Source organism: Duganella qianjiadongensis, from assembly GCF_009857915.1.
GTDB classification, from domain to species: Bacteria; Pseudomonadota; Gammaproteobacteria; order Burkholderiales; family Burkholderiaceae_D; genus Rugamonas; species Rugamonas qianjiadongensis.
Window position 1 is genome coordinate 57672 of record NZ_WWCM01000005.1, and the last position, 57022, is coordinate 114693.

The 57022-nt window shown below is 61.4% G+C and carries 50 protein-coding genes (2 of these 50 only partly in view); 30 read left to right on the plus strand and 20 right to left on the minus strand.

From position 1 onward, the window contains the following. Together GTP27_RS09030 and GTP27_RS09035 are read left to right on the plus strand one after the other, a co-directional pair. On the plus strand, positions 1-294 hold the 3' end of the coding sequence (locus tag GTP27_RS09030; protein ID WP_161038862.1) for a thymidine phosphorylase family protein. Its footprint begins 1218 nt before the window's first position; only the last 294 of its 1512 coding nucleotides appear in the window; its start codon lies off the left edge, out of view; it ends in the stop codon at positions 292-294. Further along, complete coding sequence (locus tag GTP27_RS09035) at positions 291-1181, plus strand: ribose-phosphate diphosphokinase (RefSeq protein ID WP_161038863.1); 891 nt, start codon at positions 291-293, stop codon at positions 1179-1181. Before GTP27_RS09030 ends, GTP27_RS09035 begins: the two co-directional genes overlap by 4 nt. A gap of 17 nt (positions 1182-1198) precedes the next feature. Here the strand turns inward: GTP27_RS09035 and GTP27_RS24030 are convergent, their stop codons facing one another. Then, on the minus strand, positions 1199-2848 hold the full coding sequence (locus GTP27_RS24030) for a methyl-accepting chemotaxis protein (protein ID WP_161038864.1): 1650 nt from the start codon (positions 2846-2848) through the stop codon (positions 1199-1201). Between the two features lie 292 nt (positions 2849-3140). Between GTP27_RS24030 and GTP27_RS09045 the strand changes: the two genes are divergently transcribed. The 3 genes from GTP27_RS09045 to GTP27_RS09055 are packed head-to-tail and all read left to right on the plus strand — an operon-like array spanning position 3141 to position 7004. Continuing rightward, positions 3141-4946 carry a CHASE2 domain-containing protein gene (locus GTP27_RS09045; RefSeq protein WP_161038865.1) on the plus strand — a complete coding sequence of 602 codons (1806 nt, stop codon included), beginning with the start codon at positions 3141-3143 and terminating at the stop codon, positions 4944-4946. Between the two features lie 19 nt (positions 4947-4965). Further along, complete coding sequence (locus GTP27_RS09050; protein WP_161038866.1) at positions 4966-5619, plus strand: hypothetical protein; 654 nt, start codon at positions 4966-4968, stop codon at positions 5617-5619. A gap of 11 nt (positions 5620-5630) precedes the next feature. Then, positions 5631-7004: a M48 family metalloprotease gene (locus GTP27_RS09055; protein WP_161038867.1), complete on the plus strand. Its 1374-nt coding sequence runs from the start codon at positions 5631-5633 to the stop codon at positions 7002-7004. Between the two features lie 10 nt (positions 7005-7014). Here GTP27_RS09055 and GTP27_RS09060 read toward each other — a convergent pair whose 3' ends face one another. Both GTP27_RS09060 and GTP27_RS09065 read right to left on the minus strand, forming a co-directional pair. Continuing rightward, positions 7015-9546, minus strand: coding sequence for a GAF domain-containing protein (locus GTP27_RS09060; protein ID WP_161038868.1), 2532 nt, complete (start codon positions 9544-9546; stop codon positions 7015-7017). Continuing rightward, positions 9543-10037 carry a response regulator gene (locus GTP27_RS09065; RefSeq protein ID WP_161038869.1) on the minus strand — a complete coding sequence of 165 codons (495 nt, stop codon included), beginning with the start codon at positions 10035-10037 and terminating at the stop codon, positions 9543-9545. Before GTP27_RS09065 ends, GTP27_RS09060 begins: the two co-directional genes overlap by 4 nt. Positions 10038-10237: 200 nt before the next feature. On the opposite strand from GTP27_RS09065, the gene GTP27_RS09070 reads away from it, so the two are divergent. Together GTP27_RS09070 and GTP27_RS09075 are read left to right on the plus strand one after the other, a co-directional pair. Beyond that, positions 10238-10711, plus strand: coding sequence for a cache domain-containing protein (locus GTP27_RS09070; protein WP_229633578.1), 474 nt, complete (start codon positions 10238-10240; stop codon positions 10709-10711). Positions 10712-10941: 230 nt separating this feature from the next. After that, entirely contained in the window at positions 10942-14037 is a 3096-nt protein-coding gene (locus GTP27_RS09075) for a ligand-binding sensor domain-containing diguanylate cyclase (protein ID WP_161038870.1), read from the plus strand. Here the strand turns inward: GTP27_RS09075 and GTP27_RS23590 are convergent. From GTP27_RS23590 to GTP27_RS09090, 4 genes are all read right to left on the minus strand, one after another. Then, on the minus strand, positions 14030-14272 hold the full coding sequence (locus GTP27_RS23590) for a hypothetical protein (RefSeq protein WP_202416654.1): 243 nt from the start codon (positions 14270-14272) through the stop codon (positions 14030-14032). The two genes, GTP27_RS09075 and GTP27_RS23590, sit on opposite strands and share 8 nt — an antisense overlap. An 88-nt stretch (positions 14273-14360) precedes the next feature. Further along, complete coding sequence (locus GTP27_RS09080; protein WP_161038871.1) at positions 14361-15710, minus strand: permease; 1350 nt, start codon at positions 15708-15710, stop codon at positions 14361-14363. Beyond that, complete coding sequence (locus GTP27_RS09085; protein ID WP_161038872.1) at positions 15707-15958, minus strand: DUF2249 domain-containing protein; 252 nt, start codon at positions 15956-15958, stop codon at positions 15707-15709. The genes GTP27_RS09080 and GTP27_RS09085 overlap by 4 nt, the downstream gene beginning before the upstream one ends. Continuing rightward, positions 15955-16428: a hemerythrin domain-containing protein gene (locus tag GTP27_RS09090; RefSeq protein WP_161038873.1), complete on the minus strand. Its 474-nt coding sequence runs from the start codon at positions 16426-16428 to the stop codon at positions 15955-15957. Before GTP27_RS09090 ends, GTP27_RS09085 begins: the two co-directional genes overlap by 4 nt. A 158-nt stretch (positions 16429-16586) precedes the next feature. Between GTP27_RS09090 and ubiU the strand changes: the two genes are divergently transcribed. From ubiU to ubiT, 3 genes are read left to right on the plus strand one after another with little or no spacing between them, the layout of a single operon-like run. After that, complete coding sequence (gene ubiU / locus GTP27_RS09095) at positions 16587-17624, plus strand: ubiquinone anaerobic biosynthesis protein UbiU (RefSeq protein WP_161038874.1); 1038 nt, start codon at positions 16587-16589, stop codon at positions 17622-17624. A gap of 16 nt (positions 17625-17640) precedes the next feature. Continuing rightward, complete coding sequence (locus GTP27_RS09100) at positions 17641-18543, plus strand: U32 family peptidase (protein ID WP_161038875.1); 903 nt, start codon at positions 17641-17643, stop codon at positions 18541-18543. Beyond that, positions 18540-19058, plus strand: a complete 519-nt coding sequence (gene ubiT, locus GTP27_RS09105) for a ubiquinone anaerobic biosynthesis accessory factor UbiT (protein WP_229633580.1) — start codon at positions 18540-18542, stop codon at positions 19056-19058. The genes GTP27_RS09100 and ubiT overlap by 4 nt, the downstream gene beginning before the upstream one ends. Here ubiT and GTP27_RS09110 read toward each other — a convergent pair. From GTP27_RS09110 to GTP27_RS09145, 8 genes are all read right to left on the minus strand, one after another. Next, positions 19036-19743, minus strand: coding sequence for an anaerobic ribonucleoside-triphosphate reductase activating protein (locus GTP27_RS09110; protein ID WP_161038876.1), 708 nt, complete (start codon positions 19741-19743; stop codon positions 19036-19038). The two genes, ubiT and GTP27_RS09110, sit on opposite strands and share 23 nt — an antisense overlap. Position 19744: 1 nt before the next feature. Then, positions 19745-19930 carry an anaerobic ribonucleoside-triphosphate reductase gene (gene nrdD, locus GTP27_RS24035; protein WP_161038877.1) on the minus strand — a complete coding sequence of 62 codons (186 nt, stop codon included), beginning with the start codon at positions 19928-19930 and terminating at the stop codon, positions 19745-19747. Between the two features lie 31 nt (positions 19931-19961). Next, positions 19962-21983 (minus strand): ribonucleoside triphosphate reductase, encoded by a 2022-nt coding sequence (locus GTP27_RS09120; RefSeq protein WP_161038878.1) that lies wholly within the window; start codon positions 21981-21983, stop codon positions 19962-19964. A 103-nt stretch (positions 21984-22086) separates the two neighbouring features. Continuing rightward, positions 22087-22740, minus strand: a complete 654-nt coding sequence (locus GTP27_RS09125; protein WP_229633582.1) for an SCO family protein — start codon at positions 22738-22740, stop codon at positions 22087-22089. A gap of 8 nt (positions 22741-22748) precedes the next feature. Further along, entirely contained in the window at positions 22749-23558 is an 810-nt protein-coding gene (locus GTP27_RS09130) for a formylglycine-generating enzyme family protein (RefSeq protein WP_161038879.1), read from the minus strand. A 2-nt stretch (positions 23559-23560) separates the two neighbouring features. After that, positions 23561-24994 (minus strand): copper-containing nitrite reductase, encoded by a 1434-nt coding sequence (gene nirK, locus GTP27_RS09135; RefSeq protein ID WP_161038880.1) that lies wholly within the window; start codon positions 24992-24994, stop codon positions 23561-23563. Positions 24995-25113: 119 nt separating this feature from the next. Then, positions 25114-25380 (minus strand): DUF2249 domain-containing protein, encoded by a 267-nt coding sequence (locus GTP27_RS09140; RefSeq protein WP_161038881.1) that lies wholly within the window; start codon positions 25378-25380, stop codon positions 25114-25116. A gap of 77 nt (positions 25381-25457) precedes the next feature. Then, entirely contained in the window at positions 25458-27731 is a 2274-nt protein-coding gene (locus GTP27_RS09145) for a nitric-oxide reductase large subunit (RefSeq protein WP_161038882.1), read from the minus strand. Between the two features lie 199 nt (positions 27732-27930). Between GTP27_RS09145 and GTP27_RS09150 the strand changes: the two genes are divergently transcribed. The 7 genes from GTP27_RS09150 to GTP27_RS09180 all read left to right on the plus strand — a co-directional run bounded on the left by GTP27_RS09150 (position 27931) and on the right by GTP27_RS09180 (position 35064). Next, entirely contained in the window at positions 27931-28395 is a 465-nt protein-coding gene (locus GTP27_RS09150; RefSeq protein WP_161038883.1) for an RrF2 family transcriptional regulator, read from the plus strand. A gap of 102 nt (positions 28396-28497) precedes the next feature. Further along, positions 28498-29745, plus strand: coding sequence for an MFS transporter (locus tag GTP27_RS09155; RefSeq protein WP_161038884.1), 1248 nt, complete (start codon positions 28498-28500; stop codon positions 29743-29745). Positions 29746-29775: 30 nt separating this feature from the next. After that, positions 29776-31161, plus strand: coding sequence for a NarK family nitrate/nitrite MFS transporter (locus tag GTP27_RS09160; RefSeq protein ID WP_161038885.1), 1386 nt, complete (start codon positions 29776-29778; stop codon positions 31159-31161). A 12-nt stretch (positions 31162-31173) separates the two neighbouring features. Then, positions 31174-32604, plus strand: coding sequence for an oxygen-independent coproporphyrinogen III oxidase (gene hemN / locus GTP27_RS09165; RefSeq protein WP_161038886.1), 1431 nt, complete (start codon positions 31174-31176; stop codon positions 32602-32604). A 26-nt stretch (positions 32605-32630) separates the two neighbouring features. Continuing rightward, positions 32631-33308, plus strand: coding sequence for a Crp/Fnr family transcriptional regulator (locus tag GTP27_RS09170; RefSeq protein ID WP_161038887.1), 678 nt, complete (start codon positions 32631-32633; stop codon positions 33306-33308). 14 nt (positions 33309-33322) lie between these two features. Then, the gene (locus GTP27_RS09175; protein ID WP_161038888.1) at positions 33323-33985 is read left to right on the plus strand and encodes a carbonic anhydrase; all 663 of its coding nucleotides are present in this window, start codon (positions 33323-33325) and stop codon (positions 33983-33985) included. A 284-nt stretch (positions 33986-34269) separates the two neighbouring features. After that, complete coding sequence (locus GTP27_RS09180; protein WP_161038889.1) at positions 34270-35064, plus strand: hypothetical protein; 795 nt, start codon at positions 34270-34272, stop codon at positions 35062-35064. Between the two features lie 132 nt (positions 35065-35196). Here GTP27_RS09180 and GTP27_RS09185 read toward each other — a convergent pair whose 3' ends face one another. After that, positions 35197-35421, minus strand: coding sequence for a DUF3079 domain-containing protein (locus GTP27_RS09185; RefSeq protein ID WP_161038890.1), 225 nt, complete (start codon positions 35419-35421; stop codon positions 35197-35199). 5 nt (positions 35422-35426) lie between these two features. After that, the gene (locus GTP27_RS09190) at positions 35427-35813 is read right to left on the minus strand and encodes a hypothetical protein (protein ID WP_161038891.1); all 387 of its coding nucleotides are present in this window, start codon (positions 35811-35813) and stop codon (positions 35427-35429) included. Between the two features lie 262 nt (positions 35814-36075). Here GTP27_RS09190 and GTP27_RS09195 point away from each other — a divergent pair, with 262 nt between their 5' ends. The 8 genes from GTP27_RS09195 to GTP27_RS09230 all read left to right on the plus strand — a co-directional run bounded on the left by GTP27_RS09195 (position 36076) and on the right by GTP27_RS09230 (position 47382). Then, positions 36076-39777 carry a nitrate reductase subunit alpha gene (locus tag GTP27_RS09195; protein WP_161038892.1) on the plus strand — a complete coding sequence of 1234 codons (3702 nt, stop codon included), beginning with the start codon at positions 36076-36078 and terminating at the stop codon, positions 39775-39777. A 19-nt stretch (positions 39778-39796) separates the two neighbouring features. After that, on the plus strand, positions 39797-41353 hold the full coding sequence (narH, locus tag GTP27_RS09200; protein ID WP_161038893.1) for a nitrate reductase subunit beta: 1557 nt from the start codon (positions 39797-39799) through the stop codon (positions 41351-41353). Next, positions 41346-42023: a nitrate reductase molybdenum cofactor assembly chaperone gene (narJ, locus tag GTP27_RS09205; protein WP_229633588.1), complete on the plus strand. Its 678-nt coding sequence runs from the start codon at positions 41346-41348 to the stop codon at positions 42021-42023. Before narH ends, narJ begins: the two co-directional genes overlap by 8 nt. Before the next feature lie 11 nt (positions 42024-42034). After that, positions 42035-42718, plus strand: a complete 684-nt coding sequence (narI, locus tag GTP27_RS09210) for a respiratory nitrate reductase subunit gamma (protein WP_161038894.1) — start codon at positions 42035-42037, stop codon at positions 42716-42718. A 9-nt stretch (positions 42719-42727) separates the two neighbouring features. After that, complete coding sequence (locus GTP27_RS09215; RefSeq protein ID WP_161038895.1) at positions 42728-43474, plus strand: peptidylprolyl isomerase; 747 nt, start codon at positions 42728-42730, stop codon at positions 43472-43474. A gap of 137 nt (positions 43475-43611) precedes the next feature. Beyond that, positions 43612-44643 (plus strand): GTP 3',8-cyclase MoaA, encoded by a 1032-nt coding sequence (gene moaA / locus GTP27_RS09220; RefSeq protein WP_161038896.1) that lies wholly within the window; start codon positions 43612-43614, stop codon positions 44641-44643. A 91-nt stretch (positions 44644-44734) separates the two neighbouring features. Beyond that, positions 44735-46675 (plus strand): type IV pili methyl-accepting chemotaxis transducer N-terminal domain-containing protein, encoded by a 1941-nt coding sequence (locus GTP27_RS09225; protein WP_161038897.1) that lies wholly within the window; start codon positions 44735-44737, stop codon positions 46673-46675. Positions 46676-46716: 41 nt separating this feature from the next. After that, positions 46717-47382: a response regulator gene (locus GTP27_RS09230; protein ID WP_161038898.1), complete on the plus strand. Its 666-nt coding sequence runs from the start codon at positions 46717-46719 to the stop codon at positions 47380-47382. 112 nt (positions 47383-47494) lie between these two features. Here GTP27_RS09230 and GTP27_RS09235 read toward each other — a convergent pair whose 3' ends face one another. After that, positions 47495-47770: a heavy-metal-associated domain-containing protein gene (locus GTP27_RS09235; protein ID WP_202416655.1), complete on the minus strand. Its 276-nt coding sequence runs from the start codon at positions 47768-47770 to the stop codon at positions 47495-47497. A gap of 202 nt (positions 47771-47972) precedes the next feature. Between GTP27_RS09235 and GTP27_RS09240 the strand changes: the two genes are divergently transcribed. The 5 genes from GTP27_RS09240 (at position 47973) to GTP27_RS09260 (ending at position 54397) form a co-directional block, all read left to right on the plus strand. Beyond that, positions 47973-49172: an NnrS family protein gene (locus GTP27_RS09240; protein WP_161038899.1), complete on the plus strand. Its 1200-nt coding sequence runs from the start codon at positions 47973-47975 to the stop codon at positions 49170-49172. Between the two features lie 76 nt (positions 49173-49248). Beyond that, positions 49249-49626, plus strand: a complete 378-nt coding sequence (locus GTP27_RS09245; protein ID WP_161038900.1) for a bacteriohemerythrin — start codon at positions 49249-49251, stop codon at positions 49624-49626. A gap of 206 nt (positions 49627-49832) precedes the next feature. Beyond that, positions 49833-52049 (plus strand): TonB-dependent receptor, encoded by a 2217-nt coding sequence (locus tag GTP27_RS09250; protein WP_161038901.1) that lies wholly within the window; start codon positions 49833-49835, stop codon positions 52047-52049. Positions 52050-52058: 9 nt separating this feature from the next. Then, positions 52059-53186: a metallophosphoesterase family protein gene (locus tag GTP27_RS09255; RefSeq protein ID WP_161038902.1), complete on the plus strand. Its 1128-nt coding sequence runs from the start codon at positions 52059-52061 to the stop codon at positions 53184-53186. 56 nt (positions 53187-53242) lie between these two features. Next, on the plus strand, positions 53243-54397 hold the full coding sequence (locus tag GTP27_RS09260) for a branched-chain amino acid ABC transporter substrate-binding protein (protein WP_161038903.1): 1155 nt from the start codon (positions 53243-53245) through the stop codon (positions 54395-54397). 84 nt (positions 54398-54481) lie between these two features. Here the strand turns inward: GTP27_RS09260 and GTP27_RS09265 are convergent, their stop codons facing one another. Together GTP27_RS09265 and GTP27_RS09270 are read right to left on the minus strand one after the other, a co-directional pair. Then, positions 54482-56725 carry an outer membrane beta-barrel family protein gene (locus GTP27_RS09265; RefSeq protein ID WP_161038904.1) on the minus strand — a complete coding sequence of 748 codons (2244 nt, stop codon included), beginning with the start codon at positions 56723-56725 and terminating at the stop codon, positions 54482-54484. Between the two features lie 120 nt (positions 56726-56845). Continuing rightward, a protein-coding gene (locus GTP27_RS09270) for a PilZ domain-containing protein (protein WP_161038905.1) crosses the window boundary here: on the minus strand, positions 56846-57022 show its 3' portion. 162 nt of this gene lie beyond the right edge of the window; only the last 177 of its 339 coding nucleotides appear in the window; its start codon lies off the right edge, out of view — the gene reads right to left on this strand; the stop codon is at positions 56846-56848.

Below are 57022 nucleotides of genomic sequence, written 5' to 3' on the forward strand. Positions count from 1 at the left end.
GCGCAGGGCGGCATGCGCGAACCAGCGCGCGCGGCCCACACCCATGTGATCACGGCACAGCACGCAGGCAAAGTGGTGGCGGTCGATAATCGCCGGCTGGCACGGCTGGCCAAGCTGGCCGGTGCACCTAAAGCCAGTGCCGCCGGGCTGCTGCTGCATGTGGCGCTAGGCAGCGTGGTGGAAGTCGGGCAGCCGCTGTACACGCTGCATGCCGAATCGCCGGGCGAACTGGCCTATGCACTGAGCTACGCACAGGCGCAGGAAGATCTCTACACCATCGAGGAACATCTATGACCCCGTTATTACTGGCTTTGCCGGGCGCCGAAGCGCTGGCTGCGGCACTGGTTCCCGGTCTGGCCTGCGAACTGGGCGAGCTAAAGCTGCACCGTTTCCCTGACGGAGAAAACTGCCCGCAGATACTGCCCGAGCCACGCGGGCGCGATGTGGTGCTGGTGGCTGCGCTGGACCATCCCGACGCCAAGCTGCTGGCGCTGTATCTGTCGGCCTGCGTAGCGCGGGAACTGGGTGCGCGCCGGATAGTGCTGGTGCTGCCGTATCTGCCGTATATGCGGCAGGATGCGGTATTCCAGCCGGGGCAGGGCATTACGGCGCGCCATTTTGCCCGCCTGCTGTCGTCCTGCTGCGATGCGCTGGTAACGGTCGATCCGCATCTGCACCGCATCCTCAGTCTGGACGAAGTGTATAGCGTGGCGAGCGAGGTGGTGCCGGCGGCACCGGCCATCGCCCAGTGGATACGACAGAACGTGGCGCAGCCGGTGGTGGTGGGTCCCGATAGCGAGAGCGAGCAGTGGGCCGCCCATGTGGCGCAGCTGGCAGGATGTCCCTACACCGTGCTGAGCAAGGTGCGTAGCGGCGATCACGAGGTGGCAGTATCGCTGCCGCCTGCGCAGATATTGGCCGGGCGCAGCCCGGTGCTGGTGGACGATATCGTTTCGACGGCACGCACCATGGTTGCTGCAGCAGCCCAGCTGCAACAGGCGGGCGCTACGCCGCCGGTCTGCATCGCCGTGCATGCTCTATTTGCAGGCGATGCCTGCAGCGTGCTGGAGCAGGCCGGTGTGGCCGGGATTGTCAGCTGCAACACGGTGCCGCACGCCAGCAATGCCATCGATCTGATGCCTGCGCTGGCTGCCGCCGCGCTGCGCATGCTGGCACGCTGACCTGCCGGCTTGCCAGTTCAGGCCAGCAGGCGCTGGCGCGTAGCGTGCGGGCGCGCAAGTGCAGGCGTCTGCACGCCGGGGGAGGGCAGATTCGCCGCCGGCATGGCAGCCGGACCGGCGTGCTGGTCGATCTTGAATACGCTAACGGTACGCGCCAGCAGCACCGACTGTTCGCGCAGGGCCTGCGCTGCTGCTGCCGCCTGTTCCACTAGTGCCGCGTTCTGCTGCGTGACGCCATCCATTTCGCCGATGGCCTGATTGATCTGGCCTATCCCCATCTCCTGTTCGGCACCGGCGGCCGTGATGTCTCGCATGATGTCGGTGACGCGCTGCACGCTGTCGACGATTTCGCGCATGGTGCTGCCAGCCTCGCTTACCAGCGCGCTGCCGACTCCGACCTGTTGCACCGAATTGCTGATCAGATCCTTGATCTCGCGTGCGGCTGCAGCCGAACGCTGGGCCAGTTCGCGCACTTCGGTGGCGACCACGGCAAAGCCTCGTCCCTGTTCGCCTGCACGCGCGGCTTCTACTGCGGCATTGAGCGCCAGAATATTGGTCTGGAAGGCGATGCTGTCGATTACGCCGATAATGTCGGCGATCTTGCGTGACGAGGCGTCGATCGCGCCCATGGTATCGACCACCTGCGCCACCACGCCGCCGCCACGCTGGGCGACTTCGGCGGCGGCCTGCGCCAGCTGGTTGGCATGGCGCGCATGGGTGCCGTTGTGGTTGACGGTGGAAGTGAGTTCCTCCATCGACGAAGCGGTTTCCTCCAGCGAACTGGCCTGACGCTCGGTACGCGACGACAGATCCAGATTGCCGCTGGCGATTTCCCCGGATGCCAGGGCGATGGTGTCGGTGGAACGGCGGATTTCGCCGACCGAACGGGCCAGATGTTCTTTCATCTGGCGCATGCAGAACAGCAGGCTGTTTTCGTCACGCTCGGCAGTGGTGACCGGAATACTCAGGTCGCCAGCAGCAATGGCACGCACGATGCTGGCCGCATATTCGGGTTCGCCGCCCAGTGCGCGGTACAGATTGCGCCCCATGATCCAGCCGCCGGCGGCCATGGCGATCACACCGACGATGATAGTGGCCAGCATCAGGTTGCGCATCTCCTGGTAGTTCTGTACGGCCTTGTCGAATTCGATCTTGGCCACATCCACCTGCAGTTTGCGCAGTGCAGCCAGATCGGCAGTGAGGGCGGGCACGCGCCGTTCCAGCTCATCGCGCTTGCGCATAGCCTGATCCATCTGGCCAGCTAGCAGGGCTTGCACCATCTCCTGCAGTACCTCGTTGTGCAGGCTGCGGTAGTTCGCGGCAAATCGGTCGGCCAGGATTTTTTCGTCCGGTGTCAGGTAGGTGGCGACGTATTCACCCCAGGTGGCATCGATGGCCTTGGCGTTGGCATTGACCGTCTCGATCTCCTTGCCGATGCGTGCTGCTTGCGGATGCTCGAAGCTGGCCGCCAGTGCCAGCCGGCTGGTGAGCAGCAGACTGTCGATACGCGACACCTGTTCCAGTGCTACCGTGCGGTCTTCATAGACGGTTTCCAGTCCCTGATTGGCGCTGCCCATGCCGCGCAGGCCAAGCAGGCCCAGTGCTACAGCCAGTACTACTGTCACAGCAGTCATTGCGTTGATACGCGCCTGTAGCGAGAGTCTCATCCCTGTGCCTCCGTCGTGTGGAAGTGTTGCAGCTCTGGCCCGCCGTTGCGGATTACATAGGCTGGCCACTGGTTCGCATAGTCCGGATCAAGAATAGCATTTCCTATCGGTATGAAATGCGCACAATGTCACAGCCCGCAGCGGCGTTTTTGCCACATCAGCGGGCCTGAAATTGTCTTTCCTGCCATTTCACGTGATAATAAAAAACAACTAAAAGTAATCACGAATCATTGCTCCCGGCTGGAGCCGTGGCGCATCCAGCCATCGGCCTTTGCGGGTGCTACCACCACTAATGACTATTTCCAAGCAAGCCACTTCCCGCTTTCCCGCCGCCCTCTGGCACTCGTTCCGCCATCTGGCCGATACCTGCGCCCACCATTTCAATGCCGATCTGCGTGCCAGTCTGTTTTCGGCCGCGCTGGCGGTACTGGCGCTCAAAGTCGGCGCGCTGGCCATACTGACCAAGCTATCGCTGCTGGTGGTATCCAATCAGGCTTTGCTCAGTGCACCGCAGGTGGCACTGGACGGCAATGGTCCCATCGTCCTGTACCTGAGCGAGAACCAGTGGCAGCAGCGCTATCTGGAACGCGCGCCGCTGGACCGCTGCAAGCTGGCCGAGGATCTTGCACAGTTACTGGCACACCAGCCGCGCCAGCTACTGGTGGACTTCGACCTTTCACCGGCCATGCAGGAAAGCCAGGCCGGCTGTCAGCAGCAGCTCGATCAGCTGCTCGACCGGCATGCGGACCAGCTGGTGCTGCTGATGCCGTTCCGTGTGGGCTCGGATGCGCTGCTGGGACAGAAAGCTGCATGGCTGGAGCAGCGCTGCCGTGCCGGTGTGGTGTTTGGCGATGGCGCGCTGAACGTGTCGCTGGGCGCCGTGATCGACTTCGTGCCGGAAAGTCAGGCCATGGCCGACGCCATGCACGAGCGTCACAGCGTGGCGCTGTGCCGGCAGCTGGGCACGGCAGAAGGACGCGAACGCTGGTTGCGCCGCGGTGCCGAAACGGACGCGGACGATAGCAGTGCCGAAGCGATCAACTTTGCCGGTTTCAGCAAACAGGTGGTGGCGCTGGCGCTCGACGATCCCGCCGTTCGGCAGATTGCCAACTGGCGCGGACGCGATGTGTTTTTCGGCGGCGACTACGGCGGCAGCAAGGATGATCGCTTCCTGACGCCGATGGGGCCCTTGCCCGGTGTGACTATCCACGCCGCTATTGCATGGACACAGGCCCACCCTGTGCGCGAGCTGCCGCATGCCGTAGGTTTGCTGACGGACTTGCTGACCGCGTTCGTGTTCTCGCTGGGTATAGGCTATTTCTGGTCGCGTTATCTGAAACTGAGTCTGCACGGGGAGGGCTATCAGCGCGAAAATTCGACCCTGCTGGTGCTCGGTTTCGTCGCCTATTTCGCCGCCATGCTGTGGCTGTTTTTCCAGCTATCGGTGGCGCTCTTTATGCGCGGCGTGCTGATCGCACCGCTGCTGATCGGCATGAGCATGCTGATCGACGGTTTTGTGCGCGGGCCGATAGCGGCCAGTCTGGAACTGGGTGAAGCGGAACCGCCACAGCGCGCGCTGATGGCGCCGCAGGTCATGGCGGCTTCGCTCACCTGCATAGCGCTGGTGTTGCTGGTGCCACGCTTGCACCACTGGTCGATGGGCACGCAGCTACTGGTTCTGACTCCGCTTGCGACACTGCTTGACCGCATACTGCCGGTCCTGTGGCCGGTACCGCAGGCCCACCATGTTGTCGCCCATAGCGGCTATCCGCGCAGCCATCTGCTGGCCTGGCTGCTGGCGGGCGTGCTGGGCGGCCTCGCCTTGCAGCGCTATGTGGCGCCCGATGTGGGGCTGCTGCTGGCAGCCTTCAGTGGCGTGATCGCTGGCCTGCTTCTGCTGCTGGCGGTAGGGCTGGTGCGCGCTCTGCACTGGCGCAGCTTCCGTCGTCCGCAAGGCTGGCAGCTGGCCCGCCTGCTGGGCTTATCCCGTGCCGCGAGCGGCTGGCGCGAGCTGGCCGGCGTGCTGTCCTTCTGTCTGCGCCATGGCGCCTACTGGCTAGTGCTGGTGGCGGCGCTGATCGTCATGTCGAGTCATTAAACTGGAAAGGTGAAATTTCATGCGCAAGTCCTTGGTGCTATTGTCCCTGTCACTATCTGCCGCGCTGGCAGCGCATGCTGCAACGGATTGCAGCGTGCCGCCGCTGGAGCAGAGCGATAAATCGGTCAAGCTTGCGGATGCGGCCAAGCGGCTGCGCGCCACAGAACCCTGCAAAGTGGTGCCGGGCCTGAGTGCCAAATCGCTAGGCGCGGTCTGGGCTGGTTTGCTGTCAACCAAAAAGACCGGTGGGCGCCGGCTGGAGCCTGCCATACCGGACGGTCTGCCATATGGCACCGTACTGGCGGGCAGCGGCGGCGTGCATGTCGATTTGCGGGCAGTGGCCGGTGAAGGTATCCGTTCCTTCCAGCTGACGCGTTCCGGCCAAGCACTGGTGCTGCCGACCGCTGCTGGGCAGGAGTTCGATGTGCCCGTCAATGGCGGCGACAGCTATCAATGGACGCTGGTGACGCGCATCGCAAGCTACCATGGCGAATACACGCTTGCCGAAGCGGCCGAACGGCAGGAAGTGGAACAGCAGCTCGCACAGCTGGAACGGGCGGGGCTGGAGCCGGTGGCGCGCCTGCTGTATCAGGCGGCGATCTACGACGATGCCAATCTGTTCGTGGAACGTGACCGCGTGTATGCGCAGTTGCGCGCCATGCTGGCGTTGTAAAGGGAGCGTCGATGAAACGGTTATCACAGATCGGTGGGCGGACCAAGGGACCGGCTTTGCTGGCCATAGTGGCCGCTCTTGCTTGCTCACTGGCGACGGCGCCAGCTGCTGCCGCGCCTAACAAGAAGAGCAAGGCCAGTGCCAGCGCCAGTGCCAGCGCCAGTGCCAGTGCCAGTGCCAGTGCTGCGGCACAGTCCAGTGCCGCCGCTAGCGCAGCCGAAGCCAGTGCAGCGCCAGCGCCAGAAGCAGCGGCACCTGCCGAAACCCCAGCGGCCGAGTCGCCTGGCCTGTTCGATAAGGTGAAGTCGTTCTTTGCCAGCAGCGATAAGCCCGCCGCCGATGCCGTAGCCGACAAGGGAAGCAAGGGAGAGAAGGGCGGCAGCAAGGACGCGGACGAGCCATCGTTCTTTAACCGGCTGACGGGCAGCGGCAACACACCCACCAAGGTAAAGGATATCGACGAAGTATTTTCGCTCTCGGCGCGCGAATTCGATCCTAGCTGCAAATCCCTGATCGAGCCTTTCGGCACCACCGATAGCCTGCTGTCGCTCGGTAAGCTCGGGGCCAAGCTGGCTATCAACAATGCCAGCGCGCGCTACGGTTTTGGTGGCCAGAACATGGACCTGCGCACCACCTTGCGGCTGGCCGGCAAGAATCTCAACTGGCTGCCGATGGAAGCCGAGCGCATGCTGGGCGAACGCATGCATCACGATATGGCGGCCGATTTTCTCGACGGCGAGCGCAAGGTCAACAAGCCTGCGGTCAGCCGGGCCAACCAGCTTATGCAGTCGCTGCTGGCCAACGTCAAGGACGAGATGCCCTACAAATTCCAGATCGATGTGCGTAAAGCCAGCGGCAACGCGCAGGCCCTGCCTGGTGGTTTTCTGATCATCGACCGCGATCTGGTGGCTGTCCCGAAGAACGAAGACAAGGCCTATTTTGCACTGGCACATGAGCTAGCGCATGTGCTGCAGCGTCACGAGACCCGCGCCATACAGGCCCGCCTGACCGATACCATCGACAGTTTCGACGGTCTGCGCAAGCTGATCGACGGCGTGAACAGCACACCGGGCAATGTCATGGCCTATTCGAACGAGCTGATGACGCGTTTCGTAGTCTTCTCCAAGGATCAGGAAATGCAGGCCGACGCCTGTGCCGTGCGCCTGCTCGACGCGGCACTGCACGACCGCAAGAAGCTGCATCAGGTAATCCAGAGCTATCAGGCCAGTCTGCCGCCCGCCACGCCGGATCTGGTGGCAGCCAACCAGCTGGGGATGTTTGTGGAAAACGTGCAGAAGATGGAGAAGCTGGGCGAACAGCACCCGAACACGCAGGCGCGTTCGGCCAATCTGCAACGCATGCTGGCCGAAGTGGACCAGCACTAGGGCAGCACGCTTAGAGTAGTGGCAGGTGCACCGAGAATTCGGTGCCTACGCCGGCTTCGCTTTCCACCGTGATGCGGCCGTGGTGCTTGTCGACGATCTTGCGCACGATGTCCAGTCCCAGGCCGCTGCCTTCGCCTGCCGGCTTGGTGGTAAAGAAGGCGTCAAAGATGCGGTCGCGGATTTCGGGCGGTATGCCGCAGCCGGTATCGCGGATCGCCACCACGGCTTCGTCGCCTTCGCGCCTTAGACTGATGGTGAGGGTGCCCTGATTCTGCATGGCCTGTATGGCGTTGTAGATCAGATTGGTCCAGACCTGATTCAGTTCATCCGGCAGGCAGCGTAGCGCGGCTATCGGCTGGTAGTCGCGTATCACCTCGATACCCTGCTTGGTCTGGTTCTGGTAGATGGTCAGCACCGTATCGAGGCTCTGGCGCAGATCGACTTCGCGCAGCTCGCCCGAGCTGTCCACCCGCGAATACGATTTGAGGGCGAAGACGATCTTGGCCACCCGTTCAACTGCCGTGTTGATATTGCTCGCGCTGCTGACGATGGAGGCCATGCTGGCAGCCGTGTCTAGAATAAAGCCGGCATGGGCGTGCTGCAGCAGCGGCACATAGCGCTCCGCACTGGCATGGGCTCGCAGTTCGACCAGCAGCGCCGCTTTGCGCCGTGCATCGTCCACGCCAGCCTGTTCCAGCGTGGCGGTGACGTCGCGTATCAGCGCCCGTTCCTCGCGGGTGTTGAGCAGTTCGCCCGTGCGGCGCGTGTGCTGCAGCATATCGATGAACAGCTGTTGCTCGGGCAGGGCTAGCAGCTGGAACAGGCGCGGCAGATTGCTCAGCGTCTGCTCCAGCGCTTCGGCGATATTGTGGCCGCTGGCCTTGATGGCGCCGATGGGGGTATTGATTTCGTGCGCCACATTGGCCACCAGCTGGCCCAGCGATGCCATTTTCTCCTGCTGGATGATCATGGCCTGCGCCCGCCGCAGTGCCGCCAGCGTATCGGAATTGGCCAGCGCAATGGCGCCATAAGCGCACAGGGTGCGGAAAATCGCCACATCGCGTTCGCCGTAGGCGTGGGCGCGCGGGGTATGAATGGACATCACGCCCAGCACCCGCTCGCCCGCCATCAGCGGCGCGTAGATGGCGCTGCTGCCGGCCTGGGCATCGAGCACTTCCTGCTGCTCGGCGATGCACAGGGCTGCTGCCGGCTCGATGTCGAGCAGTTCGCCGTTGCTGTCGAGCCGCTGGTCGTTATCGATCCCTAGCACCAGACTCAGTTTGGCGCCGTCCTGACGCAGCCGGTAGATGCGGTAGCTGTGGGTGTCGAGCAGGGCGCGCACATGGCGGTCCAGCGACGACAGCACTGCCGACTGCTCCAGATTGCCGGTGATCTCGCGGCCGATCGCCCCCAGTTGCTCCAGTGTGGCGTTGGCCTGTTCCAGCGTGGCCGCACGCTGGGCTTCAGCCTCGTGCTGGGCCTGCAGGGCGGCGGCGTTATCGAGCGCGATGGTGAGATAGGAGCACAGGGTGCGGAAGATAGACTGCTCGCGTTCGCCGTAAGCATTCGATTCCATGGTCTGCACCGACATCACGCCCAGCAGGCGTTCGCCCACAATCAAGGGCGAATACAGATTGCTCAGATTGGGACAGTTTCCGGCCAGATAGCGCGGTTCGCCGGGACGCATGTGGCGCACCACCTCCAGCCGGGTGCGGGCGCAGCGCGAGGACATGGCGAGCGGATCGTCCAGCGCCAGCGAAAACGGCGCCAGTGGCTGGCCATTCTCCATGCCGAACACCATGTCGAGCTTCTGCGTATTGCTGTTCATGAGCAGCACGAAGAAGGTATTGGTCTTGAGCAGCTGGTGCACATTCAGGGCCAGCGAGTGGAACACGGCCTGCATATCGAGACAGGCCGTGAATTCGCGACCTATGCGGCCTATCACTTCCAGATCGCTGGCGCGTGCTGCCGTCAGCTGCAGCAGCTTCTGGGTTTCGCCGAACAGGCGGGCGTTTTCCAGCGCTGTGCTGAGGATGTTGGTAATGGTCTTGAGCAGGGCCACATCGGCCTCGCTGAAGGCGAACTCCAGATCGAGATGCTGCAGGGTCACCACACCGGTAACCTCGTCGCCGCTGATCATGGGAATGAAGGCGGCACTCTTGGCCGTTTCGCCACGCAGCACAGGGTTGCCGTAGACGATGCTTTGCTGCGCCAGATTCTCGTTGAACAGCAATGCCTGCCGCGACTCCAGCACATGTTTGCGGAAACCGAAGATGTCGATGCGGTGGGGCGCTATACGCACGTCGCGCTCGATCACATAGGGCACCTGAAACTGCTGGCCGCCGTCGAGCAGGGCGATGCTGACCACCTGGGCCTGAAAGATCTGCTGGATTTTATCGCCGACGATGTTGCAGATATCGGCCAGCTCCAGTCGCGCCGTCAGCGCAGTCTGCACGCTGTTGATGATGGCCAGATCGGCTTCGCGCTGGGCCATCAGCTGGGCGCTGACAGTGTCGCGTCCCTGGCCGTGGCCGGTACTCATGCTGCCGCCGGACCGCGTAGCTGGGCCAGCTCGCCATCTTTCTGTTCGAGCTGCAGTTTGAGGGCGGCGATTTCGGCGTTCAGCTGGGCTTCGTGGTGGAAGGCGCGCAGGGCCGAGCGTATGGTCAGTATCAGGTCGGCATTATTGAAAGGCTTTTCGATGAAGCGGTAGAGATTGGCGTCATTGATGGCTTTCTTCACGCCTTCCAGATCGCTCTGGCCAGTCAGCAGTATCTTGATCGCTGCCGGATACATTTCATGCAGCTTGATCAGCAGTTCGTCGCCACGCATCCACGGCATGATGTAGTCGGAAATAACTACGCTCAGTTGCAGCCCCTGGCGGTGATGGTCCTCGACGATTTCCAGTGCTTCGGAGGCCGACTCGGCAATTTCAACCAGATGGTCATTGCCGAAAATTTTGCCGATCAGCGTGCGTAAAGCGTTCAGGACGGTCGAATCGTCATCGACACACAGGATGATGCCCTTGCTCATGTTGGTCATTCTCCGGATTCAGTGTGGCACAAAGAATTGTTTTAAATGCAAATAGTGTTTGCATTCGGAAATATCAGAATAAATTATTTCGCTTTTAAAGTCACCATAAAAATCAATTTCGGTACTTTTTGTTGATTTTAAGTTGCAGTGCTATGATGACTGTACCGCCTTCGGCAACCATTATTTGAGAGGAGAACACCATGAAGATGTTGGCAAAAACGCTGTTCAGCCTGTTGTTCATTCTGGGCATGAGTTCTGCGCTACCCGCTGCGGCACAGGCTCAGGCCGCGCGTGGTACGGCGGACGAAGCGGTGGCCATGGTCAAGCGCGCTGCCGCCTATCTCGCCAAGAACGGCAAGGACAAGGCTGTGGCGGCTTTCAATGATCCGAACGGCGAATTCGTCAGCGGTGATCTGTACGTCATCATGCTTGACGAAAAAGGTGTGGCGCTGGCGCATGGGCAGAACCCTCGTATGGTCAACAAGAATATTCTGGAACTGATGGCCGGCGACGTCTACCCGATCAAGGAATTTATCAAGATTGCCAACAGCCCGGCAGGCCATGGCTGGGTTAAATACCAGTGGCCTAACTCGATCAGCAAGAAGCTCGAGCAGAAGAGCACCTATGTAGAGCGGGCCGGCGAATACTATCTGGGCGTAGGCGTGTACCAGTAAGCTTGCCAGCGGATAAGTAGTTGTAATCCAACAGCATTGATTTTTCAAATTTGATGTAAATACAGTTTTTAAATCAGGGACTTAGTCGCAACGCCCCCTAGCAGGGGCGTTTTTTTTTGTGTGCAGAGGCTGTTTCGGCGGCCTAAGCCCGCAGGCTTCGGATAGACTCGAACCAGGCTCGTGCTGGCTATAGTCGGCCGGGCTGTTTTCCGTATTTTGGATGCATACCATTGAATCGTGAATGCCTACCCCAGGGCCGCCTTCTGGCCCATCTGCGGCTGGGCCCGGTAATACTGCTGGGCTTGCTCTGGCTGCTTGCTGTGTTCGGCTTCGCGACACCTGTACAGGCTGCGGAACGCTGGGCGGGCCTGCGCGACGCCGTATTTCAGAACTACACGCAGGCGCAGGGCTTACCGAATTCCATTGCTACTGCCATCGTCGAAGATGCCGAAGGTTTCCTCTGGGTCGGTACCCAGAACGGTTTGAGCCGTTGGGACGGTTATCGTTTCCGCACTTACCAGCCAGATCCGGCCAAACCCCAATCGCTGCCCGATAACTGGGTAACCGCGTTGCAGCGCGATGGCACGGGGCAGCTGTGGATAGGTACCAGTGCAGGCGGACTGGCGCGCTATGACGGCAACCGGGACGAATTCGTCAATTTCCGTGTCGGCGATACAGGCCTGAGCCATATGGCCGTGAATGCGCTGGCCCAGGATGGCAGCCGCGGTGTCTGGATAGGCACCGGCGCCGGGCTGGACCGGCTGGATCTGGCGACCGGAGCAATTACACCGCAAGGGCGCAAGGAGCTGCCGGCAGCGCCCGTGTTCTCGCTGCTGTGCCTGCGCAACGGTGCGCTGCTGGTCGGCACGCGTGCGGGGCTGTACCGCCGTGATGCAGCGGACCAGCCGTTCCGGCGCGTTGCCATGCAAGGCCCGCCGGGCGAGCAGATTGCCGTGCACAGCTTGTTCGAAGATGCATTGGGTCAAGTCTGGATAGGCACGCGCCACAACGGCGTGTTCCGGCTAGGTAAAAATGAGGCGGTTGCGCAACAGTTTCTCGGTAATGGGGAAAGCCGTCATGTACTTGAACATAGCTGGATCTATGCCATCGGCGCGGCCGGGCCGGAAGAAGTGTGGATAGGCACTTACGGCCAGGGCGTGCTGGCGGTGGACCTGCGCGACGATAGCTACAAACGTATCCGCCACGATCCCGCGCTGGCCAGCAGTCTGGCGGGCGACATCATTTTTGCCATCTTCACTGACCGGAGCGGTGCGATCTGGCTGGGCAGCCAGCGCGGAGTGAGCCGCCATGACGGCCAGCAGAAGCTGGTCAGTACAGTGTTTGGCGACTCGCGCCGAACGGACGGCATCCGCGGTGCCGACCTGTTTAGCGTCTACACCCATAGCGATGGCAGGGTCTGGCTAGGCTTGCAGGGGCAGGGAGTGGACATCATCGACCCCGAGCGCAACCAGATCCAGCACATCGTGGCCGATGCCGAACATAGTGATACGGCCTTGCCGGTTGACCATGTGTTCGATTTTGCCGAGGCGGCAAACGGCGATGTATTCGTGGCGACAGGGCGGGGGCTGTACCGGGTGAATGCCGCCGGTACGCAGGTGCGTCGCATCCATATCGAAGGCCGCCCCGCGGCCGCTAGCACCTACCGCCTGCTCAGACTGGGGGATGAACTGTGGGTAGGCGGGCGCGATGACGGCATGTGGCTGCTGCCACAGGCGGACGGCGCAGTACGCCATATCGATGCCAGCCAGCTTAGCGACGGCCGCATCACGGCACTGTATGCCGATGCCGGCAAGGCGCTGTGGATAGGCAGCCGCAACGGGTTGAACCGGCTTGATTTACGCAACGGCGTAGTGACGCGCAGCCTGCCGGACAAGAATCAGCCGTATGCACTGGCGGCCGGGCTGGTGTCGTCCATCATGCGTGATCGCAAGGGGCGTTTGTGGGTGGGCACGCTGGGAGGCGGCATTCATGTGCTGCGCGTCGAACGGTCCGACCTGCTGCGTTTCGAGCGGATCGGGCGCGAGCAGGGCCTGCCGAGCATGAATGTGGATGCGCTGCTGCTCGATGGCAGCGGCAAGATCTGGGCCACCACTGCCGATGGCCTCGTCGCACTCGACCCCGATAGTCTGGCCATGCGGATATTCCATCAGGCGGACGGGGTTGCCATTAACGGTTACTGGGTAGGCTCGGCCAGCCGCACTGCACAGGGCGAGTTGCTATATGGCGGCGAAGGCGGGCTGACCGTGTTGCGGCCCAACGAGGCGCAAAGCCGCGATTACCAGCCGCCGCTGGTGGTAACGGCCATACAGCTGGGCGGCAAGCCGGTAGCGTCGGCGCGCTATAACCAGACGGGCCAGCGCACGGCGCTGGAAGTGGCCAACCCTGCCGACAGTCTGACGGTGGAATTTGCTGCCCTCGATTTCACCGCACCGGAGCGCATAGCCTACCGCTACCGGCTTGATGGCTTCGATGTGGACTGGATACCCACCGATGCGCTGCGCCGTTTCGCCACCTACACCAATCTGGCACCGGGCCATTACAGCCTGCTGGTGCAGGCGGCCGACCGCAATGGCAACTGGTCGCGTCACACGCTCAACCTGCCCATCGTGGTGACCCCGGCGTGGTATCAGACACTATGGCTGCGGGCGCTGCTGGTGGTGCTCGCGCTGGCACTGGTGGTGAGCGTGGTGCAGGCCCGCACGGCTTTCCTGCGCCAGCGCCAGCGCGCGCTGGAGCAGCAGGTGGAAGAGCGCACGCTGGTGCTCGAACATACGGCGCAGGAATTACGCAGCGCTAACGAGCGGCTGTTCCAGCTGGCCACCACCGATTCGCTGACCGGCTGCGCCAACCGCCACCACTTCATCGAACGGGCGCGCGAGTATCTGGCGCTGATGGAACGCACCAGCCAGCCACTGGCGATGCTGATCATGGATCTGGATGGCTTCAAGCAGGTCAATGACCGCTATGGCCACCCGTTCGGCGACGAAGTGCTGCGCGCGGCCGTACGTGCAGCGCAACTGACCATCCGCAGCACGGATATGCTGGGCCGCATGGGCGGCGAGGAGTTTGCCGTGCTGATGCCCGATACCGACAAGGATGGCGCGTGGCGTCTGGCCGAGCGCATACGGCTGGCGATTGCTGCGGCCGAGGTGACCAGCGGCGAAATCAGCATGCATCCCACTGTCAGCATCGGGCTGGCCATGCGGGCGGCGGGCGAACAGTTCGATGCACTGTATGTACGCACCGACGTGGCGCTGTATGCGGCCAAGGACGCTGGCCGTAACCGCACGGTGATAGCTACCTAGCGGCAGTTCGGCGGCCCCGGCTCCGGCTGGCCGGCGCAACTGTCTCGTCGTTGGCGCTGGCGCCCGGTGCAGCGCCGAACAGCGCTTCCACCATAGGATCGCGTCTGACCGTTACTTTTTTCGGCCGGGTGGGGAACAGGGTGTCATCGATCAGGCGGTGTACACGGTTACCATCGCGATTGGTGGTAATGCTCAGCATAGGGCCGTGGTAGCAGTGCTCTGCAAGGCAAGTCATGATGTGCTCTCTGGTGTGCGCCGCCGAAAAGCGGACGCTGGGGTTTATTCTGGCGCTTAGTGCGGCGCGGCGCTATTGGCCATAAGGACTATATGACCTCTGTAGCTTGGCCGATCAGGGCCGTACGGCGCACTCGCCGATACAGAGTCACTGCGGTGAGCAGGTTGCGGCACAGGGCCAGGCTGGCCAGTGCCATCAAGCCGGCCGCCGGGCGGCTGAGTGCTGGCGCATAGCAGGCCGCAACCAGCAGTACTACTGCGCTGCAGTGCAGGTAATACTGGCGGCGGCCCTGCTGCGGCGCAATGATCTGGTTCACATTGGGTACGCTGGCGCCCTGTTGGCGCGTCTCCTGCAGGTGGTACCACGTCAGGAAGGGTACGATCTTGTACAGCATGCCGTTAATCGTGCACAGAGCTACGCCGGTCAGCAGCAGTGCGCCGATGGCGAGTTCGGTTGGCGCAACGGGCAGTACGGACAGTTTATCGTGGCTGGCCAGCTGGCGCAGCACGGCCAGTATGCCGGCCAGCAGCAGAGCGCCCATGGCCGTGCGCCAGTACAGCGTGGTGGTGTCGGCACTGGGCCGCTTGCGCCGTGCCAGCAGGTAGAGCGTCAGTGACGCAAAGCCGCCATAGCCGAGCACCAGCAGGCCCAGCGCCAGCAGGTGGACGTCCTTACCCGCCCCCTGCAGCGTGCTGCTCATCGAAACGGCGCACAGCAACAGGAACAGGGTGGTGCTGACCCGGCTGCGGGCCCGTGGCGGATAGGGCTCGGTCACCATGAACATTGGCACCACCTGCCATGCTATGCCCATCACCAGCAATCCTACCCAGCCCAGCAGCCCCCACATGGCATGCAGGTCGGTCAGTAGCGGCAGCGGCAGGCCTATGCTGCCGGGCCAGACCAGCGATGCTGCCAGCAGGGCACCCAGTGCCAGGGTGATCAGCAGCGCCGCCAGCGACTGGCGGATGGCTGCCACTACTTCGGCGGCGCCGCTATCGGGTTGCTGCCACAGGCCGACGGTACAGGCGCCGATGAACAGTAGCAGCGTGGCCAGCAGGGACAGGCCGGCGGCGATGTAAAGCCAGGGCTGCTGCCAGCAGAACGCAGCCGCCAGCAGCAGCGTGCCGCCACACAGGCCGGCGTGCACCAGCGGGCCTATGCGCAGCACATGGGGCAGGCTGATGCCGGCCACCACGGGCAGCATCTGCATCAGCGCGCCCAGCATGGTCATGCTGATGCAGCCCAATACCAGCAGGTGGGTCAGGGCCAGCGTGTAGGGCGACCAGCGGCTGGCCAGCGCCGCATCGCCCTGCCACAACAGCAGAGCGCAGGCCAGCAGGACAAACAGCGGCGCGCTGAAAAAGAAGCGCAGCGGTAGCGTATAGGGCGGGTTGCTATCGAAGGACAGGACGCGGCGCGGGACGCTGGCGCCGCTCATACGGGGCTGGCGTCGCCAGTGATCCAGATCAAGACTTCATACAGGCCGTCGTCGCGCGCACTGGTCAGATGCGAGTAGCCGTTCCTCTGCAGTACCTGATACAGCGGCACGGGCTGGCGGTCGATCAGCACGCGCAGACGGCCGCCGGACTCCAGCAGGTCGAGTGCTTCGAGCACGCGCACCATGGGTTCGGGCGGCTCCAGACCGCTCACATCGATCTGTACTTCGGCGGGGATTTCGCGACTCATGCTGCCACTCCTTGTGCAATAGCGGCGCTGGTCTGGCTAAGCTGTTCCAGCATGGCGCTGCTGGCAGCACCGAGCATGCGGTCAGCCATGGGGTAGAGCACGTTTTCTTCCTTGAGATTGTGCTGGGCCATCAGCATGCGCAGGTGATCGGCATAGTCGAAGAAGCTGTCGATATCGCTGCGCTCGATGGCGCCCAGCATCTGGCGCAGTATGGCGCGCATCTGTTCATGTTCGTTGCGCATGACGACAGTAGGGCCACCCTGGCTGCCCAGATGTTTTTCCAGTTCGGGAAACAGCAGATGCTCTTCGCGCGCCAGATGCAGCTCGAATGCCAGCATGAAGCGCTGGAAGGCTGCGGCTCCTTGAGCCAGACGGGTTTCGGCGATATGTTCTTCCGCCTGCATATACAGATCATCGCAATGCTGGTGATCCTGTTCAAGGTAGTGGCTGATGGTACTAAGGTTGCTCATGCTGAATCCTGCTTTACTAGACCGTCGGAATGACCATTGCATTGTCCCATCGCAGGAAGCTGGCTTTCCTTGATTCAAGTCAAGGATTTTCGGCTTGGCTACGCGATACAGTGCGTGGTCGCAAAAACCTTTGCACTTCACTAAGCAAGAGCTCCATTATGAGTCTAAACGAAATTTCTCCGGACCCTAGCGCGCGTCCGATCGAACTGGTGTGCCCCGCGGGCAGCCTGCCTGCTCTTAAATCTGCCATCGATCTCGGTGCCGATTGTGTCTACCTCGGCTTTCGTGATGCAACCAACGCCCGCAATTTCGCCGGCCTGAACTTCGATGACGCCGCCATCGCGCAGGGCATCGATTATGCTCACCGGCATGGCCGCAAAGTGCTGCTGGCCCTGAACACCTACCCGCAGCCGGAAACCAGTGCCTTGTGGCGCCGCGCCATCGACCGTGCCGCCAGCGCAGGCGTGGACGCGGTGATACTGGCCGACCCGGGGCTGATGCGCTACGCCGCGGAAAACTATCCTGATCTGCGCCTGCATCTGTCGGTGCAGGGCTCGGCCACCAATGCCGAAGCGATCAACTTCTACCACAAGAATTTCGGCGTGGCCCGTGCCGTGCTGCCGCGCGTGCTATCGCTGGCGCAGGTCGAGCATGTGGTCAACAACACGGCAGTGGAAATCGAGGTGTTCGGCTTCGGCAGCCTGTGCGTGATGGTGGAAGGCCGCTGTGCGCTCTCGTCCTACGTGACGGGCGAATCGCCCAACACCCATGGCGTATGCTCGCCGGCCAAGGCGGTGCGCTGGCAGCAAAGCCCGCGCGGACTGGAGTCGCGCCTGAACGGGGTGCTGATCGACCGCTACACGCCTAAGGAAAATGCCAGCTATCCGACGCTGTGCAAGGGCCGCTTCGATGTCAACGACGAGACTTACTATGCAGTGGAAGAACCGACCAGCCTGAATACGCTGGAACTGCTGCCGCAGCTGATCGGCATGGGTGTCAAGGCGGTCAAGATCGAGGGGCGGCAGCGCAGCCCAGCGTATGTGGCGCAAGTCACGCGGGTGTGGCGCGAGGCCATCGATCAGGCTTTGCAGAATCCGGCGCGCTATTCCGTCAAGCCGGACTGGATGTCGGAACTGAACCAGCTGGCTGAAGGCCAGCAGCACACGCTGGGCGCCTACCACCGCGCCTGGAAATAAAGATAGGGAGATGTGAATGCTGAAACTTGCTCTGGGGCCGCTGCTGTACTACTGGCCACGTGCCAAGGTGATGGAGTTTTACGAGGCGATGGCGGCCACGCCGGTAGACATCGTGTATCTGGGCGAGAGCGTCTGCTCGCGCCGCCACGAAGTGCGCGCCGCCGACTGGCTCGAGATTGCCGCCATGCTGGAAGCGCGTGGCAAGCAGGTGGTACTTTCCACACTGGCGCTGATCGAATCGAGTGCCGATGTCACGGCCTTGCGCCGCCTCACGGCCAATGGCCGCTTCATGGTGGAAGCGAGCGATATGGGCGCGGTACAACTGCTGTCCGATAAAGGCCCGTTCGTGGCCGGTCCGCACCTGAACATCTATAACCCGCCCACGCTGGCGCTGATGGCCGAACTGGGCGCTACCCGCTGGGTCATGCCGCTGGAAATGGGACGTGCCGGTCTGCAGGCCATGCTGGAGCAGCGCCCGCAGGCGATTGCGACCGAGGTGTTTGCCTATGGCCGCATGCCGCTGGCCTTCTCGGCGCGCTGCTTCACGGCGCGCAACCGCAATCTGCCCAAGGACGATTGCCAGTTCAGCTGCATCGAGCATCCGGATGGTTTGCTGATGCAGACCCGCGAGCAGCAGCCTTTCCTCGTCCTGAACGGTATCCAGAGCCAGTCGGCGCTGGTGTACAACCTGATTAACGAACTGGCCCAGATGGCGCAGATGGGCGTGGAAGTTGTGCGTCTGAGCCCGCAGGCCCAGCATATGGACCAGATCATCGCCGCCTTTGACAGCGTGCGTAAAGGCGAAGCCGATGCCGCCGAAGTGGCGGATGCCATGACAGCGTATATGCCGGCGGGCGGATGTAATGGCTACTGGTACGGCAAGCCCGGCCTGGAACAGCGTATGGAGGCAGCACTATGAACCCGAGCATGATGACCCCGAACTACAACCAGAAAGCTAACGATACGGCGCCACAGCTGCCGGCATTTCTGACTGCGCTGGGCCAGTGCCTGCCCGCTTATCCCGGCTCGCTGCTGTGCGTGGCAGCGCTGAATCTGGTGCTGCGACCGCAATTGCCCGATGATGTGCGCAACAGCCTGCTGGGGCGCCACCTGCGCGTGCGCGTCAGCGACGCCGGTGTGGCATTCGATTTCAGCTGGAACGGCGCCAGCTTTACGGCGCGCCGTCATGATGGCGTGCCCGATCTGGAAATCGGCGCCTGCGTGGCCGATATGGTGGCGCTGGCGCGCCGCCAGCAGGATCCCGACACGCTGTTCTTCGCACGCCGCCTGACCATGGAAGGCGACACGGAACTGGGCCTGCTGGTGAAAAACACGCTCGATGCGATGGAAGTGCCGCTGACGGAAGTGGGCAAGCAGGCCGTACTGCGCCTGCTGAAATTCCTGCCCCGGCCTAATGGTGGCGCCGTACGCTGAACTGCGCAAACAGCGGCGCTAGCTGCTGTTCCAGTGCTGCCGGCGGATAGTCGCCGCTGGCGCTGGCAATCAGACTATCGTCGGCGCAGCCGGTGCTGCGGAACGGTTGCAGCACATAGTTCTGCACGCCCATGGCGGCTAGCTGCTGTGCCATTTCCAGCACACTGTCCGGCGGTAGCAATAGCGGATGTACGGTGCTGCGGCATTCGTATGCCACGCCGCTGGCCATGATCATCTCGACGCAAGCGCGGGCCGGATCGCCGCTGTTGGCGATGCCGGTAATGCCGGCGTAACGGCTGAACGGCGCCTTGACGTCAAAGCCCACCCAGTCCACCAGTGGCAGCACGCTGCGCAGCCGTGCCGGATAGATGCAGGCCGTGTGCAGGCCAACCTTGTATCCCATGGCACGCACCTGCGCCATGGCCTCGCCCAGCGCGGGGTCGATGGTGGCCTCGCCGCCGCTGAACACCACGGCATCGAGCAGACCGGTGCGCCGCTGCAGCGCCGCCAGCAGGCTGTCCCATGCCAGCGGACTGGCACTGGTGCGTTCCTGCAGATGGGGATTGTGGCAGTAGCCGCAGCGCCACGGGCAGCCCTGCACGAACACCACGGCGCTGAGCTGGCCCGGATAGTCGGTGGCGCTGAACGCCGTGTAGCCACCGACCTTGAGGGCGCCCGCTGTCATGCTAGTGCTGTTTGGCGTTGCACGGTTCGACGAAGTATTTACGTTCGTTGAACTCGCCTTGTTTGCCTGTATTGAACGAGGAGAGCGGACGGTGGTAGCCCATGACGCGGGTCCAGATTTCGCAGGGCTGGCGTTCGCTGTCATCGAGCACGATGGCGATTCCGGTCTGGCTGGTGGTGGTCTGCATGGTAGTTCCTTTCGTTGGTCGGGGTGATGGTTCAGGCGGCGCTGGCCAGTCTGGCCTGTTTGCGGGCGATCAGCTCGGCATCGCATTTCGGACAGAATTGATGGCTGCCTTTCAGGTAGCCGTGGGTAGGACAGATCGAGAAGGTAGGCGTTACCGTGATATACGGCAGGCCGAAGCGGCCCAGTGCACGCTGTACCAGTGTGCGGCAGGCTTGCGCGCTCGATAGCGCTTCCGTCATGTACAGGTGCAGCACCGTGCCGCCCGTGTACTTGCGTTGCAGGGCGTCCTGCTGTTCCAGCGCCTCGAACGGATCGTCGGTGTAACCCACCGGCAGTTGCGAGGAGTTGGTGTAGTAGGGCTGCTCGGCGCTACCGGCTTGCAGGATGTCGGGGAAACGCTTGCGGTCTTCCTTGGCAAAGCGGTAGGTGGTGCCTTCCGCCGGTGTGGCTTCGAGGTTGTACATATGGCCGGTCTGCTCCTGGAATTCCAGCATGCGCGCACGTACATGGTCGAGCAGGCGCAGGGCAAAGTCGCGGCCCCAGTCGCTGGTGATGTCCTGCTGATGGACGGGATCGAAGTTGCGCAGCATTTCGTTGATGCCGTTAACGCCCAGCGTGGAGAAGTGGTTGCGCAGCGTGCCCAGATAGCGTTTGGTGTAAGGGAACAGACCGTTGTCCATGTGGCGCTGGATCACCTTGCGCTTGATTTCCAGGCTGTCGCGGCCCAGCTCCAGCAGGCGGTCCAGCGCGGCCAGCAGGCCAGCTTCGTCGCCGCGGTACAGATAGCCGAGGCGGGCGCAGTTAATCGTCACCACGCCCAGCGAACCGGTCTGCTCGGCCGAGCCGAACAGGCCATTGCCCCGTTTGAGCAGCTCGCGCAAGTCCAGCTGCAGGCGGCAGCACATGGAACGTATCATGTTCGGCTTGAGCTCGGAGTTGACGAAGTTCTGGAAGTAGGGCAGGCCGTAGCGCGCCGTCATCTCGAACAGCAGTTCCGCATTCGGGCTATCCCACGCGAAGTCGGGCGTGATGTTATAGGTCGGAATCGGGAAGGTGAAGGCGCGGCCATGGGCGTCGCCCGCCATCATCACTTCGATGTAGGCGCGGTTGATCATGTCCATTTCGGCCTGCAGATCGCCATAGCTGAACGGCATTTCCTGACCGGCGATGTGGGGTATCTGTTCGCGCAGATCTTCCGGGCAGACCCAGTCGAAGGTCAGGTTGGTGAACGGCGTCTGGGTGCCCCAGCGCGAGGGCACGTTGAGGTTGAAGATCAGCTCCTGCATGTACTGGCGCACCTGCGCGTAATCGAGGCCGTCATTGCGCACATAGGGCGCCATATAGGTATCGAAGGAACTGAAGGCTTGCGCGCCGGCCCATTCATTCTGCAGCGTACCGAGGAAGTTGACGATCTGGCCGATGGCGCTGTGCATATGCTTGGGCGGGCCGGATTCGATCTTGCCCGGCACGCCGTTCAGGCCTTCGTTGAGCAGGGTGCGCAGCGACCAGCCGGCGCAATAGCCGGCCAGCATATCGAGATCATGGATGTGCACATCGGCGTCGCGGTGGGCCTGACCCACGGCAGGCGGGTAGACGTGGTTGAGCCAGTAGTTGGCAATCACCTTGCCCGATACATTGAGTATCAGTCCGCCCAGCGAATAGCCCTGATTGGCGTTGGCGTTGACGCGCCAGTCGGCGCGCGTCAGGTATTCGTTGATCGATGACTCGACATCGACGATGGAGCTGCGGTCCTGGCGCAGCTGGGCGTGCTGTTCGCGGTATACCACATAGCAGCGCAGCGTAGCGCGGTAGCCCGCATCGTACAGCGCACTTTCCACGGCATCCTGTATGCGTTCCACGCTGAGCGGCACGTCCGCGGGCAGAGCGCGCAGCTGGGTCAGCGCGTAGCCGGCCAGCTGCTGCGCTACCGGCTGATCGAATTCACCGCTGGCGCGGCCTGCCTGCAGCAGCGCGGCGGTGATGCGGGAGAGGCTGAACGGCTGCGTGCTGCCGTCCCGTTTGATGATACTGGTGTGCCACAGATCGTTATCCATGCTTTCCCCTTAAACCCTAGATGTAGTTGGTTTAGGTAGGTTAAGCACTAGATATTGTGTGGTCAACCGTTGCGCAAGCTATTTCTGCTTTCCATGATCCAGATTAATTTTTTACCGTCTTGAGTAAGCTGTTGATTTGCTTGACGAACTCGGCATCCGGCGTGGTATCGAGGCGGGTGCTGACGGCCTTGGTCAGACCGCTGCCATCAAGCAGGGCGATGCGGGTAGTGTGGTTGATTACGCCATCACCGAGCTGGCGAAACTTGATCTGGAGCGCACCGGCCAGCAACCGGGTCTGGCTTTCATCCCTGGCTACGGCCAGGCGGAAGCGCTGCGGATCGAGCTGTTTGTTCTTCACCAGCTGGGCCAGACCGGCGGGGCTGTCGTTGAACGGATCGAGGCTGACCATCAGCACGCGCAGCCTGGCGGCGTTCGGCCCCAGCGCTTCCACCGTGCGCTTGAGCGTTTCGATGATGATGGGACAGGCAGCGTTGCAGTCGCCATAGAACATGGTCACCAGCACCGGCGTGCCCGCCATATCGCGCAAGCTGAAGCGCTGATTGGCGGCGTCGGTCAGGCTGATATCGAGCTGATATAGCGAGTTGCCGGGCAAAACGGCAGGGCTGGCGCTAGCCGGTGCGGCAGCTGTGGCAGAAGCTGCGCTAGCGGGCCAGATGCTGCCCAGCAGGGACAGCGCCAGCGTTGTGCCCAGCATGGTACGCCGGACAGTGCGAGCTAGGGTGAGAGGCGCGGACATGATATTCCTTATTTGGTCGGGGCGACATCGCGCGCGCAGCGGAAGCCGAGATTGCCGCCGTCCTGATTGGCCTCCATGGCCGAGAGCAGGGCGAGGCGCATCAGGATGGCATAGTTACGGCGGTCGGCCAGTGTGGCAGCCGCACCGCCGCAATAGTCGAGCAGTTTCTGTTCCCCTTTGGCGCGGCTGTCTGCATTGACGAACAGACCGCTGTAATCTTCCACCCATTCCCACACGAGGCCGTGCAGGTCATGGATGCCGTAAAAATTGGCAGGCGTGCCGGCCACGGCGCGCGGGGTGCTTTTTCCCGCATCGGCATACCAGTGCAGGATGTTGGCCAGCCATGCTTCGTCGTCGCGCGCATCGGCGCGGGTAGCATCGGCTGCGGCAGCGAATTCCCACTCGTACCAGCGCGGTAGACGGGCGTTTTCGCTTTCGCAGTAAGCCTGTGCGGCAAACCAGCTGACGTGGATTACCGGCGCATCGGCCGCCATGGGGGTGTAATCGGTGGGGCTATTCCAGCCGGCGAGGTAGGCCGGAGCGACAAACAGGGCAGGGGCCTGGCCGCGCTGCCATTGCGGGTGCTGGCGCACAAAGGCAGCAAAGTCGGCATTGGTGACCAGACGGCTGCGCAGCTGGAAGGGCGCAACCCTGGCATCGGCAGCGACGCCATCAGCCGGAAGTACCGTACGCAGGCTACCTCCCTGTATGGTGCGGTAGTCTGGTACGGCGGTATCGCTAGCATGAACGCTGGCCGCCGTAGCGGCCAGCAGTGCCAGCGCCGCCAGCCACGTGGGCCGGTGGGCGGGCGCTTGCATGATTAGCGTTTTTTGCGCATATCGCGCACTTGCTCAGGCGTCAGCACAGGCTGGCCTTCGTTCAGTTCTACGCTGATGTAGTTGATAACAGCGGAGATATCCTCGTCGTTGAGGTCCTGCGCTGGCATCACACCATTGTATTTCTGACCGTTGACCACCAGCGTGCCACTGCGGCCGTTCAGCACGATGTGGGCCATTTCGTAGGGACGCTGCTGGAAGAAGTCCGAATGGGCCAGCGGCGGGAAGACACCGGCTACACCCTTGGCATCGGCCTGGTGGCAGACTGCGCAATTCGAATCGTACACCGCTTTGCCGCGTGCATGCACAGACGGTGCGGCGGCTACGGCTGGCTTGGCATCTTTGGCCGCAGCTTTGGCGGGTGCCGGTGCGACTTTGGCAACAGCGGCAGCGGTCAGCGGTTTCTTGATGCCTTTGCTGTAGATATCAGGCTTGTCCGGACCGGCCACCGACAGCAGACCGATAGCGCCCTTGTTGAAGGCACGGGTCAGCGAGTGGTCCACCAGCGTCAGGTTGCCCGGTACGCGCGGGGTGAATTCGACGATAGCCGAACCGCCGGCAGGCACCATGGTGGTCTGCACGTTTTCCTGATACTTGGTGCCGCCTTCGAAGTACACCTTGTCGAAGATGGTGCCGATGATGTGGAAGCTGGAAGTGATGTTAGGGCCACCCACGCCGAAGAACATACGGACTTTCTCGTCAGCCTTGGCGGTCAGCGAGTTAGCACCGGTTAGCGCGCCGTCGGCACCGTTGAACACCACATAGGTCGGCTTTTCGTCGATGGCTTTCTGCATATCGAAGTTCTGCAGGCCAGGGGCGCGATAGTTACCTTCGGTGTAGAAGTCACCCTGCATCACGTAGTACTCTTTATCCACTTTAGCCATGCCTTCTTTAGGCTCGACCATGATCAGGCCGTACATGCCGTTCGCCACGTGCATGCCGACTGGCGCAGTAGCGCAGTGGTACACATACAGGCCCGATTGCAGGGCTTTGAAAGTGAAGGTCGCTTCATTACCGGGAGCGATCAGGGTCTGGGCAGCGCCGCCGCCAGGGCCGGTGACGGCGTGCAGGTCGATATTGTGCGGCAGTTTGTTGTCAGGCAGGTTCAGCAGGTGCAGTTCAACGGTGTCGCCTTCACGTACGCGGATGAATTTGCCCGGTACGGTGCCGCCGAAAGTCCAGAAGGTGTAGCGGGTGCCGGGAGCGATTTCGCGTTCGACTTCTTCTACCGTCAGATTCACCACCACGTGGGCAGCGGTCTTACGGGTGATCGGTGGCGGCAGTTGTGGCGGAGCCACCAGTTCCTGGGTAATCACTGGCAGTTCAGGTTCGGCAGCCACAGCTGCAGTCGCACCGATCAGAGCCAGCAGGGCCGAGGTGGCCAGAGTCACTGCGCTCAGTTTGAAATTCTTCTTCATCTTATTTCCCCTTGTACGTTGACTTGCCGCAACCGTTTATCGGATGCATGGACACATGCTAAGTGTGCAAGCCTTTGTTTTCCATGATCTGGATTATGAAAATTAACTAAGTGAAAGAATCAGGCTGCGCTGAGAAGGAAGTCGATGACCACCTGCCCCGGTTCGCGTGCTACATAAGCGGCTTTGACGCGACCCTGATAGCGCTGGTCGATTTGCGCTAGCAAAGGCAATGGGTCGTGGTCGTTACAGAATCGCATAATTTCGCCGGGAAATAAAGCGCCGAGCGCGCCGAAGATGGCAGCGTGGCGGAAACGCTTGGCAACACCGCGTGCGTCGAATGGATAGATGCCGTCCGGCCCTTTGGGAGTGGAGCAATCGTGTGACATTGTGTGATCTTTCAGGATACTTGATTGAAAGCTGCTGCACGGTGCGGACGCATCGTGCAGCAGTTGAGGAGGAGGGATTAAGCGCGCTTGGCTTGCTTGTCGCTGCTTGCTACCGCTTCGCGTTTGGCCACCAGCAGGCGCCATGCGAACAGGGCGAGGAACAGCGTGCCGACGGCGAACACCACGTCACCCGGTACCCGCATCCATACCAGCGTTTCCATTACTTTGGAGTGGATGATGTCAGGCGAACGGGCGAACCACATGCCGGTGCTGATGCTGGCCCAGGCCTGATAGATACCGGCTGGCACCAGCGAGATGAACACCATCATGGCCAGACCGATGTTCAGACACCAGAACATAGGACGCAGCAGCGCATCGGACCAGGCCAGACGGCTGGACAGGCCACGCAGGCAGAATAGCAGCAGACCGATACCGAGCATGCCGTATACACCGAACAGCGCGGCGTGGCCGTGGGCTGCCGTCATGTTCAGACCCTGCATGTAGTACAGCGCGATCGGAGTGTTGATCGAGAAGCCCAGCAGGCCAGCGCCCACGGTGTTCCAGAAGCCCACAGCGATGAAGCAGAGGATGGACCATTTGTAGGTCTGTACCCATGGTGCGGCTTTCGAGCGCTGGTAGTTGCGCCATGCTTCGATACCGATCATCGACAGCGGTACCACTTCCAGTGCCGAGAACATGGCGCCGATAGCGATCACGAAGGTAGGCGTGCCGGTAAAGTACAGGTGGTGCAGGGTGCCCAGTATGCCGCCGAACAGGAACACGATGGTTTCCAGCACGATGGCGCTGTTGGCGGTGGCAGCACGGATCAGGCCCAGACGGGTGAACAGCAGGGCGATCACGGCGGTAGCGAACACTTCGAAGAAGCCTTCCACCCACAGGTGGACCAGCCACCAGCGCCAGTATTCGATCATCGAGTAGTGGCTATGCTGGCCCCAGGTCAGCGAGGTAGCGTAGAAGCCGCCGATGCACATGGCCGACAGGAACACCATGACGATCAGGCCACGGCTCTCCGATGGTTTTTTCAGCGCAGGCCAGAGGGCGCGGCCCAGCAGGGTCACCCAGATCAGCAGGCCGACGAACAGCAGGATCTGCCAGATACGGCCCATGCTGGTGAATTCCAGGCCCTGGTTACCGAGCCAGAACGAGAAGTCCGTGCCTTTGTGCTGGATAGAACCGAGCCAGCCGGTAGCGGTGGAGCCTACCACGATGAACAGCAGCGCGTAGAACAGCAGGTTGACGCCCAGCTTCTGGAATTTCGGTTCGTGACCGGAAATGGCGGGAGCGATATACAGGCCGGTGGCCAGCCATGCAGTGGCGATCCACAGCACGGCGAACTGGGTGTGGATGGTGCGGCTGACCACGAACGGCAGGATGTCTGCCAGCGGGAAGCCGAAGAAGCTGCGGCCTTCGACCGCGTAGTGGGCGGTAATCACGCCCATGCCCACTTGCGCGAGGATCAGGCCGATCACCACGAAGAAGTATTTTTTGGTCGCCAGCATGGAAGGCGTGGCTTTCAGGTTCAGCAGCGGATCAGCCTTGGGTGGCGCAGGATCTTCTTCCTCTTTGGCAGCGCTGTGCACCATCACCATGGCGGCAATCGCGCCTATCATCAGTATCACACTGGCGATCGACCAGATGCCGGCGCCCGTGCTGGGACGGTTGTCGATCAGCGGCTCGTGCGGCCAGTTGCTGGTGTAGCTCAGGTCCTGCTGACCGGGACGGTCGGTAGCGGCAGCCCAGGCCGACCAGAATACGAAGGCTGGCAGGGCTTTCAGATCATCGGGATTGGTGATCGAGTTAGGGTTCATGGCGTACTGGACACGCAGCGCATCGAGGCTGGCCTCGTCGCCGAACAGGCCGGTGTAATGCTTGGCCACGGCGCGGATAGCCGCAGCACGGTCAGCCGACACGACGATCACGTCACGGGCTTTATCGTAGGTGTTGCGGCGCATTTCTTCCTTCAGCTTGGCATTCAGATAGGCCTGATTGGACTTGCTCAGGTCTTCGAAATGCGCGGTGAAGTCGCGCTGGGCCCACAGTTCGCGCAGCGCGGTGGCTTCGCGGTGCAGCCAGTCGGCCGACCAGTCCGGTGCCACGTAGCTGCCGTGACCCCAGACGGTGCCCAATTGCTGGCCACCAGCGGACAGCCAGGCTTGCTGGCCACGGTCCACTTCGCCTTCGCCAAAGAGCTGGGTGCCGTCGGCACTGATGATTTGTTTTGGTATGGGTGGGGCGGCCAGATAGATTTCTGCTCCCACCCAGCCGAGGACGGCGAAGGAGAGAGCGCAGATCAGGCCGAGCCAGGTCCAGAGTTTGCGCGTAGCGTGCATGACATGGTTCCTTAGTTCGTGAGTTGAGTATCAGCTTGGAAAACTCTCGCTCCGGCACGCGCCAGAACGATGGAGCAGATTCTAGGCCGCTGTTTTAAACATGTATATTCGATCCTTGTTTTTCTTGATCCAGGTTATGAACAAATGCACAAGAGGGCAGGAATAATGTGTGCCTCGCGACACATTGTTCTAGGGCATCATGAAACTGACAGTATTTACCGAGTACACGCTGCGTACTCTGCTCGACCTGGCCAGCCAGCAGGGGCGGCTGGTGACGGTGGCCGACATCGCGCAGCGCCACGACATGGCCAAGCACCATCTGAATAAGGTGGTACATCAATTGGGCTTGAGCGGCGTGGTGCGCACGGTGCGCGGACGCAATGGCGGCATCGTGCTGGCCCAGCGTCCGGCCGAGATTAATCTGGGCAAGGTGGTGCGCGCCAGCGAGCCCCATTTTCACATGACGGCCTGTTTCGACGGCGGTCAGAATGATTGCCCGTATGCGCTGGCCTGCAGCCTGCAGGGCGTGCTGGGACGCGCCAGTCTGGCCTTTCTGGCGGTGCTCGATGGCGTGACGCTGGCCGATCTGCTGCCCCAGTTGCCGCTCTCCGGTCTGCCGCGCAACCGCTTCGATCACGTGATCCAGCTAGTCACTTCGGACTAGATAGCTAGCCTGATTGCCGGGGTCGCCTAGCCTTCCGGCCAATTGGCGAGGTGGACAGCGGCGCGTACCCTGAGCGCATTCTAAACTCGTTAGGAGTGTAACGTGGCAAGCAATAACAAAGCGGTCGGGGTACTTGCCGCCAGCACTTTCTCATTCACGATCTGTTTTGCGATCTGGATGATGTTCGCCGTGCTGGGCATCCCCATCAAAAAAATGCTGGGCCTGAATGAAACGCAGTTTGGGCTGCTGGCCGCCATGCCGGTGCTGAGCGGCTCGCTGGTGCGGGTGCCGCTCGGTATCTGGTGCGATAAATACGGCGGCCGTATCGTGTTCTTTTTGCTGATGCTGGCCACCGTACCGGCCATCTATCTGCTGCGCTATGCCACCGAGTTCTGGCAGTTCCTCGTGCTGGGCCTGTTCATCGGTCTGGCCGGCGGCTCGTTCTCGGTCGGCACACCTTATGTGGCGCGCTGGTTCCCCAGCGAGCGCCGGGGTCTGGCCATGGGCATTTTCGGCGCCGGCAATTCCGGCTCGGCACTGACCAAATTCGTCGCGCCCGCCATCATCGCAGCGTGGGGCTGGCAGGCGCTGCCTGCCGTGTATGCGGTAGCGATGCTGGTGACGGCGGCGATCTTCTGGGTATTCACGGCCACCGATCCTAGCCATAAATCCAATTCGGCCATTTCCTTCAGCGCGCAGATGAAAGTGCTGGGCGACCGCCGCGTATGGCGCTACTGCCAGTACTACTCGGTGGTGTTCGGCGGCTATGTGGGGCTGGCACTGTGGATGACCAAATACTACGTGGGCGAATACGGCTTCGACCTGAAACTGGCCGCCTTGCTGGCCGCCTGCTTCTCGCTGCCGGGCGGCGTGCTGCGTGCCGTGGGCGGCTGGATCTCGGACCGCTACGGCGCCTATAAAGTGACGTGGTGGGTAATGTGGGTGTGCTGGGTGTGCTTCTTCCTGCTGTCCTACCCGCAGACCTCGATGATCATCACCACCACGCACGGTGACCTGAAGCTCGATCTGGCGCTGACGCCCACCATGTTCACGGGTCTGCTGTTCATCGTCGGTACCGCCATGGCGGTGGGCAAAGCCTCGGTGTTCAAATTCATCGCCGACGACTTCAGCGACAACATCGGCGCCGTGTCCGGCGTAGTCGGTCTGGCCGGTGGTCTGGGCGGTTTCATACTGCCGATTCTGTTCGGCGCGCTGCTCGATATGACGGGCGTGCGTTCCAGCGCCTTCATGCTGTTATACGGCACCGTCTGCGTATCGCTGGTGTGGATGCATTACTCGTTCCGTCCCGAGGTCGCCGCCGCTGCCGTCAAAGCGCAGGCCAGGGCCTGAAGCGGGCTATCGTATTTTTAGGAGAAATTCATGAGCAAATATATGATCAATACGTGGGAGCCAGAGAGCGCCACGTTCTGGACCAGCGGCGGCCGCGATACGGCCAACCGCAATCTGTGGATCTCGATACCTGCACTGGCGCTGGCGTTTGCCGTGTGGATGGTGTGGAGCGTGGTGGTGGTGAATCTGCCTGCCATCGGCTTCCAGTACAGTACCAACCAGCTGTTCTGGCTGACGGCGCTGCCCGGCCTGTCCGGCGCTACGCTGCGTATCTTCTACTCCTTCATGGTGCCTATTTTCGGCGGCCGCAAGTGGACCACGATTTCCACCGCTTCGCTGCTGATACCGGCGCTGGGCATAGGCTTTGCCGTGCAGGATGTGAGCACCGGCTATCCCACCATGCTGATCCTGGCGTTGCTGTGCGGCTTCGGTGGCGGCAACTTCGCATCGTCCATGGCCAACATCAGCTTCTTCTTCCCGAAAGCGCAAAAGGGTTATGCGCTGGGCATGAACGCCGGCCTGGGCAATCTGGGCGTGTCGGCCGTGCAGTTCGTGGTGCCGCTGGTGATTACCGCCGGCGTGTTCGGCACCCTCGGCGGTGACGCCCAGACGGCTGTTAAAGCGGGCAAGAGCAGCACCATGTGGCTGCAGAATGCCGGTTTCATCTGGGTGCCTTTCATTGCCGTGAGTGCGCTGCTGGCATGGTTCGGCATGAATGATCTGGCATCGGCCAAAGCGTCGTTTGCCGATCAGGCGGTGATCTTCAAGCGCAAACATAACTGGCTGATGTGCTGGCTGTACACGGGTACTTTCGGCTCCTTCATCGGCTACTCGGCTGGCTTCCCGCTGCTGATCAAAACCCAGTTCCCGGATGTGAACCCGCTGCAGTACGCCTTCCTCGGCCCCTTGGTCGGTGCACTGGCCCGGGTGATCGGCGGTGTGATCGCCGACAAGCTGGGCGGCGCCAAGGTCACGGTATGGACGTTTGTGGGCATGATCGCTGCCGTGTACGGCGTGATCAGCTTCCTGCCCCATGGCGGCGCTGCCGGCAATTTCACCGGATTCTTCTGGATGTTCATGGCGCTGTTTGCCGGTACCGGTGTGGGCAACGCTTCCACCTTCCGCATGATTCCTGTAATCTTCATGACCGAGCGTCAGCGTGCCGCAGCTGGCAAATCGCAAGCCGAACAGCAGCAAGCGATCGTTGACGCCAATAAGGAAGGTGCTGCAGTGCTGGGCTTCACTTCGGCGGTCGCCGCCTACGGTGCATTCTTCATTCCGAAGAGCTATGGCACCTCGATTGCGATGACGGGCGGTCCGGACGCTGCGCTGTGGTGCTTCATTGCTTTCTACATGAGCTGCATCGCCATTACGTGGTGGTGCTACGCCCGTAAAAATGCGGCCATGCCTTGCTAAACGGAGTTTGAAATGTCTGACCTTGATGCCGCCGCTGTGGTGAACCGCACGGAACTGTTTGATGCAGCGCTGATCCGCAAGCTGACCCTGAACGGTCCGCGCTACACGTCCTATCCCACGGCGGACCGCTTCCACGGTGGTTATGGCATCGCCGCCTATCAGGCTGCCATCGGCAGCCTGAGCGCGGAGGGCGCGGCGGCGCCGCTGTCGCTGTACGTGCATATTCCCTTCTGCGCTTCGCTATGCTACTACTGCGGCTGCAACAAGATCATCACGCAGGAACAGGGCAAGGCAGCCGAATATCTGTCCTATCTGTACCGCGAAATCGCCATGCAGGTGGCGCTGCTGGGGCGTGGCCGCGCCGTGTCGCAGCTGCACTTCGGCGGCGGCACGCCCACTTATCTGACCGATGAGCAGATGGACGAGCTGCTGGCCCGTCTGCGCGAGGATTTCGCATTCGTCAGCGATGAAGAGGGCGAGTTCTCGATCGAAGTCGATCCCCGTACCGTGTCGCCCGAGCGTATCGGCGTGCTGCGCCGGCAGGGCTTCAACCGCCTGAGTCTGGGCGTGCAGGACTTCGATGCAGAGGTGCAGAAAGCCGTCAACCGCGTGCAGTCGCCCGAGCAGACGCTGGCCGTGCTGCAAGCCGCGCGCGATTATGGCTTTCGCTCCGTCAGCGTCGATCTGATTTACGGCCTGCCGCTGCAGAGCGTGGCTAGCTTCGGCCCTACCTTGGACCGCATCATTGCGGCCCGTCCGGATCGTGTGGCGGTGTACAACTATGCCCATATGCCGAATCTGTTCAAGGCGCAGAAGCTGATCAACGAGGCCGATCTGCCCGATGGCGAAACCCGTCTGGCCATGCTGGGCCTGTGCATCGAAAAGTTGACGGGTGCAGGTTACGTGTATATCGGCATGGACCATTTCGCCCTGCCGGAAGACGATCTGGCGCGCAGCCGCGAAGTGGGCAAACTGCAGCGCAATTTCCAGGGCTATTCCACCCACGCCGATGCGCCCATGGTGGCGCTGGGCGTGTCGGCCATTAGCGCCGTCGGCAACAGCTACAGCCAGAACGAGAAAACCCTGACGGCCTATTATGAGCGTATAGCTGCTGGTGCCTTGCCGATTGCCCGCGGCATTACCCTGAACGCGGACGACGTAATCCGGCGCACCGCCATTAACCGGCTGATGTGCAATTTCATCCTCGATTACGACGATCTGCCACTACCGGAAGGCGTTAGCGGCCCCGAATATTTCGCGGCCGAGCTGGAGCGCCTGAAACCGCTGGAAGAACTGGGCCTGCTGTGCGTGGGCAGCCGTGGCGTACGCGTGAAAATGCGCGGCCGTCTGCTGATCCGCAATATCTGCATGGCCTTCGACCAGTATCTGCACCTGCCTAAAGTAGAGGGCCCACAGGTGCTGCGCTATTCGCGTACTATCTAAGCAATATCTCAGTAGCACGACAATATATGGATAAAAGTAAGATCAAGGTACAGACTTTCCTGTCGCGGGTGCCGCTGTTTGCCTCCATGCGGGCGGAAGAACTGGACCGCATCGCGCTCGGTACCACCGAGGTGCGGCTGGAACGTGGCCAGATGGTGTTCGAGCGCGGCGATCCCTGCATCGGCTTCCATCAGGTAGTGTTCGGCCAGATCAAACTGTCCTTTACCTCGGCCGGCGGCGCGGAAAAAGTCATCGAACTGATAGGCCCCGGCCACAGCTTCGGCGAGGCGCTGATGTTCATGGGCAGCCCCTACATCGTGTCGGCCCAGGCCACGGAAGACACCTTGCTGCTGCACGTAGCCAAGCCCACCATCTTCCGCGAAATCGATAATGATTCGAGCTTCGCCCACAAGATGCTGGCAGGCCTGAGCCAGCGCATGCATAGCCTGATGTGCGATATGGAGTCGTACTCGCTGCGCTCCGGCACCCAGCGCGTGGCGGCCTATCTGCTGCGCGAATTTCCCGATGGCGGCGACCAGTTCACGCTGGCGGCATCCAAGGGCGTGCTGGCCTCGCGCCTCAATCTCACGCCCGAGCACTTCTCGCGCATACTGGCCGACCTGTGCTCGCAACAGCTGATTACCTTCAAGGGTCGCCAGATCAGTTTGCTGGATCGGGCTGGGCTGCGCCGCTGTGCGGAATAAAAGCGGAGGCTGAAATGGAAGATATCGAAAAATTCATCAATGGCTTCAGCCGGTTCCAGCAGCAGTATTTTCAGGATAGCCAGGGACTGTTCGACAGCCTGCGCCAGGGCCAGAAGCCCAGCACCTTGCTGATCGGCTGCTGCGATTCGCGCGTCGATCCCATGCTGCTGACGGGCAGCGACCCGGGCGATCTGTTCGTGGTGCGCAATATCGCCAATCTGGTGCCGGCATGCACGCCCACGGCGTCGGCCGGCGTCAGTTCGGCCATCGAGTTCGCCGTATGCGAACTGGAAGTCGAGCGCATCATCATCCTCGGCCATGCGCGCTGCGGCGGCATCCGCGCCGTGATGTCGCCCCGTAAAGCGGAGCGCGAAACGGATTTCGTCAACCAGTGGATGCGCGTGGCCGAGCCGGTGGCCGAGCGGGTGCGGCGCGATCTGGCCCACCGCAGCAGCGCCGAGCAGCATCAGGCTTGCGAGCTGGCCAGCATCCTGCTTTCGCTCGACAATCTGATGACCTATCCATGGCTCAAACGCCGCGTGGAGCAGGGCCTGCTCAAACTGCACGGCTGGTATTTCGATCTGGAGAAGGGTGCACTGATGGCCTATTCAGCGCGCCAGCATGCCTTCCTGCCGCTGGTCGGCTCGCTGCCTGAACGGCAGGATGCTACTGCGTAAGCGATATTTGGGCGGCTTTTAGGAGGCTAGACAAATTCTCGCCTCAAATGGAGCTTCTCTGCGTGCGCTAGAGTTGTAAAACCCCACGCTACGGGTGAACCACGATGGCCGCTTCATTATTGTTCAAGCATAGACGACGAACCCGGCACTAGCTTTACATACCTCATCGCCGAACATGGTCGCGTCCACTTCCAGAAAACGGTGGCGCATTCAATTTGAACTTTTCCTACGCAAAAATTACTCATGCACTTAATGATTAATTTTTATCCCTCGTAGGTGCATACATGTTGACTATTACCCAGTCAGAAGATTTATCTCCATCGCGGCAATTGCCGAGCCGTACGCCTTCAACACTGTTCAACACCGTTTGCAGTACAGATACTGCTCATGCGCGGCAAAAGTGTTCATATTCGAAGCACATTTCGCCGAGCCTGATGGGCAGGGTTCAGCAATTTGAAGTTCTGTTCGGTCAGCGCGTCAGCCCGGAATCTAAGGCGAACTCGTCTTCGGACTGTGACACTTCGACGGACATACATCCGACGGCTGCATTACTTAAAAAAGAGGAACGCAATATCCTATGTGCGCATGAGGAAGTAAAGCGACGGGATTCTGATGGCGCAGGCGCCCCGAAGAAGGGCGTCCCAGCGTCGCAGGCGGGCGGCTCGCCTCGAAGGGAGACTGTCGATATGAAACAGGCGGCAGCGGCGGGTCTCGCGTCAAGTAAAGGCGCTGTCAACAGCACTAGCACGCCGATACGGTCCCTGACGGAGACGAGTTCCAAATCGCAATTCTCGAAAGCAATTGGTCCAAATCTCGGCTCCCGCTTCTTGAAAGCAATTAAATTGAGTCTTAACGACGCCGGCAAATTTTGCATAAAAGTGACGGCCGCTACAACTGCGGGCAGCGTCATACCAGCACTCTGTTGCCTGCCAATTGCTGGTCCGGCCGCTCTTCTTATAGTACCCATAACGGCTGTAGTAACACCACTTGTCGCCTTTCCTCTTGGTTTCGCAGGGTACGCGCTGGGACAATTTGGCGAATTCGTAGCTAGCTCGATTATCCGTTACCGTAAGATGTAACTAAATCATGGGATGGACGGACCTATCGGTGGCGGCAGCGATTTCGGCGGGCCAATAGAACGGTTCAGGTCGACGTGGGATCGTACGCTTTGCCGGGCTGTGCACCATCGCATGCGCCAAGTGTAGCTTACCTTATTCCAGGCTGAGGTCTGGTCCAGCAGGGGCTTTATCGTTTTCCTGCGCTGCATCGTGCGCGTTGAGCCCGAAGGTATCCCAGTCCGGGCCGAACAGCTCGACCGGATGCTGGGTGCGGTCGGAGCCGTTACCGCAGGCCATGCTATCGGCCGGACAATATTTGTCGCAGCCCCAGCAGATCAGCTCGGGCTTGGCGGGGTGGATGGGAAAGCGTTTGGCCACTGCGCTCAGTGGTAGTGCAGCAGGTCGCCGCTGCGGTCGAAGGCCAGCATGCGGTCCATCTGGCCTTGCTGGATATGGCCCAGCATCTGGTTAAAGGCAGCGTCGGTGCGCTGCGGATCGGGCAGCACGCCATTCTGGCCGGACAGGGTGGAAATCAGCATCACGTCCCACGGCTGACCCATGGTCTGGGCTTCTGCCACCAGATTGGCATACGTGTCGAGTTCGCCTACCTGCTTGTCCACGCACATCACCGGCACCAGCGTGGTGCGGCCCACCGTGCCGGGGGCAGGGTCAGGCTCGGCTTCGGCCACGGCAAAGGCGATCAGCAGGCGCTGCGGCTGGGCCTGCATGGCCGCTGCCAGAATCAGGTCTTCGAAACTAGTAATTTGCATGGGATTCCTCGGCTAGCTCGCTAGAGCAATGGTTGTACACGCTAACGATACCCTTCAAGCCCCTCATTGAAAATTGCCGTAAGGGATGATCAGGCCTAGTCACTATGGCCTATAAGCCCTAGTCCTTCTCACCCTGCCAGATGACCTTCTTGCCGATTCCCACCGAATGGGCCGCTGCTTAGACTTGCAACATAGTCGAGTCCGTGCATGTTGCATGGGACCGCATACCCGGCACAGTGCCGGGTGTCAGTGAGGAGGCAGCATGAGTCATTTTCTGGATCGCCTGAAATTCTTCAGCAAAACTACGTCGACATTCTCGGGCGGTCACGGCGCCGTCGTGCAGGAAGATCGCACTTGGGAAAACGCCTATCGCCAGCGCTGGCAGCACGACAAGATCGTGCGCTCCACGCACGGCGTCAACTGCACGGGTTCGTGCAGCTGGAAGGTGTATGTCAAGAACGGCCTGATTACCTGGGAAACCCAGCAGACCGATTATCCCCGTACCCGTCCCGATCTGCCTAACCACGAACCACGCGGCTGCCCACGGGGCGCCAGCTACTCGTGGTATGTGTATTCGGCCCAGCGCGTCAAATACCCGATGATCCGTGGCCGTCTGATGGAAATGTGGCGCGAAGCGCGCAAGAGCATGGACCCGATCGCAGCATGGGACTACGTGAGCCAGAATCCGGAACGGGCAGCGCGCTACAAATCCGTGCGCGGTCTGGGCGGCTTCGTACGCGCCAGCTGGGACGAAGCCAACGAGATGATTGCTGCCGCCAATGCGCTGACCATCAAGAAATACGGCCCTGACCGTATCGTCGGCTTCTCGCCGATTCCCGCCATGTCCATGGTCAGCTATGCAGCCGGTACCCGCTATCTGTCGCTGATCGGCGGCGTGGCGCTGAGCTTCTACGACTGGTATTGCGATCTGCCGCCATCGAGCCCGCAGATCTGGGGCGAACAGACCGACGTGCCGGAATCGGCTGACTGGTATAACTCCACCTACCTGATGGTATGGGGCTCGAATGTGCCGATGACCCGTACCCCGGATGCCCACTTCTACACGGAAGTGCGCTACAAGGGCACCAAGACCGTGGCCGTGTCGTCCGACTTCGGCGAAATGGCCAAGTTCGGCGACATCTGGCTGGCACCGAAGCAGGGCACCGATGCAGCGCTGGCCATGGCCATGGGCCACGTGATTCTGAAGGAATACCACACGGCTGGCCAATCGGCCTACTTCAAGGAATACGCCAAGCAGTACACCGACTTCCCCATGCTGGTGCTGCTGAAAGAGCAGAACGGCACGCTGGCGCCCGAGTACTTCCTGCGCGCTTCGCACCTCGCCAATAACCTCGACGAAACCAATAATCCGGACTGGAAGACCCTGGTCATCGATCAGGCCAGCGGCCAGATCGTCGCACCTGCCGGCTCCATCGGCTTCCGCTGGGGCGAAACGGGCAAGTGGAATCTGGAGATGAAGCAGGGTAGCAGTGGCGCTCCCGTCGATCCGCAACTGTCGCTGATCGATTGCGCCGATGACGTGGTGCCGGTGGGCTTTGCCTACTTTGGCGGCAAGGATGCCAGCGATCTGCTGATGCGCAACGTCCCCGTCAAGCGTCTGACGCTGGCCGATGGCAGCACCGTGCTGGTGGCTACCGTATTCGATCTGACCATGGCCAACTACGGCATCGACCGTGGCCTCGGCGGCGGCAATGTCGCTAGCAGCTATGAAGAAGACGTGCCATACACCCCGGCATGGCAGGTCAAGCATACGGGCGTAAAAGCCGCAGACGTGATCACCGTAGCGCGCCAGTTCGCCGAGAATGCCGACCAGACGCGCGGCAAGAGCATGGTCATCGTCGGTGCGGCACTGAACCACTGGTACCACATGGACATGACCTATCGCGGCATCATCAACATGCTGATGATGTGCGGTTGCGTGGGCCAGTCGGGCGGCGGCTGGGCCCACTACGTAGGTCAGGAAAAACTGCGTCCGCAAACCGGCTGGACGCCGCTGGCCTTCGCACAGGACTGGAACCGTCCTATGCGCCAGATGAACGGCACCTCGTTCTTCTACAACCATACCAGCCAGTGGCGCCACGAAAAGCTGCACACGGAAGAAATCTCCTCGCCGACGGCAGGCGCCGATGTGGCACCGATGTCGCTGCTCGACTACAACGCCAAGGCCGAACGTCTGGGCTGGCTGCCATCGGCACCGCAGCTGCAGACCAACCCGCTGGAAGTGACCCGCGCTGCCGAAGCTGCCGGCGTTGCACCCGTGGCCTACGCGGTCAGCCAGATCAAGAACAAGCAGCTGGAATTCTCCTGCGATGATCCGGACAATCCGGCCAACTTCCCGCGCAATATGTTCGTCTGGCGCTCGAATATTCTGGGCAGCTCGGGCAAGGGCCACGAGTACTTCCTCAAGTATTTGCTCGGTACCCAGAATGCGCTGATGAGCGACGAAGAGCACTGCATCAAGCCGCGCGACGTGAAAGTGCGTCCGGCTGCCGAAGGCAAGCTCGATCTGCTGGTGGTGCTGGACTTCCGTATGTCCACCACCTGTCTGTATGGCGATATCGTGCTGCCGACCGCGACGTGGTACGAGAAGGACGACCTGAACACTTCGGACATGCACCCCTTCATCCACCCGCTGTCGGAAGCCGTGCAGCCGCTGTGGCAATCGAAGTCGGACTGGGAAATCTACAAGGGTCTGGCCAAGAAGTTCGAAGAAATCGGCGGTCCTTACCTGGGCACCCAGCAGGATCTGGTGCTGACCCCGCTGATGCACGACACCCCGGGCGAACTGGGTCAGCCTTTCGATCCGAAAGACTGGCGCGCCGGCGAGTGCGAACCGATTCCGGGCAAGACCATGCCTAACTTCACCGTGGTGGAACGCGACTATACGAAGATTCACCAGAAGTTCACTTCGATCGGTCCATTGCTGGAAAAACTCGGTAATGGCGGCAAGGGCATCAGCTGGAAGACGGGCCATGAAGTGGAAATCCTGCGCGGCATCAACCGCACGGTGCAGGCCGACACGGTGGGCAAAGGCCAGCCGCGGCTGGAAACCGCCATCGACGCGGCCGAGATGATACTGTCGCTGGCGCCGGAAACCAATGGCCACGTAGCCGTGAAAGCATGGGATGCGCTGTCCAAGATCACGGGCCGCGACCACACCCATCTGGCGCTGCCACGCGAGCATGACAGCATCCGCTTCCGCGATGTACAGGCCCAGCCACGCAAGATTATTTCGTCGCCCACCTGGTCCGGTCTGGAATCGGAAGAAGTCAGCTACAATGCCTGCTATACCAACGTGCATGAACTGATCCCATGGCGCACCCTGACGGGCCGCCAGCAGTTCTACCAGGATCACCGCTGGATGCGTGATTTTGGCGAGGGTCTGTGCGTGTACAAGCCGGCCATCAACACCAAGACCACGGCCTCCATGCTGGGCGCCCAGCCGAACGGGAATAAAGAGATTGCGCTGAACTGGATCACGCCGCACCAGAAGTGGGGCATCCACTCGACCTATTCGGACAATCTGCGCATGCTGACCCTGTCCCGTGGCGGTCCTCACGTATGGCTGTCGGAAGTGGACGCCAAGGCTGCCGGCATCGTCGATAACGACTGGATCGAGGTGTTCAACGTCAACGGCACGCTGACGGCGCGGGCGATAGTCAGCCAGCGCGTACCGGAAGGCATGACGCTGATGTATCACGCACAGGAAAAAATCATCAATGTGCCCGGTGCGGAAATGTCGGGCAAACGTGGCGGTATCCACAACTCGGTCACCCGTGCTGTGACCAAGCCTACCCACATGATCGGTGGTTATGCCCAGCTGTCGTGGGGCTTCAACTACTACGGCACGGTGGGTTCCAACCGCGATGAATTCGTGCTGGTACGGAAGATGAACAAAGTCGACTGGCTGGAAGGCCCGTTGAATGAAAAGGCCCACGGCTGAGAAAGAGACGGAGCGATACATGAAAATCAGAGCACAAATCGGCATGGTGCTGAATCTGGACAAGTGCATTGGATGCCATACCTGTTCGGTAACCTGCAAAAACGTGTGGACCAGCCGTGACGGTGTGGAATATGCATGGTTTAACAACGTCGAAACCAAACCGGGCGTGGGTTATCCCAAGCAGTGGGAAAACCAGAACAAGTGGAATGGCGGCTGGCGCCGTACCGACGCGGGCAAGATCGAGCCGCGTCAGGGTAGCCGCCTGAAAATCCTGTCGCAGATCTTCGCCAACCCCAATCTGCCGCAGATCGACGAATACTACGAGCCCTTCACCTACGATTACGAGCGCCTGCAGAATGCGCCGCTGTCGGAGACGCCACCGACTGCCCGTCCTATCTCCGTCATTACGGGCAAGAAGATGGACAAGATCGAATGGGGCCCGAACTGGGAAGACGATCTGGGTGGCGAGTTTGCCCAGCGTAGCCAGGATGCGCTGTTCGATGGCATGCAGAAGGAGATGTACGGTACTTTCGAAAACACCTTCATGATGTACTTGCCACGTCTGTGCGAACACTGCCTGAACCCGACCTGCGTGGCATCGTGCCCGTCCGGTTCCGTGTACAAGCGCGAAGACGACGGCATCGTGCTGATCGATCAGGATAAATGCCGCGGCTGGCGTATGTGCATCTCCGGCTGCCCGTACAAGAAGATCTATTACAACTGGTCGTCCGGCAAGGCCGAGAAGTGCACCTTCTGCTACCCGCGTATCGAAGCGGGCCAGCCTACCGTGTGCTCGGAAACCTGCGTGGGCCGTATCCGCTACCTGGGCGTGCTGCTGTACGACGCCGACAAGATCGAAGCGGCGGCCTCGGTGGCCGATCCGCGCGACCTGTATCCGTCGCAACTGGGTCTGTTCCTCGATCCGCACGATCCGGCCATCATCGAAGAAGCACGCCGTCAGGGCATACCTGATTCTTGGCTGGAATCGGCCAAGCGTTCGCCCGTGTACAAGATGGCGGTGGAGTGGAAGGTGGCTTTCCCGCTGCACCCTGAATACCGCACGCTGCCGATGGTGTGGTATATCCCGCCACTGTCGCCGATACAGGCTGCCGCCGAATCCGGCCGTCTGGGCAAGAACGGCATCCTGCCGGACACCGCCAGCCTGCGTATCCCCGTGCAGTATCTGGCCAACCTGCTGACGGCTGGTGACCAGCGCCCGGTACTGACGGCACTGGACCGCATGCTGGCCATGCGCGCCTACATGCGCAGCAAGCATGTGGCGCCGACGCCGGATCTGGAAGTGCTCAAGCAGGTAGGTCTGGAGCCCGCCATGGTGGAAGACATGTACCACATTATGGCGATTGCCAACTACGAAGACCGCTTCGTGATCCCTAGCAGCCACAAGGAAATGGCCGAGGACAGCTTCAACGAGAAGGGCAGTTGCGGCTTCAGCTTCGGTAACGGCTGTTCGGATGGCGTCAGCGACGCCAGCCTGTTCGGCAAACGCAAGCACGGTTCGGAAATCTTCATGATGATGCCGAAATCGCGCAAGAAAAAGGAGAATCTCGATGTCTGAAGCCCAAGCAAGCAAGGAAATGGCTACCTCGGGCTTCCAGCTGCTCTCCATTCTGCTGCAGTATCCGGAAGCGGAGCTGCTGCAGGAACGCGAGGCCCTGCAAGCGCTGATCCCGCGTAACTGGCAGGGCGCGCTGGCACCGCTGTTCGCCCATCTGGCCGCTACGCCCCTGATCGACCTGCAGCAGCAGTATGTGATGACCTTCGACCGCAATCCCTCGCATTCGCTGCATCTGTTCGAGCATATTCATGGCGAGTCGCGCGACCGTGGCCAGGCCATGGTGGACCTGCTGGCGGAATACAGCCGTCACGGTTTGCAGATGGTGGGCGACGATCTGCCCGACTACGTGCCGCTGTTCCTCGAATTCCTGTCGCTGCAGGACGAGGCGGAAGCGGAGCGCCTGCTCGGTGATGCCATCCACGTGCTGGCCTACATCGGCCGCAAGCTGCGCGCCAATGGCAGCCCGTACGCCTGTGTGTTCGAACTGCTGCAGACGCTGACCAATGTGGTGGCGGAAGAGCTGAGCGAGCCGCCCGTGCGCGATATGGACGAAGCGCTGGAAACCTTCGGCCCCGGCGCCGACGGCATCGAACCGCTGCTGAAACCGCGCATGGATGGTAGTCATCCCGTCAATTTCTATCCCAAGGCGGCAGCGCCGCAGCGTCACTGAAGGAGAGCGCCATGAACTATCTGCATCAATTTTTATTCGGTATCTATCCGTATATCGCGCTGGCGATCTTCCTGCTCGGCAGCCTGATCCGCTTCGACCGCGAGCAGTACACCTGGAAGTCGGAATCCAGTCAGGTGTTCAATAACGGCATGCTGCGTCTGGGCAGCCCGCTGTTCCACATCGGCGTGCTGGGGCTGTTCTTCGGCCACGCTGCCGGTCTGCTCACGCCAGTGTGGGTGTGGGACGCGCTGGGCGTGGAACACGGTACCAAGCAGCTGGTGGCCATGGTAGCCGGTGGCACCATGGGCTCGCTCTGCCTGATCGGCCTGCTGATGCTGCTGGGCCGCCGCCTGAGCAACGAGCGTGTGGCCGCGCGCAGCACGTGGAAAGACAAGCTGGTTCTGCTGTGGCTGCTGGCAACGCTGCTGCTGGGCCTGTCGTCCATCTTCGTGTCGGCTGGCCATATGGATGGCCACATGATGGTGCTGCTGATGGGCTGGGCCCAGCATGTGGTGACCTTCCGTGGCGATGCCGCCGATCTGATTCTGACCGCACCGCTGATCTTCAAGCTGCACCTGTTCATGGGCATGTCGCTGTTCGTGATCTTCCCGTTCACCCGTCTGGTGCACGTGTGGAGCGGTTTCGGCGCCGTCACCTATCTGGGTCGCGCCTATCAGCTGGTGCGTCCACGCTAAGGAGTCATCATGGGTATCTCAGTCAATGGTGTCGATGTAGCCGATAGCGAGATCGAAGCGGAGCTGGCGCACCACCAGCAGGCGGCCAATCCCGTGCAGGCGGCCGTGCATGAAGTGATCCTGCGCCGGGTGCTGTTGCAGGAAGCGGCGGCGCTGGGCCTACAGGCCGGCGATGAGGATGACCGCATCGAAGCCCTGTTTGCGCAGGAAGTCAAAGTGCCGCTGGCGGACGACGAAGCCTGTCTGCGCTACTACATGAGCCAGCCGGAGCGTTTCCGTAGCGGCGATCTGGTGGAAGCGCGCCATATCCTGTTCCAGGTAACGCCATCGGCGCCGCTGGATATGCTGCGCCAGACGGCTGAACTGATACTGGCCGAGCTGCAGGCGCGGCCCGAGCGTTTCGAGGAACTGGCCGCACAGTATTCCAATTGTCCGTCCGGTGCCATAGGCGGCAATCTGGGCCAGCTGGGGCGGGGCGCTTGCGTGCCCGAGTTCGAGGAACTGCTGTTCCGCCTGCAGGAAGGCGAGCTGGCAGGGCGCTTGCTGGAGACCCGCTTCGGCCTGCACATCGTGCAGGTGAAGCGGCGCGTGGCCGGTGCCGTGATTCCCTTCGCCACCGTGCGGGCCCAGATTGCTGACGAGTTGCAGCGGCAGGCATGGCAGCGCGCCTTGCACCAGTATCTGCACATACTGGTGGGGCGTGCCGGTATCGAAGGTATAACGCTGGAAGGAGCGCAATCGCCACTGGTGCAGTAATTGCAAGTCACAATCTTCTGCAGTACCACGTAGCCGGCCTAGTCTGAAAGGACTAGGCCGGCTACGTCGTCATGGGCAGTTTCAGCGCGCGCTGGCGACGTTAAAATGAAGCATCCCAATCAGACAGGAGTGCGCCGATGTCAGGCGAACTTTTCCCCACCGCCGCGGGCACTGGCCTGCACCCGCAGACGCCGCGCCTGAGCGACCGTTTTGGCCGCAGCATCGATTATCTGCGCGTGTCGGTGACCGACCGCTGCGATCTGCGCTGCACCTACTGCATGCCCAGCGGTTTCAAAGGCTATGAAGACCCGCCGGACTGGCTCAGTTTCGACGAGATCGAACGGGTGGTGGCGGCGTTTGCCCGCCTCGGCACCTCGCGCGTGCGCCTGACCGGCGGCGAGCCGCTGACGCGGCGCGGCCTGCCGCAGCTGGCGCAGCGTCTGGCGGTCTTGCCCGGCCTGCGCGATCTATCGCTCTCCACCAACGGCACGCGGCTGGCCCGCTATGCCGACGAACTGTATGCGGCCGGTGTCAGCCGCGTCAACGTCAGCCTCGATACGCTGGACCGCGACTGCATGAAAGGCATTACGGGGCGCGACTGCCTGCCGTCCGTGCTGGCCGGCCTGCAGGCGGCCAAGGCAGCGGGTCTGGCGCCTATCAAGATCAACATGGTTGCCATGCTGGGCGTGAACGATGCCGAGATCGACGCCGTGGCGGCATTCTGCATCGAACAGCACTTCGTTCTGCGCCTGATCGAAGTGATGCCCATGGGCGAGACAGGACGCAATACGGCCTACCTGAATCTGGGCCCCGTGCAGGAAAGGCTGGCACGCCGCTTCGACCTGCGTCCGCAGGCGCTGGAAATCGGCGGCGGACCGGCGCGCTACTGGAGCACGGCCGATGGCAGTGCGGCGATAGGCTACATCACGCCCATGTCGCAGCACTTCTGCGCTACCTGCAACCGGGTGCGCCTGTCGGTCGATGGCACGCTGTATCTGTGTCTGGGGCAGGAGCAGCAGTATCCGCTGCGGCCTTTGCTGCGCGGCGGCGCCAGCGATGCCGAACTGGAAGCGGCCATCCGCGCTGCCATCGAGCTGAAACCGGAGCAGCATGATTTCGGCCGCCAGCCGGAAAAGATTATCCGTTTTATGTCGCAAACGGGCGGCTAGCCGCCCTCTAGCACCGTGTATACTGAATGACGTATTGCATCACCGGAGCAGCCATGCGCTATGCACACTTTTCGTCCGGACAGGCCCGCTGATGGTGCTGCCCACTCTCTTTGCCAACTGGCACAAGCTGTCGACCCGTATCGTCGGCTTGCTGCTGAGTTTTCTTGCCGTCGCCCTGCTGGTGATAGGGTCGACGCTGCTGCTGTCGTGGCAGCTGGAAGGCAGTGCTGCCGCGATCAACGTGGCGGGCAGCTTGCGCATGGATAGCTACCGCATGGCCATGCTGGCCGGTCAGGTCGATGACGCGGGGGCAGACCCGCGCACGCGCGAACACATCCTTTACCAGTTGCAGGCGATGGAGGAAAAGCTGCAGCTGCTGCAGCGCGGCGATCCCCAGCGTCCGCTGTTCCTGCCGCCCACGTCCAGCATCCGCGATATGTTTGGCGGCGTACTGCAGCAATGGCGCACGGAACTGGCGCCGCAGGCGCATGACTGGCTGGGTCAGTCCGCTGCCACGCCGGCCAGTGTGCGCGCTCTGCAGCAGCGCAGCGAGCGCTTTGTGGGACGGGTGGACGAACTGGTCCAGCGCATCGAACGCGACAGCGAAAACCGTACTTTCTGGCTGCGCGCATCCCAGCTGACCCTGCTGGGGCTGGCCATGGTGGGCACGGTCAGCATCATCTATCTGCTGTTCGACATGATCGTCGCGCCGGTGACCCGTCTGCAGGGCGGTCTGGAACGGATGCGCGAAAAAGACTTCGGCGTGCGCCTGCCGGTGGACCGCAGCGATGAATTCGGCATGCTGGCCAGCGGCTTCAACCAGATGGCCGACCGTCTGCAGGCCGTCTACGGCAATCTGGAACAGATGGTCAGCGTCAAGACGCAGGCGCTGGAGCAGCAGAACCGCGAGCTGGCACTGCTGTACGACAGCGCAGCTTTCCTGCAGCAGCCGCAGCCGGCCGAGGCCATGTGCCGCGGCTTTTTGCAGCGTATCAGCGAGTATTTCGGCGCCGATGGCGGCACCGTGCGCATCCTAGACCCGATACAGGGCAATCTGCACATGCTGGTGTCGCAGGGTATTTCGGATCGTCTGGTGGAAACGGAGCGCTGCCTGAAAGTGGGCGACTGCCTGTGCGGCGAGGCCGTGGTCAAAAAGGTGGCGGTGATCCACGATCTGCGCAAGATGGATGGCGGGCACCAGCTGGAATGCCACAGGGAAGGCTTTGCCACCGTTTCCATCTTCCACCTGTATGCCCAGCAGCAGCATCTGGGCTTTTTCAATCTGCACTTCCGCAAGGCCACCGAATTCAGTCCGGCCCAGACGGCCCTGCTGGAAACGCTGGGCCAGCTGCTCGGCACGGCCATCGAAAACCAGCGGCTGGAAGGACGTTCGCGCCAGCTGGCCGTGTCGGAAGAGCGCAATCTGGTGGCGCAGGGTCTGCACGACAGCATCGCCCAGGGCCTGAATTTCCTCAATCTGCAGGTGCAGATGCTGGAACAGTCGATGCAGCAGCGCCAGTGGGAAGAGGTGGAGAGCATCGTCCCAGCCTTGCGCGCCGGGGTGGACGAGAGCTATCAGGATGTGCGCGAACTGCTGCACAACTTCCGTACCCGCCTGCAGGAAGGCAATCTGCTCAGTTCGCTCGAAGCCGTGGTGGAGAAATTCCGCCGCCAGAGCGGTATTACGGTCGATATCGCGGCCGAAACGCAGGGTCCGCCATTCCCTAGCGAGCAGCAGCTGCAATTGCTGTTCATCGTGCAGGAAGCGCTGTCGAATGTGCGCAAGCACGCGGGCGCCAGCCGGGTCTGGGTGAGGCTCGATGATCACGATGACTTCGTGCTCAGCATTCGCGACAATGGCCACGGTTTCGAGCCTTCCGCGCTCGATACGCTGGGCGAATCCCATGTAGGCATACATATTATGCGCGAACGGGCGGCGCGCATTGCGGCTGATCTGAACGTGCGCTCGCAGCCGGGGCAGGGCACGGAAGTGTTGCTGCATCTGGCCCGTGCCCAGCGGCGCGCTGCCTGAAGCACACCAATAGACGAGAGTTAACGAGAGAGGTTTTTTGCATGGATACACCGGACACCCCTATCAGCGTGCTGCTGGTCGACGACCACACGCTGTTCCGCAGCGGCATACGCTCCTTGCTGCAGCGGCACGCCGACTTTGCCGTGGTGGGCGAGGCAGCCGATGGCGTGGAAGGCATTAAGCGGGCGCAGCAGCTCAAGCCGCAGGTGATCCTGCTCGATCTGAACATGCCCGGCATGTCCGGGCTGGAAACGCTGCAGTTGCTACTACAGGACTGTCCTGATAGCGCCGTGGTGATGCTGACTGTGTCGGAAGATGCGGAAGACCTGAGCACAGCCCTGCGCGCCGGCGCCAGCGGCTATCTGCTGAAAAATATCGATACCGATTATCTGACCCGCGCCATCCGCCGCGCCGCGGCCGGCGAAACCGTGGTGGCGGAAGCCATGACGGCCAAGCTGGTAGCTCAGCTGCAGGGTGGTGCAGCACCGGCCACCGCCTCGGAACTGGACAAGCTGACCCCGCGCGAGCGCGAGATTCTCGACTGTCTGGCGCGCGGCGGCAGTAACAAGAGCATCGCCCGCACGCTGGAACTGGCCGAATCCACCGTCAAGATCCATGTGCAGAATGTGCTGAAAAAGCTCAAGCTGAGCAGCCGCGTACAGGCCGCCGTGTACGCAGTGGAGCACCGGCGCCAGAGCGGCGTCTGAGGTAGCAGGGTAGCGGCGTTGCAGGCAGGGCGCCTGCAAATAGCAACGGAGCGCAGAGGCGCTCCGTCAGTGTACTGGCAGGCGGGAATGCGCCTGCCCGGCTGTGACAGCTTTAACCGCCGCAGCAGCCACCGCAGCAGCCGCCGGCCCGTGCATTCTGCGAGGCAGCGGCGTTGGCAGCCACCACTGCAGGGAAACCGGCAGCTTCGAGGCTGACGGTCATGCGCAGTGGCGAGGTGCGGTTTTCATCGAACTGGACGCTGGCGAGGCAGTCGCGCAGGGAGACGCGCACTTCTTCTACGCCGCTGAGTTTGAGCAGGATTTGCGTAATGGTATCGGCACTGCCTTCGTCTTCCATCTGATCGATATTGATTACCGTGGTTTGCATGATTCGTCCTTCTGTGTCATAAAGTTTTATTTGCGACATAAGCCTAAGCGAAACCGCCGGCGCTGGCTATGCGTGCGCCCCATAAAACGGGGAAGAATCTGATTTTCTTGATCTGGATTATCGAACCTGGAGCGCCAGCTACCGTTTTTGGCGATTCCGTCCGACAATGGCAGCCGCATCCGAAACTGAAAACTTGATCATTATGAGCCTGCTCTCCATCGACGAACCTGCTGCAGTGAAACGTACCGGCCATCCTGTCTGGCGTCTGGGCTTCCGTCCGTTCTACCTGTGTGCTGCATTTTTTGCGGCGCTGGCCATACCCCTGTGGATGGCGCAGTACTATGGCTGGATCCCGCAGCTGGCCAGCGTTGCCCTGAATGTGGGCTTTGCCTGGCATATGCACGAGATGGTGTTCGGCATGGGGCTGGCTGTGGTGATCGGCTTTCTCTACACGGCGGCCTATAACTGGACCGGCTTCTGGACGCCGGTGCGGGGCCATCTGGCGGCACTGGTAGCGCTGTGGCTGGCGGGGCGGCTGGGCATGCTGCTGGCGCCGCCCGCAGTGGCCGCGCTGCTGGACTGGCCGTTCATTCCGGCTGCTGCGTGGCCGCTGCTGCAGGTGATGCGCAAGGCTAATAACCGCCGGAACTATTTCCTTGTCGGCATACTGGGCCTGCTGGCGCTCACCAATGCCGTGTTCCATGCCACTGCGCTGGGCTGGAAGGGTTTGCCGCCGGCGGCCCCCATTCATGCGGCCATCTTCCTGATCGTGGTGATCGAAGCCGCCATCGGCACCCGCATCATCCCCATGTTCACCCGTAACGGTGCACCGGGCAGCGATCCGCAGGTACAGCCGCAGCTGGATAAAGTTTCGCTGGGCCTGCTGGTGCTGTCGGCGTGCGGCTGGCTGCTGTCCTTCCCGGCATGGCTGTTCGGACCGCTGGCTCTGCTGGCCGCCGCGCTGATCCTGCTGCGCCTGTGGCGCTGGGATGCACTGGCCACGCTGTCCCGTCCGCTGCTGTGGATCATGCATCTGTCGTACGCATGGATCGCTGCCGGTCTGGTGCTGCTGGCACTGGCGCGCTGGCAGCTGGTCAGTTCCAGCACGGGCTTCCATGCGCTGACGGTGGGCTCCATGGCCGGTCTGATACTGGGCATGATGACCCGCACTACGCTGGGCCATACGGGCCGTCCGCTGGTGGCAGGCCGCGCCGAAACCCTGATTTTTGTGCTGATACAGGCCAGCGCCTTCCTGCGCGTCGCCACGGCATTGGGCTGGGAGACCGAACAGGGGCTGGTGATGCTGCTCGCTGCGTGTTGCTGGACGCTGGGCTTTGCCAGCTATGTGGTGGTGTATCTGCCTTATCTGACGGCGCCGCGTCTTGATGGAAAACCCGGTTAATACGCGAGGTTTTTGATCTGCGTCATAGATTCTTTCGAATGCTAGGGGCATAGTGCCGTCCGAGGAGGAAAGTATCATGGAAGAACGTGGTTGGAATCCGGACATGGCTCTGGGCATACCCCTGTTCGACGAGGCGCATCAGGCGCTGGCCGAGCAGATCGATGTGCTGATGGATGCGTCCGATGCCGATTTTCTGCAAGGTCTGCAGCAGCTGATCGAATGTCTGGAAGAGGATTTCCGGCATGAGGAAGAGCTGATGGAGACGATTAACTACCCGGCCATCCGCCAGCATCGCGAACAGCATGCGCGCGTGCTGGCCAGCCTGCACCAGCTCGACGAGACCGATATTGCTGCGGGCAAGGAAGCGGTCAAACTGGTGCTGCCATGGTTCCACGCCCATCTGGCTACCGCCGATACGGCGCTGGCGCGGGCGCTGCAGGCCGGTGCGGTCTAGTATCCGGCAGCACTGGGTGGTAAATAGTCATAAAGTAGCCACTTAGTAGCCACTTAGTAGCCACTAAGTAGCCACTAAGTAGCCACTAAGTAGCCACTAAGTAGCCACCAAGTAGCTACTAAGCGGCCAGAATGAGCCGTTTTCATGATGCGGTCATAAATGCTGCATAGACTTCCGGGTTTTACACCACCTATCCGGAAAGTCTCATGAAGAACTCGCAGCAAACATTGATCCGCACTGCCATGTCGGCGCAGGTGCTGGCCGCGCTGGCACTGATGTGCGCCTCCGTACAGGCACAGACCCAGACCCCCGCAGCGGATGAGTTGCAGGTGTCGAATACGGCGCTGGACGCAGAAGCCATCAAGAGCCGCGTGGTGATTACCGGCTCCAATGCGGCCAACCGCGCACCCGTACAGTCGGCGCTGAATGCGACCCAGCCGCAGTCCATCATTACCGCGACCTTCATCGAGCAGACCGTTACGCCGCTGGCCGACTTTAACGCTGTAGCGCGCATTGCCCCTAGCGTGAGCGCCGGCATTTCCGCCAATGGCTCCGGTCTGGGCGAATCCAAAGTAGCGCTGCGCGGCTTCCAGGATGGCGAATACAACGTCACCTACGACGGCATTCCGTTTGGCGATACCAATAATCCTACCCACCATTCCACTTCCTACTTCCCGGCCCGCATCATCGGCGGCATGGTGATCGAGCGCGGTCCGGGCAATGCCAGTAATCTGGGGCAGGCCACTTTCGGCGGTTCGATCAATCTGTTTTCCAAAGAGCTGTCGAACGATTTCCGCTTCACGCCTTACCTGACCTACGGCACGTGGAATACCAAGATCCGCGGCGCGGAAATCGATAGCGGCATGCTCGAACGTTTCGGCGATGCGCGCCTGATGTTCAACGCTTCGCGGCTGGAATCGGATGGCTACCAGACCTATAGCGCCGTCAAGGAAGACAATTACCAGTTCAAGCTGCAACTGCCGCTGGGTAAAGACACCTCGCTGACCCTGTTCTCGACCTATAACACCATCCACAGCAATGTGCCGGACAAGGCTGGTGTCACCTTGTCGCAGGTCGCACTGTACGGCAAGAACTACTCGCTCAACGACGACAAGACCAGCCAGAACTACTGGGGTTACAACTACAACGACAAGCGCACCGATTTCGAATACGTGCGCCTGCAGACCAAGCTGGGCGACTGGGCGCTCGATAACACGCTGTACACCTACGCCTATAATAACAACACCATGTCCGGACAGGATGCCAGCGGCGCCACCGCCAACGGCACCAAGGCCGGTGCTGCCGGTAACAAGAATGTGCCGGGCTATAACAAGCTCAATGCCTACCGCGTCAACGGCGACATCATCAAATTCAGCAACCGTCTCGATGCGGGCCTGCTGCGCGCCGGTGTATGGCTGGAAAATTCGGATACCAACCGCCATACCTACGATCTGGACTGGACGCTCAACCTGCCTAATCCGAAAGAGGCGACGGCACCGAAGAATGTCAGCTACGAGCAGCAATCGAGCTGGAAGCAGTATCAGCCTTTCGTCGAATTCGAATGGGCGGTAGCACCGCAGTGGACCGTGACGCCGGGCCTGAAATACGTGAATTTCCAGCGCAAGCTCGATGCCAGCGTGAATCAGGGTACCCGCCTGCCAACTTCGGCCGAGCAGACCTACACTACTACCTTGCCTTTCCTCACTGCCAATTACGCCATCAGCAAGGACTGGTCGGCTTATGCCCAGATCGCGCGTGGCTTCCTCGTGCCCGATCTGTCGATGTTCTATGTGAACAACCCGACGCTGAATACGCCCAAGCCGCAGACTTCCACCAATTACCAGCTTGGTACGGTGCACCAGACGGGCAATCTGACGCTAGACGCCGACCTGTACTACATCGATTTCAATAACAAGATCGCCACCAGTGGTACGGGCAATGAGCAGATCTACTACAACCAGGGCGGCGTGGTGTACAAGGGCATAGAAGGCGCCATCACCTACTATCTGGGCAGCGGCTTCTCGCTGCACGCCAATGGCTCGCTGAACAAGGCCGAAGCCAAGGATACCGGTCTGCAGGTGGCCAAAGTGCCTAAATCGACCACGGCACTGGGCGTGCTGTACAAGCAGGGCGGCCTGTATGGCTCGCTGATCGCCAAGACCAATGGCAGCCAGTACGCCAAGGACGGCGAACCGGCCGCCTACCAGATCGGCGCTTACACCGTGACCGATCTTACGCTGGGTTACCGCTGGCGCGTGGGCGGGCCTTTCGTCAAGGCCGTCAAGCTGCAGGCCGGCGTCAACAATCTGTTCAACAAGCAGGATGTGAGCTCGATTTCAGCCAATAGCAAGGGCGCCGCGTTCGACCAGTACACCTTTGTACCGGAACGTAGCTGGACCGTGTCGCTCAACGCCGACTTCTAGGGAACTGCCATGCGAGTACTGATTTTACGCACGGCGCTGGCCGCCATGGCACTGCTGCATGGCGCTAGCGCGCTGGCGGTGGAGAAACATCACAGCCAGCGAGCGGAGCTGCCGCGCCAGGCCGACCCGGTGGTGTTTTCCTTCGCCACGGTTGGCGATTCGCGCACTGATGCAGCAGTGGCGACGAACGCGCAGGACAAACTCTACCTGCAGAACTCGCGGGCGCTGGCCCGTATCGTGCGCGAAATCAGCCAGCAGCAGCCGCAGGCGCTGTTCTTCAACGGCGACATGATCATGGGCTACACCAGTGATCCGGTCGAGATCGCGCGCCAGTATGCCTACTGGCGCGGCATGATGGCCGGCTTGATGGAGACGGGCACCTATGTGGTGCCCGTGCCGGGCAATCACGAAATGCAGGCCAAGGGCAAGGATGTCAGGGGCCATACCACCAAGATCGCCATGGCCGATAACGAAGCGCAGTGGCGTGCCAGCATGAGCGACCTGATTCTGGACACGGCGCGCTGGCAGGCCGTGACCGGCGTGCCTGCGCTGGCCTTCGATGTGGAGAATACGCCGCAGGCCGGCAGCGCTGACGGCAATAGCACCAGCCAGAAACAGCTCAGCTATTCCTTCGATGCGGCAGACAGCCATTTTGCCGTGATCAATACCGACCCGATAGGCAACGATGGCCACGCCCCCGTGCACTGGCTGGCGCAGGATTTCGAGCGGGCCCGCGCGCGCGGCATGCATCACTTCTTCGTGTTCGGCCACAAGCCTGCCTACACCTACCGCTTCCGTGCCGGCGTGGAGAACGACGGCATGGATATCTTCCCCGGCCATGCCGAAGCATTCTGGCAGGTGATGGAACAGTATGGCGTGACCTATTTCTGCGGCCATCAGCACATCTACAATGCACAGCAGCCCGCGCTGGCTAGCGGCGGCAAGGCATGGCAGGTGATGGTGGGTTCGGGCGGCTCGCCGTTCAGTGCCAAGGAGGGCGATGGCCATGGCCCCACCGACCGTCTATATGCCTGGGCGCTGGTACAGGTGCATGCCAGCGGCAAGGTCAGGGTGACGATACGGGGCTTCGATGCCGACTACGGGCCTAGCCGGACTTTGCGGACGCTGAATTACTAGTCTGGGCAAATATATTTGCTCAATGGTATTCTTGAGCCTTCACTCAAGAGGGCTTTATGTCATTAATAACAAAAAAACTGGTCCAGGCGCTCGCGCTGGGCTGCGCCGCCATGGCCACCGCGCAAGCGGAAGACATCATCAGGATAGGCCATGTGGCGGCGACTTCGGGCGGTATTGCCCATCTGGGCAAGGATAACGAAAACGGCGCCCGCATGGCCGTGGACGAACTCAATGCCAAGGGCGTGCTCATAGGCGGCAAGAAATACCGCATCGTGCTGCAGGCCGAGGACGATGCGGCCGATCCCAAGCAGGGCACGACGGTGGCGCAGAAGCTGGTCGATGCCAAAGTGCAGGGCGTGATCGGCCACGAAACCTCGGGCACCACCATTCCCGCTTCGCGCATCTATCACGATGCCGGCATTCCGCAGATTTCGCCGTCGGCCAGCGCCATCCAGTACACGCGCCAGCGCTACAACACCACCTTCCGTAACGTGGCCAACGACGAGCAGCTGGGCGCCGCCCTGGCGCGCTACGCCATGCAGACCATGAAGGCCCAGCGTATCGCCGTGATCGATGACCGTACCGCTTACGGCAAGGGTCTGGCCGACGAATTCATCAAGAACGTCAAGCGGCAGGGCGCGGCCACCGGCAGCAGCATCGTCAACACCCAGTTCACCACCGACAAGGCAACCGACTTCAATGCGATTCTGACGGCGGTAAAAGCCAGCAAGCCCGATCTGATTTTCTTCGGCGGCATGGATGCCGTTTCGGGCCCCATGCTGCGCCAGATGAAGCAGCTCGGCATGCCGCTGCGCTTCATGGGCGGTGACGGCATGTGCTCCGATGGCGTACCCCGTCTGGCGGGCGAAGCGCTGGCCGATGATCAGGTGATCTGCGCCGAAGCGGGCGGCGTCGAGCCCTCGCAGGAAAAAGGCATGGCCGATTTCCGCGTGGCCTACCGCAAGAAGTTCGGCATCGATGTGCAGACTTATGCGCCGTATGCCTACGATGCGCTGATGACGATGGTGGAAGCGATGCAGAAGGCCGGTTCGCCTGATCCGGCGAAATACCTGCCGGTGCTGGCCAAGAGCACCCACAAGGGCGTAACGGGGAATATCACCTTCGATGCGCGCGGCGATGTGCAGGATGGCGTGCTGACCATCTTCACTTTCCGCGGTGGCAAGCGGGTCAAACTGGCAGTCGTCAAGTAGGCCGCGTGCAGGCCACGGCCTGCGCTGCATAAACAAAGCCGGTTGCGCTGGGTATCGCCACCGGCTTTTTTATTGGGATCTGAACTAACCCTGTGGCGGCGGGCCACCGTAGCCGGGGCCCCCTGGCCCCCCTTGCGGCGGGCCCATACGCGGTTCGTGCTGCTCGCTGTTTTCCTTGTTCGGGCCGCCGAAGCGGTAAGACAGGCCCAGATAGAACACGCGGCCATCGAATCGGCGGGTATTGGTTTCGCGCAGAGTATCGCTGTCCACCACGGTCTGCATCTTGTTGGTGTTGAACAGATCGGTCACCGTGGCCAGCATGCTCAGGCGCGGCGTCAGCATCTGCCGTACGCTCAGATTGAAGGTCTCGTTGGGCGAGCGGTAGCCCTGGCCGGACAGCATCTTGCCCTGCATCTGCAGCGCCATCTGTATCTGCGTGGCGGCACTGTAGGCATAGTTGAGGCGCACGCGGCCACTGAGCGAATTGGCCGTGCGGGTAGTGAGCAGGCCCTGATCGTTGAACGAGGTCTGCTGCATGCGCATCAGATTGCCGCTAGTGTTGAGGGTCAGTTCGGGCGTGAGCTTGCCGCTCATGGTGAATTCCAGCCCGCTGGAGTGGCTGCCTTCGCCATTGCGGCGCGTGGTCAGCAGCACGTTATTGGCCAGCAGCGTGCGGTAATCGACGATGGCGTCGGTGTCGCGCCGGTAGTAGCTGCGCAGATTGGTTTCCAGACCCATCAGCTTGGTTTCATAGCCCAGTTCGAAGGAATCCGTCTTGGTCGGCTTTAACTGGGGATTACCGGAGGTGACGTTAAATTCGTCGCGGTACACCACATACGGATTGAGGTCGCTGGCAGTGGGCCGGCGTATCCGGCGCGCGTAGGCGAAACGCAGGGTGGATGCTTCGCTCAGCTTGTAGGTAGCAAAAAGGCTGGGCATGAAGTTCAGGTAGTTATTGCTGGCCTCGACATTGCTGGTGTACTGGTGGATGTCGAGCGCCGTGTGCTCGCTGCGCAGGCCGGCCAGCACGCCCCAGTCGTCGTTCAGGCGCAGCTGGTAGGAGCCGTACAGTGCGACCACGGTCTCCTCCAGCTGGTAGTGATTGCTGCGCGCCGGATTGAGCGTGACCAGCGAAGTGTAGGGATTGATGTCGGTGTATGCGGTTTCGGCGTCGTTGGTGTTGGTGGCGATCTTGTAACCGGCCTTGGCGCTGCCGCCCCACAGCGGGCGCTCGTAGTCGCCGGTAAAATCGACGATGCGTATGCTGCTGTTGTTGTGCTGGGTAGCGCGCGTGTCCGGCAGATTGCCGCTGGCATAGGTGTTGGCGTAATGGTTGTCGCTCTCGTTTTCCGAGGCGGAGACGCGCAGGTCTATTTTCAGCGTTTCGTTAGGCAGCTCGCCCTTGTGATCGTAGCGCGTACCCCAGCCGAAGTTGCGTGCATCGCCCTGACGCTGGGTGGCGCGCACGTAATCGGTGAGTGGCAGCAGCGCCGTGGCGCCGTTGATATAGTGATCCGTCGCGTGCTGGTCGTTAGTGCGGGCGTTGACATTGGCGCTGGCCGTGTAGGTGTCGGTGGCGCTGGCGTTGTAGTTGACGCTGGTGTTGGCGCCGGCCATGTCATTCAGGCCTACACCGGTGGAGCGCTGGCTGCTGTGCACCCAGTTGCCGCGGCTGTCGAGGCTGTCGCGTTCGTCGTCGCCGGTGGAATTGCGGCCGTCATGGCGCACATGCACGCCGCCTTGCACCCCCCATGCACCTTCGTTGTAGCTGCCGGAAAAGGCGCTGTTGTAGCGGCCTGCCACACCGGCGTTGGCGTTGAGGCTGGCGTAGCCGCCCGCTTTGCGGTTGCGCCGCATGACCAGATTCAGGATGGGACCGCCGCCCGCTTCGTTGCCGAACTGGGCGCCGGGATTGTTGATCACTTCCACCGATTCGATATCGTCGGCCTGCATGGCGTTGAGCGTGGCGCCGCGGTTCTCGCCCTGCAGCATGGCGGATGGTTTGCCGTCCACCAGTATCTGCACATTGGTGCTGCCGCGCAGGGTGACCGTACCATCGGGATCGACGTTAACGGAAGGGACGTTGTTGAGGGCATCGGCGGCAGTGCCGTTGGTGCTGCTGACGTCGGACTTCACATCGTAGACCTGGCGGTCGATGCGGTTGGTCGGGCGTTCAGCCGCCACTTCTACGACCGGAGTGACCGTGCTGCTGACGATAGGCTTGGCGGAACTGGGCTTAGTGGCAGGCGGATTGGCCGGCGTAGCGGCGGTCTGTGCTAGTGCAGCCAGCGGGCTGGCCAGACAGGCACTGAGTAGGATTTTTTGCATGAGACTAGGGTGGAAGACTAGGTTGCAGCGGCGGTATGGCGTGCTGAAAGTCTGGCAATTCTAACGCCATGCAAACAAGAATTATTGTTATTTACAATACTTTACTTGCGCAACACTGGCTTAATCTTCCTCGGGGGGCGAGGTCAGGTAGTCGGCAATTTTGATGGCGCAATCGGCCGGCATGGAAAGAAAATAGGCGTCGTTGCGGTAACGTCCGTGGCTACCGATGTGGGCGCTGTGCAGCACGGTTAGCGCCACATGGTTGACAAGGCTGCAGCCGGGGAAGCTGAAATGCAG

What these genes read in the sequence shown, in the direction of transcription:
- GTP27_RS09035 (WP_161038863.1), top strand. Translation starts at nt 291, where the DNA reads ATGACCCCGTTATTACTGGCTTTGCCGGGCGCCGAAGCGCTGGCTGCG.
- GTP27_RS24030 (WP_161038864.1), bottom strand. Translation starts at nt 2,848, where the DNA reads ATGAGACTCTCGCTACAGGCGCGTATCAACGCAATGACTGCTGTGACA.
- GTP27_RS09045 (WP_161038865.1), top strand. Translation starts at nt 3,141, where the DNA reads ATGACTATTTCCAAGCAAGCCACTTCCCGCTTTCCCGCCGCCCTCTGG.
- GTP27_RS09050 (WP_161038866.1), top strand. Translation starts at nt 4,966, where the DNA reads ATGCGCAAGTCCTTGGTGCTATTGTCCCTGTCACTATCTGCCGCGCTG.
- GTP27_RS09055 (WP_161038867.1), top strand. Translation starts at nt 5,631, where the DNA reads ATGAAACGGTTATCACAGATCGGTGGGCGGACCAAGGGACCGGCTTTG.
- GTP27_RS09060 (WP_161038868.1), bottom strand. Translation starts at nt 9,546, where the DNA reads ATGAGTACCGGCCACGGCCAGGGACGCGACACTGTCAGCGCCCAGCTG.
- GTP27_RS09065 (WP_161038869.1), bottom strand. Translation starts at nt 10,037, where the DNA reads ATGAGCAAGGGCATCATCCTGTGTGTCGATGACGATTCGACCGTCCTG.
- GTP27_RS09070 (WP_229633578.1), top strand. Translation starts at nt 10,238, where the DNA reads ATGAAGATGTTGGCAAAAACGCTGTTCAGCCTGTTGTTCATTCTGGGC.
- GTP27_RS23590 (WP_202416654.1), bottom strand. Translation starts at nt 14,272, where the DNA reads ATGACTTGCCTTGCAGAGCACTGCTACCACGGCCCTATGCTGAGCATT.
- GTP27_RS09080 (WP_161038871.1), bottom strand. Translation starts at nt 15,710, where the DNA reads ATGAGCGGCGCCAGCGTCCCGCGCCGCGTCCTGTCCTTCGATAGCAAC.
- GTP27_RS09085 (WP_161038872.1), bottom strand. Translation starts at nt 15,958, where the DNA reads ATGAGTCGCGAAATCCCCGCCGAAGTACAGATCGATGTGAGCGGTCTG.
- GTP27_RS09090 (WP_161038873.1), bottom strand. Translation starts at nt 16,428, where the DNA reads ATGAGCAACCTTAGTACCATCAGCCACTACCTTGAACAGGATCACCAG.
- ubiU (WP_161038874.1), top strand. Translation starts at nt 16,587, where the DNA reads ATGAGTCTAAACGAAATTTCTCCGGACCCTAGCGCGCGTCCGATCGAA.
- GTP27_RS09100 (WP_161038875.1), top strand. Translation starts at nt 17,641, where the DNA reads ATGCTGAAACTTGCTCTGGGGCCGCTGCTGTACTACTGGCCACGTGCC.
- ubiT (WP_229633580.1), top strand. Translation starts at nt 18,540, where the DNA reads ATGAACCCGAGCATGATGACCCCGAACTACAACCAGAAAGCTAACGAT.
- GTP27_RS09110 (WP_161038876.1), bottom strand. Translation starts at nt 19,743, where the DNA reads ATGACAGCGGGCGCCCTCAAGGTCGGTGGCTACACGGCGTTCAGCGCC.
- nrdD (WP_161038877.1), bottom strand. Translation starts at nt 19,930, where the DNA reads ATGCAGACCACCACCAGCCAGACCGGAATCGCCATCGTGCTCGATGAC.
- GTP27_RS09120 (WP_161038878.1), bottom strand. Translation starts at nt 21,983, where the DNA reads ATGGATAACGATCTGTGGCACACCAGTATCATCAAACGGGACGGCAGC.
- GTP27_RS09125 (WP_229633582.1), bottom strand. Translation starts at nt 22,740, where the DNA reads ATGTCCGCGCCTCTCACCCTAGCTCGCACTGTCCGGCGTACCATGCTG.
- GTP27_RS09130 (WP_161038879.1), bottom strand. Translation starts at nt 23,558, where the DNA reads ATGCAAGCGCCCGCCCACCGGCCCACGTGGCTGGCGGCGCTGGCACTG.
- nirK (WP_161038880.1), bottom strand. Translation starts at nt 24,994, where the DNA reads ATGAAGAAGAATTTCAAACTGAGCGCAGTGACTCTGGCCACCTCGGCC.
- GTP27_RS09140 (WP_161038881.1), bottom strand. Translation starts at nt 25,380, where the DNA reads ATGTCACACGATTGCTCCACTCCCAAAGGGCCGGACGGCATCTATCCA.
- GTP27_RS09145 (WP_161038882.1), bottom strand. Translation starts at nt 27,731, where the DNA reads ATGCACGCTACGCGCAAACTCTGGACCTGGCTCGGCCTGATCTGCGCT.
- GTP27_RS09150 (WP_161038883.1), top strand. Translation starts at nt 27,931, where the DNA reads ATGAAACTGACAGTATTTACCGAGTACACGCTGCGTACTCTGCTCGAC.
- GTP27_RS09160 (WP_161038885.1), top strand. Translation starts at nt 29,776, where the DNA reads ATGAGCAAATATATGATCAATACGTGGGAGCCAGAGAGCGCCACGTTC.
- hemN (WP_161038886.1), top strand. Translation starts at nt 31,174, where the DNA reads ATGTCTGACCTTGATGCCGCCGCTGTGGTGAACCGCACGGAACTGTTT.
- GTP27_RS09170 (WP_161038887.1), top strand. Translation starts at nt 32,631, where the DNA reads ATGGATAAAAGTAAGATCAAGGTACAGACTTTCCTGTCGCGGGTGCCG.
- GTP27_RS09175 (WP_161038888.1), top strand. Translation starts at nt 33,323, where the DNA reads ATGGAAGATATCGAAAAATTCATCAATGGCTTCAGCCGGTTCCAGCAG.
- GTP27_RS09180 (WP_161038889.1), top strand. Translation starts at nt 34,270, where the DNA reads ATGTTGACTATTACCCAGTCAGAAGATTTATCTCCATCGCGGCAATTG.
- GTP27_RS09190 (WP_161038891.1), bottom strand. Translation starts at nt 35,813, where the DNA reads ATGCAAATTACTAGTTTCGAAGACCTGATTCTGGCAGCGGCCATGCAG.
- GTP27_RS09195 (WP_161038892.1), top strand. Translation starts at nt 36,076, where the DNA reads ATGAGTCATTTTCTGGATCGCCTGAAATTCTTCAGCAAAACTACGTCG.
- narH (WP_161038893.1), top strand. Translation starts at nt 39,797, where the DNA reads ATGAAAATCAGAGCACAAATCGGCATGGTGCTGAATCTGGACAAGTGC.
- narJ (WP_229633588.1), top strand. Translation starts at nt 41,346, where the DNA reads ATGTCTGAAGCCCAAGCAAGCAAGGAAATGGCTACCTCGGGCTTCCAG.
- narI (WP_161038894.1), top strand. Translation starts at nt 42,035, where the DNA reads ATGAACTATCTGCATCAATTTTTATTCGGTATCTATCCGTATATCGCG.
- GTP27_RS09215 (WP_161038895.1), top strand. Translation starts at nt 42,728, where the DNA reads ATGGGTATCTCAGTCAATGGTGTCGATGTAGCCGATAGCGAGATCGAA.
- moaA (WP_161038896.1), top strand. Translation starts at nt 43,612, where the DNA reads ATGTCAGGCGAACTTTTCCCCACCGCCGCGGGCACTGGCCTGCACCCG.
- GTP27_RS09225 (WP_161038897.1), top strand. Translation starts at nt 44,735, where the DNA reads ATGGTGCTGCCCACTCTCTTTGCCAACTGGCACAAGCTGTCGACCCGT.
- GTP27_RS09230 (WP_161038898.1), top strand. Translation starts at nt 46,717, where the DNA reads ATGGATACACCGGACACCCCTATCAGCGTGCTGCTGGTCGACGACCAC.
- GTP27_RS09235 (WP_202416655.1), bottom strand. Translation starts at nt 47,770, where the DNA reads ATGCAAACCACGGTAATCAATATCGATCAGATGGAAGACGAAGGCAGT.
- GTP27_RS09240 (WP_161038899.1), top strand. Translation starts at nt 47,973, where the DNA reads ATGAGCCTGCTCTCCATCGACGAACCTGCTGCAGTGAAACGTACCGGC.
- GTP27_RS09245 (WP_161038900.1), top strand. Translation starts at nt 49,249, where the DNA reads ATGGAAGAACGTGGTTGGAATCCGGACATGGCTCTGGGCATACCCCTG.
- GTP27_RS09250 (WP_161038901.1), top strand. Translation starts at nt 49,833, where the DNA reads ATGAAGAACTCGCAGCAAACATTGATCCGCACTGCCATGTCGGCGCAG.
- GTP27_RS09255 (WP_161038902.1), top strand. Translation starts at nt 52,059, where the DNA reads ATGCGAGTACTGATTTTACGCACGGCGCTGGCCGCCATGGCACTGCTG.
- GTP27_RS09260 (WP_161038903.1), top strand. Translation starts at nt 53,243, where the DNA reads ATGTCATTAATAACAAAAAAACTGGTCCAGGCGCTCGCGCTGGGCTGC.
- GTP27_RS09265 (WP_161038904.1), bottom strand. Translation starts at nt 56,725, where the DNA reads ATGCAAAAAATCCTACTCAGTGCCTGTCTGGCCAGCCCGCTGGCTGCA.